This is a genomic window from Marinobacterium sp. xm-d-564, assembly GCF_013283345.1.
Classification (GTDB): Bacteria; Pseudomonadota; Gammaproteobacteria; order Pseudomonadales; family Balneatricaceae; genus Marinobacterium_E.
The window spans coordinates 1-57,495 of the sequence record NZ_WBYO01000003.1 but is presented as its reverse complement, the minus strand read 5'-3'; the positions used below and the strand labels follow the sequence as shown (position 1 = coordinate 57,495).

The following is a 57,495-nucleotide window of genomic DNA, read 5'->3' as shown; positions in this document are numbered from 1 at the left end:
TCACTGATGAAGGTGTCGGCACTCTGATCTCTAACAAATCGTTGAAGGTGGAAGCATGAGCGAGGCCAAAATTTCACGACGCGACCAGATTCTCCAGGCACTCGCCCAGATGCTGGAGGTCAATCCAGGACAACGTATTACAACGGCGGCCCTTGCAAAAGATGTTGGGGTATCAGAAGCGGCTCTCTACCGCCACTTCCCAAGTAAAGCGCGCATGTTTGAAGGGCTAATCGAATTTATCGAACAGACCCTATTCACACGCATTAAGACCATCACACAATCCGATGTCAGCGCCGTTCGTCAAGTTGAGCAGATCATTACCCTGCTACTCGCCTTTTCAGAGCGCAACCCAGGAATGTGCCGACTGCTCGGTGGTGATGCGCTTTCGGGCGAAAATGAGCGTCTGCGCGGTCAAATTAATCAACTGTTCGAGCGTATCGAGACGCAAATTAAACAGACCTTACGCGAAGCCGAGTTGAAAGAGGGTATTCGCACCCAACTTCCAGCCGGCTCTACCGCCAACCTAATTTTGGCAACGGCTGAAGGTCGCATTCGCCAGTACGTTAGAACGGACTTCAAGAAACGCCCCACTGAGTTCTGGCCAGAACAGTGGTCCCGCATGTCGATCGGTCTCTTCAGAAGCCCATCGAACTGATGGGCAACAACTACTTCAAAGATCGCCTCAGCTTTTTTGCGGCGATCTTTGCCTTGATGCTGGCCGCGGCCAACCTTCGCGGCGGCCTAGTCGTTATCGGCCCACTAGTCGAAGATATTCGGACTGACCTTGGGATTTCAGCTGCCGCGTTCGGCTTCTTGATGACACTGCCACTGCTCTGTTTTGCCTCATTCTCTCTGGTCGTGCCCTGGGTTGCTAACCGTTTAGCACCGATGAAAGTGGTGGCTCTGGCGCTGCTGACTCTTGGCATAGGCGCAGCGGCACGCCTCTTTGGCGACTACGGGATGATGGTCTCTGGCACGCTAGCACTGGGGGCCGGCATCGCCATTTTGAATGTACTGATTCCATCATTGGTTAAGGGACTCTTCCCAGAGAACGCGAGCTCACTGACCGGTGTCTATACACTGGTGCTAACCACAGGGGCCGCGTTTAGCTTCTACTCCTCGATCCCGATGCGAGATGCCTTTAATGATTGGCATGTGCCTATGATCGTTTGGGCCATCTTGCCGATCATTGCTCTATTGGTCTGGCTGCCGATGTTGCGGGTTAAGTTTAAACCGGCTGCACCGACCAGTGTCAGCAGCAGCGTTTGGCGTTTACCACGAGCTTGGTCTTTGGCCTCTTTCATGGGACTGCAGTCTATTCAGTTCTATGTATTAGCGACTTGGCTTCCACGCATCTTTATGGATGCAGGGTTAAGTGATGCAGAAGCAGGGCTGATGACCGCCATCTTCACCATGATCGGTATACCGGCGGCACTCCTAACCCCGATGATAGCGGCTAAGTTGCCAACGCAACGCAGCATTGTCGCGATCATCACCTTAATCGGCTTGGTGGGCGTTTTTGGAATATGGCTAGCGCCCATTGAAGGTCGCTACTTGTGGGTCGCTTGTTTAGGTACCTATGGTGGGGCTTCGCTCTCACTTGCGTTGGCTCTGATCGCGATGAAGTCGCATGATATGCGCCAAGCAACCGCTCTGTCAGCCATGGTCCAAGGGGTCGGTTATCTGCTCGCAAGCATCGCACCGAGTCTGATCGGCGCTCTTTACGACTGGCAACAAACTTGGACACTGCCGATGCTCACGCTTGTCTTGCTGCTGATTGCACAAGCGGTGGCCGGTTGGCCAATCAGTGGCACCGGCAAGGTCGATGCAACGCGTTAAATATTGAAGGTTTCGATCTCCTGGCAGAGATCGAAGCTATGAGGCAGTGATTTAGACTGGTCAGAAAACTCTGCAATGATTTGATCTTCAACACCCGGTTTTAGGTGCATGATGTGCACCTTGCTGGGCTCGTCTAACTTGGCCAAATCCTCAGCCAAAGTAACCGATGTATAGTGCTTACTGATTCCAGCCAGTTCGGCAGAGTCATTTCGGTAGGAGAGCTCTATGAAGATATCTGAGACCGGCTGCTGATTCAGGGTTTGCCACACTAACTCGGTCGGTCCGGTATCACCAAAAAAGCAGAAAGCACCCTCTCCTTTGCTGATCCGGTAGGCAAAACTCGGCACTGTATGCGACAGAGGAATCGGCATCACCTGATAGCCGTTTAACTCCAATCTTTGTAAGGGCTCTAGCTCAAGATATTCAAGAACCGGGGTCTGCTCGTTGGGTATTTTTGAAAAGTCTGGCCAGATCACCCAGTTCAATATATGCGCCTTAACCGCCTCTAACACCTCTTTAGGTGCCGCTAAGATAATTGGCTTGTGACGATGCTCAGAAAGAGAAGCGAGCATCATGGCGACGCCCGCTATGTGATCCATGTGGGCATGGGTCAGCAGCACCGTTTCGATTTGGTTCATCTGCGCTAAGCTAAGGAGACCAACCCCAGTGCCCCCATCTAAGAGTGTGCGCTCATCCAATAAAAAGCTGGTGGTGAACAGCCCCTCTGCCAAGCCTCCTGAACAACCTAAATTTCGAACCTTCATCACTGATCAATCATCGATTAAGGATGTTCAACGCTTTGAGCATAGTCAGCGCTTGATAGAGCTGGAAGTCATCACCGGCTAAATCGGACTGCACTGAGGATTGAACTGTCTCTTCTGACTCGTTCTCAAGGTGACCTGCCAAATCCACTTCGCGTACCTGATCTAGATTAGGGGCTTTGCGATCCAGCTGTAGGTCTTCGACCACCACATCAGGACTGATACCCTGCGCCTGAATGGATCGTCCATTGGGTGTAAAGTAGCGTGCCGTCGTAATTTTAACAGCACGATCTTCTGACAGCGGAACAACCGTTTGTACCGAGCCTTTACCAAAACTCTGGGTTCCCATAATTACGGCACGTTTTTGATCCTGCAGAGCCCCTGCGACGATCTCTGATGCTGAAGCGGACCCGCCATTAATCAGCACGATTAACGGCACATTACCGATCGCCACATCATCCGTGGCATTAAACTCCAACTCAGATCGAGCAATACGCCCCTCTGTATAGACAATCAGACCTTCATCCAAAAATGCATCCGACACCGCAACAGCCGCCTGAAGCACGCCACCAGGGTTATTTCGCAGATCCAAGACAAGCCCTTTAAGCGCCTCATCTTTTTGCAGCTTAGCCAGAGCATCTAACAGATCCTGACCTGTATTGGCTTGAAACTCGCTGATACGCACATACCCAAAGCCAGGCTCTAACAGGCGGCTTCTGACGCTTCGAATCTTGATTGCTGCACGAACCAACTCAACTTCAAAAGGAGCATCGACGCCTTCACGCATGATGGTGATGCGAATCGACTCACCAATTTTGCCGCGCATCAATTTCACAGCGTCACTGAGAGACATACCTTGAACCGGCGTATCACCCAATTTAGTAATTAGGTCACCCGCTTTGATACCGGCCTCTTGAGCAGGGGTATCGTCCAGCGGCGTAATGACATGAACAAAGCCATCCTTCATGCCAACTTCGATGCCCAATCCACCGAACTCACCGTTCGTGTGTTCTTGCAGGTTATCGAACGCCTCTTTAATTAAGTAGTCCGAGTGCGGATCTAAGCCACGTACCATGCCAGCAATGGCATCTTCTAATAACTGCTGATCGGTAACAGGCTCGACGTAACTCTTTTTGATACTGCTAAACACCTCCGCAAAACGGCGCAACTCATCAAGAGGCAACTGATTCTCGGAGGACTCTTCACTGGTCTGTTCTGTCGGGTAGGCAAAGACGTTCAATGATAAGAGGCTTGAAAGGAGTAGAAAGCTAACGGAACGGAACAACATAAAACCACCTATCACTGATTCGAATTATCTCTTTTTATTTAGCCAGGGAACCGGGTTAAAACTCTTACCATTATGACGTAATGAGAAGTAGAGACCCGTCTGATCATAGCCACCACTGCTACCGGTGAGTGATATGGTCTCGCCTGCTTGCACCCAATCACCTGTGTTACGCAATAGACTCTGATTGTGACCATAGAGGCTGAGGTAGTCATCCCCATGATCCACAATAATCAACAGCCCATAGCCTCTTAACCATTCAGAAAAGACAACACGACCTGGATGAACCACTCTAACAGCCTTACCTGAATCGGAACTGATGAAGATACCATCGGTCGAGAGCGTGCTCTTTTTACTGCCGTATTTAAGTGCCAACTTACCCGACACCGGCCAATCTAACTTCCCTTTGCGCTTGGAAATTTGCGGCGTGTCGATATCGACGAAGTTATCTTTGAGCGACTGCTCTATCTCAACGAGTAGAGACTCAAGCTGTTTGCGATCTTGCTCGAGTTTGGCCAACTGATTTTTCTCACTACCGATGTCTCGCTTGATCTCATCCAAGGTTTTTAAGCGCTGCTGGTAGGCTTGTTTTAAGCGATTTTCCTGCTGAACCAGAGCCTGCTTTTCAGACACTAGTTGCGACTCTGTCGCACTGAGGTCGGCGCGATTCTGATCAAAGTCACCTAATAGCCTTTGGTAGTTAGTCACTCGCGTTTTTAAAACATCGCTGAGATGATCGTAGTAGCGCAGCATGCGATCAACCGTCTGTGGCTCTGTACCACTCAAAATCATTTTCAGTCTTGGCTGACGACCTTTACGGTACTGCTCTTGTAGCAGTGAGATTAACAATGCGCGCTCTTTTTCGACCGCCTGTTTTAAACGAGTCTGATCACTGGTTAGCGTATTCGCTCGACCGGTTAGTTTATTGATAGATAGCGACACTTCGCGTTTTTTCGAGGATATTTCAGCAATTTTACGCTCATCTTCACGAAGTTTTTTCTGAAGCGCTTGCTGGTCGCACTGTTTTTTAGCGACACTTTTTTGCAGTGACTGCATCTGTGCAGTCAGCTGTTTGATTTTCTTCTCTGTCTCTTCCGCTGTTCCCGCCAATACGGGGGAACTACAGAAGAGGCAAAGTAACAGCCAGTGGCGCAACACGGATTAGAGTGACGCCAAGCTAGAACCGGTCATTTCAGACGGCTTATCAATATCCATTAGATCCAGCAGCGTCGGTGCCAGATCACATAGCGCGCCATCCGCTAGGGTTAGCGACGCTTTACGAGGACCATCGTAGATCAAAGCGACTGGCCAGTTGGTATGAGATGTATGAGGCTGTCCTGAGTTTGGATCGACCATCAACTCAACGTTACCGTGATCGGCTGTGATCAGTGTCTCACCGTCCACTTCTGCCATCGCCGCCAGCACCTTAGCAAGCGCTTCGTCGACCGCTTCACAGGCTTTAACCGCTGCATCAAATTTACCGGTATGACCGACCATATCACCATTGGCGAAGTTGCAGACAATCAGATCGTATTGACGGCTTCGTATAGCCTCACAGAGTTTCTCACTCACCTCTGGTAAGCTCATTTCAGGTTTCAAATCGTAAGTAGCCACATCGGGAGAGGGCACCAAGATGCGCTCTTCACCTGGGTAGACCTCTTCCTGACCACCGTTAAAGAAGAAGGTGACGTGTGCATACTTCTCGGTTTCAGAGATACGCAACTGAGTTTTACCCATACCCGAAAGGTACTCACCCAAATCATTACTGATCTTTTGAGGAGGGTAGGCACAAGAGGCCGGGATATCCGCTGCATATTCGGTCAGCATGACAAAGTCAGCAAGTGCTGGGCGTTTAGCGCGTTCAAAACCATCGAATGAATCATCCAGAACAAAGGCACGCGTAATTTCACGAGCACGGTCCGGGCGGAAATTAGCACAGATTAGAGTATCACCATCATTGATCGTACCCACTGGCGCACCCGATGCGTCAGTAATCACGGTGGCCGCGACAAACTCATCGTTCTCATCACGAGCGTAAGCAGCAGAGAGCGCCTCTTGAGCGGACGCAGCCGTTTGAACACCTTTACCCATTGTCATGGCATCGTATGCCGTCTGCACACGATCCCAACGGTTATCACGATCCATTGCGTAGTAACGACCGACAACGGTAGCGATGGCGCCTACGCCCAGATCTGCAAACGCCTTCTCAGCAGCGGCAATAGACGGCTCTGCAGAGCGAGGCGGCATATCACGACCATCCAAAATAGCGTGTAGGTAAACCTGCTTCGCACCGCGTTGAACGGCCATTTTAGCCAACGCAACAATATGATCTTCGTGGCTGTGAACACCGCCAGGGGATAACAAGCCAGTAATATGCACCGCATTACCCTTTGCAATCGCGGCATCCATCGCGTTAACCAGCGCGCTGTTCTCGAAGAAGTCACCATCGGCAATCGCTTTGGAAATACGTGTCAGGTTTTGGTAAACCGTTCGGCCTGCACCGATATTCATGTGCCCTACTTCGGAGTTGCCCATCTGACCATCTGGAAGGCCCACGGCCATGCCCGATGTTTGAATACGTGAGTTTGGATTATTGGCCAATAGACCATCCCAAACAGGCGTATTAGCAGCGGCTACAGCTGATGATTCAGTGGCTTCGACTCCGTACCCATCTAGGATAAGAAGCGCTCTTGGGGTGCGCATATCACTCATAGTTATGAATATTCCGGTTATAAGACTTTAGATTGATAGAGATTTTAACCGTTGAGGCCCGTTAAAACCATTAAACATTGGTGATTTTTCAGTCAGCCCCCTTATCCCTTGAGGCTCTGCAATGTATACTTTCGCGCATTAATTTTTATTGCATACACAGGTCTGAAATGGAAAACGTAATCGAATTTATCGGCAATCACACCATGATGGTTGTTGCTTGGGCATTTACCCTAGCCATGCTGATCTTTACTGAGCGTATGAAAGGCGGTAAATCAGTGACGGCGGCTGAAGCAACGCGCCTAATCAATAAAGAAGATGCTGTTGTTCTTGATATCCGAGCGCACAAAGATTTCAGCACTGGCCACCTGACTAACTCGATCAACATTCCACTGGCTGATTTCGATCGCCGCATGACTGAGTTGGATCAGTACAAAGAGAAGCCGATCATTGTAGTGTGTAACATGGGTCAGACAGCGGGCACCGCGTGTCGCAAAATGAAATCGGCTGGATTCACACAGGCGATGCGTCTTACCGGAGGCATCTCTGAGTGGCGCCACCAAAGCATGCCAGTGGTAACAAAATGACAGTAGAAATTTACAGCTCAGCTCTATGCGGTTTTTGCACTCGTGCAAAGATGTTACTTGATCACAAAGGTGTTTCATTTAACGAGATCAGCGTAGATCAGGATCCAACAAAACGCGCTGAAATGATGGAACGCAGTGGTCGACGTACCGTTCCTCAAATCTTTATCGGCGAGCACCACGTTGGCGGATGCGACGATCTGTTCGCACTTGAGCGCAATGGTGAACTGGACGGACTGCTGGCAAACAACGCCGGCGAATAATTAGAACGATTAAAAGTAAGGAAGCAACATGTCTGAAGAGAATCAGCAACCAGCACCACAGTTTGGTATGAAACGTGTCTACCTAAAAGACGCATCACTTGAAACACCTGCTGGCCCAGAAATTTTCAACAAAGCTTGGCAGCCACAGGTTGGTCTAGATGTTAATTCGGCTAGCCGTGTACTGGGCGATGATCACTACGAAGTGAACCTAACACTGACTGTGACCGTTAAGACAGAAGATGAAACAGCCTTTCTGATCGAAGTACAGCAAGCAGCTATCTTCCAGATCAGCGGCTTTGAGCCAGCACAGCTGCACCACACTCTAGGTGCATACTGCCCAACGCTTCTATTCCCATACGCACGTGAAGCAGTAGACAACCTAGCGACTAAAGCTAGCTTCCCTGCACTGATGCTTGCACAGGTGAACTTCGATGCTTTGTACGCACAGAAAGTTCAGCAAGTAATGGAACAGCAGAAAGCAGAGCAAGGCGAAGCTGAAGCGGCTGAATAAGCACGCACTGCACACAATATAAAAAGGAGGCGAATGCCTCCTTTTTTGTTGTCTAAAGATCGGTGTTTTACGATCGATGCTCCACCCAATACTCGAACATATCATTCATCGTTTCAGAGAGTGGACGATACTCAATACCTAATACCTCCCGACTCTTACTGTTGTCCGCTCGCCATTCGATGTTGACGTTGTTAGCAATAAACTTTCGATCCAATTTAATGAACGGAGCAAGCAACCAAACCAACCATTTAGGTGCAGCTCTCTTGGGAAGTTTGTAGTCCTTTCCGAATCGCGCTTGCAGTGTCAGTAGTGCGGTTAGTAGGTCGCTACAGTGTCCAGAAAGAATAAAGCGCCCTACTGCCTCAGGGGTGAAGGCTGCACGTAGATGAGCTTCTGCGACCTCTCGAACATCAACAAAACCAATACCTAAACGTGGCGCACCCTGTTTGAACTCACCCGAACCCACACGTTCGATGATCGAGAAACTCTCTGACGTTGGAATGCCACCTATCGCTGGCCCCATCACTAAACAGGGATTGATCGTCACCAAGTCAAACGATGCATCCTCAGCGATGCGCCAGGCTTCACGTTCGGCCAGAGTTTTTGAATACGAATAGGGCTGATAGTCTATGGATGCGGTTTCATTCCAGTTTGCTTCCGTTAGCACGCCGCCCTCGACCGAGTCACACTCTGTCGCATCAGTATAGATTGCAGCACAAGAACTGGTGACCACCACCCGCTTAACGGTTTCGAAGGATTTAGCCGTCTCGAGCACATTGCGGGTACCGATCAACGCAGGATCAATAAGTTCCCGCTGCGGGTCTTTAAAATTTGAGGTAAAAGGCGATGCGGTATGAAATACAACACCACACCCCTCGATCGCATCGGCAAACCCCTCTTTGGAGAGCAGATCGGTTTTGAAGAATTTAAGCGTACCCGGGCTTCCATCAGCTAAGGCGTTCAACGCTTTAAGTTTATCGGTGGCCTCGGGATCACGCACCGTGGCATGTATAGTTAACCCCTCTTCCAATAAGCGCTTAATAATCCAACCAGCAACATAGCCTGTAGCACCCGTCACTGCGACGGAAAGAGAACGATCTATGTTCATATAAAGGACTCTTCTAAATTTTAATTAATGTATCACGTACGCTAGTGTTTTAGACCTAGACCGCTTTAATCCTATTAACTGCCATCAATCATTGATAAGCTGTTTCTAATATAAACTAAACATTAGGAGAGCAACATGGCGGTTATTGAGCTAAACCAAGAGAATTTTGAATCGACCATTACGCAAAACAACTTTGTGATTGTCGATTACTGGGCGCCTTGGTGTGGTCCTTGTAAAGCCTTTGGCCCAACCTTTGATACCGTCTCTGAAGAGTTCCCAGACGTTGTCTTTGGTAAGGTGAATACTGAGGTTGAACAGCAAATTGCAGCAGAGTTCCGCATTCGCTCGATTCCAACACTGATGATCTTCCGCGACAACATTCTGATCTACAACGAAGGCGGTGCACTGCAAGCGGGACAGCTTCGCGAACTGCTGACCAAAGCGGCTGAACTTGATATGGATACCGTTCGTGCAGAGATTGAGCAACAAGCCGCAGCTAAAGCTGAATAGTCTTCAGACTCAACAGGCGTCCAATTTGGGCGCCTGTTCTTTCTAAATTTTCAGCGCCATTAGCAAGCGCCTCTTCCAAGCTACAAACACCTGGAACCACTGAGAAAAGTGCATCTATCCCAACTTCATGCACGCCCTCTGCCCCCTCACCAATTGAGCCACAGAGTGCAATCACAGGCAGGTCGTGCTGTTTAGCCCAACGTGCAACGCCAACCGGGGTTTTACCACTTAGACTTTGACCGTCCATTCGTCCTTCACCGGTAATCACCAGATCGGCACCCTTAAGTGTTTTATGGAAATCGACCGCCTCCAGAACCAGATCGATACCTGGTGCTAAGCGAGCATCTAAGAACTGAACCAGCGCATAGCCAAGACCACCGGCTGCGCCCGCGCCCGCACGATCTCGTAAATCCTTACCCAACAGGTCAGCACTCACGTCGGCCAATCGAGCTAGGGCGTCATCCAACTGTTGAACCTGTTCAGGTGTCGCTCCCTTTTGCGGGCCAAAAATAGCAGAAGCCCCCCGCTCACCTAACAGCGGATTATCAACATCACAGGCGACTAGAAACTCTGTCTCGGCTAGACGTGGATCAAAACCGGTTAGATCTACACAATCCAGATGAGCCAGTGCCGCCCCCCCTTCAGCAAGCTCTTGACCTGCCGCATCAAGAAACTTAGCGCCCAGGGCCCTTAAAAGCCCCGTTCCACCATCATTAGTGGCACTGCCTCCTAAGCCCATAATGATGCGACGCGCCCCTTGATCCAGAGCTTTTAGAATCAGCTCACCCGTACCATAGGTTGAAGCCGTTAGGGCATCTCGCTGTTCAGGCAGTATCTTATCCAACCCCGAGGCAGCAGCTGTTTCGACCACCGCTGTCAGTGGCACACCCTCTTGGTGACCCAGTACGCCCCAGATAGCATTGAGGGGCTGCCCTAATGGACTGGTCACTTCGGCCGTGTGTTGTTGCCCATAGGTTGCTGCAATCAGCGCTTCCGTCGTACCTTCGCCACCGTCAGCTACAGGTACGCAGTGAATATCGACATCCGCTAGCGTTGACTCAATGCCTTTGGCAATCGCATGCGCGACACCCTCTGCATCTAGGCTCTCTTTAAACGAATCGGGGGCAATGACTAGCTTCATCAACAAGGCTCCAGAAGTTGGGACTCACCCAACTATCGCATTGTGCACTGCATCAAGCAATAAAAAACCCAGCACATGGCTGGGTCTTATTACAGAACCGGTCTTAAGAGGGCTGCTTAGTGGTGCGTAGGTAAGGCAGCTTGATGTCTACATCGCCAAAACGCTCTTTAGCCTCTTCATCGTTAAGTGATAGAGCTACGATTACGTCCTCACCAGGCACCCAGTTAGCTGGCATCGCAATTGGCACACCGTAAGAAGCTTGAAGTGCGTCAAGCGCACGCAGTACTTCAGCAAAATTGCGACCAACAGACATCGGATATGTCATCGAAAGCTGAAGCTTTTTATCTGGGCTAAAAATGAATACAACTCGAACACTAGCAGAATCAGCTGCTGTTCTGCCATCAGGAAGGTATGCTTCCGCTGGCAACATATCGAGTGCTTTAGAAACCTCTAGCGACTCATCAGCAATGATTGGGAAATTAGCCTTTGCATTGGCAAAGCTCTCGATATCGCACTTCCACTCTTTGTGCTCATCAACACCGTCAACCGATAGACCGATCACTTTGGTATTGCGCTTCGCCCATTCATCGGCCAGTTGAGCAACTGCGCCAAATTCAGTTGTACATACTGGAGTAAAGTCTTTCGGATGGCTGAAAAGGATTGTCCAGCTATCACCAATGAAATCATGAAGCTTGAATTCACCCTGATCAGTGACAAGATCAAGATTTGGGACAGTATCATTAATACGTAAAGCCATGGTTTATCTCCATTGTTAATTTAATTTCGACTTATCTTCAGTCGATATGGTTATAGTTACATAACAAAAATACATAATAAATTTTATTATGTTTATGGCCTTGATAAATTATATCTATGTTGGTCATCGAAGAGCTTGGCGAAAAAAGAACTTAAACTAGTTCGCCTGTGTCACGATCACGCTTGGCTAATCGACCACGACTAGCGACGTAGTGCTGATTAAAGCGTTTGAAATAGGCATTGAGGTGGTTCGAGGCAGGTTCATCGCCTAACTGTTCAAGCAGTGCGATGGCAACTTCGGCGGTGCAGAGTTGTCCTTCATGAATCGCTTTGCGCAATCCATAACTCGACTCGCGCACTTCATCCAGACTGATCACTGGTAGATGTTGTAGGTAGTCAGAGTGGCGGAAGATCCTGCGCGCTTGTCGCCAGGTACCATCCAGCAGAATTAAAAGTGGCTTACCCGAACGTTGTTGGACCTCAACGGGCGTTGTCATTCGCTCGAGGTAGTCCTCTGCGGGTGGGAAGACAATGATAGGCTGATAAGAGGGATCGTTCAGTAAAGCTGTTAACTCGTCACCTGGCTCTTTGCGACCTTGCCACTCTATGACGCGGGTTTTAGCGATACTGTCGGCGATTAGCCTACCGGTATTGGTGGGTTTATAGGTTTCGTAGCGATGCATCAGCACCACAAACTCAACCTGTGATTCAACCTCAGATCGGTACTCACAGATACAGGCGGTGATTGGCAGACGGCAATGTTCACAGCGCTTTACATTAGCACCACGCGTAACAAAGGGTTTACGAGGGGGGTTGTCGATCTGAGGCATTGAGCAGCGTTAAAACTTAGCTTTTAGCGCTGCTATCAGTCTCTTCTGAGTCTGAACGGTTTGCATCGTCTTCGGCTTCGGCCGCGGCGAACTCATCTTCAAACTCCTCTTCATCCGTGTTGCGAACAAAGATACGGCCCATGATCAGACCTACTTCGAACAGCAGCCACATTGGCAGCGCGAGTAGTGATTGAGAGATGATATCTGGCGGTGTCAGCAGCATGCCGACAACAAAACAGCCAACGATCACATAGGCACGTTTTTCACCCAGTGACTGTGCAGTTGTCGCGCCTGACCAGATCAGTAACAGCGTTGCGATAGGGATCTCGAAGACCACACCGAAAGCGAAGAACAGTTTTAGAACGAAGTTCAAATAGCTGCTGATGTCCGTCATCACCGCAACGTTCTCTGGACCTACGCTGGTAAAGAAGCCAAATACCAGTGGGAAGACCACAAAGTAGGCAAAGGCAATACCGGCGTAGAAGAGGAAGATCGATGAGATCAGAAGAGGCACGGCAAGGTGCTTCTCATTTTCGTATAGACCCGGTGCGATGAAGCTCCAGATCTGATGCAGAATGTAAGGGATACCGATGAATACCGCTAACACCAATGCCAATTTAAAGGGCGCAAAGAACGGCGACGTAACGTCCGTCGCGATCATGCTGGTCCCTTCAGGCAGCAGCGCCGTCAGCGGTGCCGATAGGTAGGCATAAAGATCATTCGCGAAGTAGAAAAGCCCCGCAAAAATCACCAACACGAACAACACGATGCGCATGACGCGCTGGCGTAACTCGATTAGGTGGGCAATTAATGGCTGCTCTTTATCAGCTGTGTTTGTTTGGCTCATTCTGCTCTGTATTGTCCGCTAGCTGCTCAGCTGGTTCAGCAGTTACCGGCTCGGCAACATCTGATTCAGCGACTTGGGCAGCGCTCTCTTCTTGAGCGTTCTCTTCGGCTACGGCGGTTGGCTTGTAAGCTTCGTGAACGGAAGGGTCACTGGTAAATGAAGTTGGGTCAAAGTCGGTTTTGGGGGCGTCAGGTGCTGCTTTTTCTGCAGGCGAATCCTCACCAAAAGGACGCTGGAAAGATTCGGTAACATCACCAAGCTCTTTCTCTAGCTGATCTTTGCTCATCGCCGTGGTGCGTTTTAGCTCGTCAACGCGCAACTCTTCATTGATCTCGCGTTGAATCGAGCCAATAGAGCGGCGAATACGACCTACCCATAGGCCAACCGTGCGAGCTGCTGTCGGCAGTTTCTCTGGACCAAGTACGACCAGACCTACTACACCAACGATGAGCAGCTCGGCAAAACCGATATCAAACATCTTAAATTAAGACTTAGATTCGGTTTTATCTTCAGTTTTTTCAGCGTCTGCAGCTTTGAACTCTGCATCACTCTCTTGAGCGATTGATTTAGGCTCTTCTTTTGCGCCTTCATCAGACATTGCTTTTTTGAAGCCTTTTACAGCTGAACCTACGTCACCACCCAGGTTACGAAGTTTCTTAGTACCGAACAGCAGAATGATAATGCCGAGTACGATAACCAATTGCCAAATGCTGATACCACCAAAACCCATTACAGTTCTCCTAACGCGTTGTTGTTCTGTTTTAGTTTGTTATACACCTATTATTTGGTGCGATTAGCTTTTTCTTCAAGGCCTGACAGACCAAAACGTCGTGCCAGCTCCTCTAAAACCTGTTCCGGTGACACATCTAAGTGCTTTAACGCCACCATGGTATGAAACCAAAGATCAGCAGTTTCGTAGATTAGGTCCGAATTGTCACCACTCTTTTCTGCATCTTTAGCCGCAAGGATGGTTTCAGTCGCCTCTTCACCCACTTTCTCTAAGATTTTATTTAACCCTTTAGAGTAAAGACTGGCTACATAACTCGAGTCAGCTGACGCACCTTTACGTTCTTCAAGAATAGCGGACAGTTCGCCAATAACGTTATTCACCTTTGGTATCCTCTTTCGCATACAGCAGCGCTGGATCCTTCAGCACGTCCGTTTCAACTTGCCATTCGCCGGTCTCACTGTTGAGCTTACGGTAAAAACAGCTGCGGCGACCTGTGTGACAAGCCACTTCGCCAATTTGTTCAACACTCAACTGAATGACATCTGCATCACAATCCAAACGGATCGCGTGCAGCTGCTGAACATTACCCGACTCTTCACCTTTACGCCAAAGCTTTTGACGCGAACGCGACCAATAAATGGCACGCCCTTCGGCCACACTCAACTCTAATGACTCGCGGTTCATCCAAGCAACCATTAGGTTTTCACCGGTTTTGTAATCTTGAGCAATCGCCGGTACTAAGCCGCGATCATCCCACTTAATTTCATCTAACCAAGACATCTCTCTTTCCTATGCCCGCCACACAAGCAGCCAAGCCAAACCGGCTGGCAGCCAAGCATAACCGGGTAGGGATTCTACCCAAGCCAATACGGCCGGTTCTGCCAATGCTGTCGCAGCTGCTAAAGTGGCTGCCAGCAGCAGAGTACGGCGAGTATTGCGTGATCGCTGCTCTTGCGCTTGCTGCAAAGCCAGCATGCGTTGGAACTCTAACTCACCCGCTTGACGGTTTTGTTGCAAGTTATCAAAGACCAGTTGTGGAATTTGCGGTAACTTCTCAATCCAATCCGGTGCCTGCTGCTTGATATTCTTAATCATCGCTTTGACACCCATACGCTCTTTCATCCAGTTTTCTAGATAGGGTTTACCCGTTTTCCAAAGATCCAATTCTGGATAGAGCTGACGACCCAGCCCTTCAATATTGAGCAAGGTTTTTTGCAGAAGAATCAGTTGAGGCTGAACAACCATATTAAAGCGACGCGCCGTCTGGAATAGTCCTAACAGCACCATTCCAAAGGATATGTCCTTCAATGGCTTTTCAAAAATCGGCTCACAAACACTGCGAATCGCGGTTTCAAAAGCGTGAACATTGGTATCAGCAGGCACCCAACCGGAGTCGATGTGTAGCTGTGCCACCAAACGGTAGTCGCGCTGGAAGAAGGCCAAAATATTACGGGCCAGGTAGCTCTGATCTTCAGGTGAAAGCGATCCCACAATACCAAAATCAACGGCAATGTATTGTGGGTCGTCAGGATTTTCACGCGACACAAAGATATTGCCTGGGTGCATATCAGCATGGAAAAAGCTGTCACGGAAGACTTGGGTAAAGAAGATCTCTACGCCACGTTCAGCCAGCTTCTCCATATTGGTACCCTGAGCTTGCAAAGCGTCGACATCCGCTACAGGAATACCGGATATACGCTCCATCACCATGACGCTTTGACGCGTGAAGTCCCAATAAACTTCGGGCACGTAAAGAATATCTGAGTCGGCAAAGTTACGTCTTAGCTGAGTCGCATTGGCCGCCTCTTTACGCAGATCGAGCTCATCAAAGATGGTCTGCTCGTACTCTTCAACCACCTCAACGGGGCGCAGGCGCTTACCCTCGGACCAAAGATTCTGCACCATACGAGCCATGACATAGAGCAGCGCAACATCTTGGCGGATCACACGCTCAATACCAGGGCGAATCACCTTAACAACGACAGCACGGCCATCTTTCAGTCGGGCTGGATGAACTTGGGCAACGGATGCCGAGGCTAGGGGTTCGGCATCGAACTCTGCAAAAAGCTCATCGACACTGGCACCCAGTTGTTTCTCTATCAACTGACGCGCTTGTGCGCCTTCGAACGGAGGCACTCGATCCTGCAGAAGTGCCAACTCATTGGCGAGATCTGGCGGCAGCAAGTCACGTCGGGTTGATAGGGTCTGTCCAAACTTAATAAATACAGGACCTAAAGCGATCAATGCGCCGCGTAAACGCGCCTCAGAGCTGCCGTTGGCACGGAAGAAGAGACGCCAAGGCAAAAGCGTAACCACAAGGCGAAGGTACCAAGGCAAGCGGGTCGTGTTGATGAAGGTATCAAGACGAAAACGGGCGATAACCCAATAAATTTTGATGATTCTAAGAATGCTTTGCACGAAACGGCCGCCAGCACTGATCGATAATGAAGCGGCTATTATGCCACCTTAGAGGAGTATAAAAAAACAACTGCTCCAAAAGGAGCAGTTGTTAGAAGGTTATTGTGCCTTTATTGAGCGTTGCGCTCTTTCTCGATTAGGTGTTCTGCCACTTTCAACATGTTGGCGTGTGAGCCCGTTAGAGTAGAGGTAACTAAGTATTTACCGTTAACGATGATGCTGGGTACACCCTGAATCTGGTATCCACGGACACGCGCATCACTCTGCTTCAACTGCATGCCAACCGCAAAGGAGTTGTAGGTCTTAAGGAAGTCCTGTTTCGACACGCCATGCTCTTCAAATACTTCAGCGATATCTTCTGGGCTGCGGAAACGACGACGTTCAACATGAATCGCATCAAACATCGCTTGGTGAACCTTATCTTTAACGCCCAATAGCTTACCTACGTAATATGCACGAGCGAGCGGCTCCCAACTGCGGCCAAACACAACCGGCATATTTTCAAACGTCACATCGTCTGCAAGCTTCTGGCTCCAAGCGTGAAGCATCGGCTCAAAGGCATTACAGTGCGGACAAGAGTAACCAAAGGCCTCAACCACCTCGATTTTGCTCGCATCCGCTGTCGGTACAGGCTGCTTAAGAACGGTGTAGTGCTCACCCGCTTTCCACTCTGTCGCATGAGCAAGTGTGGCGCCAAGCGACAAAACGGCAACAGCAAACAGATTGAATGAACGTCTTAACATGATTTAGTTCCTTGGAATTTATCTTTAATAACTAAAGTAATGGTCATGGCTGAATTGAAGCTGAAATCAAAAAAGGCAGCCGAAGCTGCCTCTTTATAGAAGTCTACGATTACTCGTATAGACCCTGGATGTAAGCGGCTACCGCTTTCATTTCGTTCTCTTTCATCTTCGCAGCGATCGTACGCATCATCGCGTTTGGATCGTTGTTACGCTCACCTGAGTAGAACTTCTTAAGCGTGCTCTCAGTGTATTGAGCGTGCTGACCCGCTAGAGCTGGGTAGCCTGCAGAGGTAATGCCTTTACCTGCAGGACCGTGACAGGCAGTACACGCTGCAACGCCACTCTCTGGGTTACCTGCGCGGTAGATCTTCTGACCAAGCTCAACCAGTGCTGGATCTGCCTGACCACCAACCATCGTTTTACCCGCGTAGTGAGCGGCAATCGCAGCAAGCTCATCATCGCTCATCGCATCAAGAAGACCGGTCATTTCAGGAATAGCACGTGCACCTGACTTGATCTCTTTAAGCTGCTTTAGCAGGTATGGCTGGCCTTGGCCGGCAATCTTAGGAAAGTTACCCACCATACTGTTACCATCAGCACCGTGACAGCCAGCACATACAGCCGTTAATTGAGCGACATCTGCCGCATTCGATCCGCTAACCAGACCAACGCTGATCAACATTCCGAGTAATACTTTTTTCATGGCTCTCTACCCACATTTCATCTTTGAAAAGTTTGAAACCAGTGGTGCTGGCTTCGTCGAATCCGTTCAACGCGCTCGTTTTTTTCACTTTTGGTGGTTACGAGTTGACGACAGCGCTAAAATTGCGGTGCATTATAAACCTAATCATCTATAACGAAAACCGATAAACCCCGTACTTATATAGTACTAAAGGCCAGATATGACTGAAGAGTTAGAACAAATTCATTACAACACAGCACGTTTTCTTATAAGCGCGGCAAAACTCAGTCAATGTCCAGAAGATGTCGGTGCAGAAGTTGCCTTTGCTGGACGTTCCAATGCGGGCAAGTCGAGTGCCATTAACTCGCTAACCAATCAAAACAGTTTAGCGCGCACTTCTAAAACGCCAGGTCGCACACAGCTGATCAACTTTTTCGATCTGAATGTCGAAGGTGTGCGAATTGTCGACCTTCCAGGGTATGGCTATGCGAAAGTGCCCATCGCGATGAAAGAGCACTGGCAAAAGCATCTCGATGACTACCTACAGCGCCGTCAATGTCTGCGCGGGGTGGTATTGGTGATGGATATCCGCCATCCGATGAAAGAGTTCGATGAGATGATGATCGACTGGTGTGAATCTACGGGCGTGCCACTGCACATCCTTCTCACCAAAGCCGACAAGCTAAAACGCGGCCCAGCTCAGGCAACACTGTTGAAGATTAAGAAAGAGACCAAAGAGCGTCTGGCCGACAAAGTCAGTGTCCAGGTCTTTTCAGCACTAAAGAAAACGGGCGTCGATCAGCTACGTAACCGTCTAGACAGCTGGCTACTGCCTGAGCAGTTCGACGCAGAATAGAGCTATTTGTGTCAACGGGAGCACGCTTAGTGCGCTTGCTCCCAGTTATCACCGACACCCACTTCGACCAACAGCGGCACACTCAATTCAGCGGCCGACTCCATCAGACGTTTAATCTCTGCATTAAATGCATCAACCTGATCTTCAGCCACTTCAAAGACCAATTCATCGTGCACTTGCATGATCATTCTGGCATCAAAGCCGCTTTCTGTTAGCCAAGCATCCACCGCCAACATCGCGCGCTTAATGATATCGGCGGCGGTACCCTGCATCGGAGCATTGATCGCAGTTCGTTCAGCCCCCTGGCGCAACATTGGGTTACGGGCGTTGATCTCTGGCAAGTAGAGACGGCGACCAAAGATGGTCTCAACGTACCCCTGCTCGCGCGCCATGTCGCGGGTGCTCTCCATGTAGTTTTGGACACCTGGGTAGGTTTCGAAATAGTGCTCAATGTAGGTCTGCGCCTCTTTACGCGACGTACCCAACTGCTTGGCCAAACCAAACGCAGACATACCGTAGATCAAGCCGAAGTTGATCGCTTTGGCACTGCGGCGCTGATCGGTGCTGACCTCATCCGGTGAGACCTTAAAGACCTCGGCAGCCGTCGCTTTGTGAATGTCATCGCCATTGGCAAAGGCATTGACCAATCCCGCATCGCCAGAGAGGTGCGCCATAATGCGCAGTTCGATCTGTGAATAGTCGGCCGCCACCATGCGGTAGCCCTCTGGAGCGACAAAGGCGTGTCGGATGCGTCGACCTTCGGCCGTTCTAACCGGAATGTTCTGCAGGTTCGGGTCGGTCGAAGAGAGACGTCCGGTAGCCGTCACCGCTTGATGGTATGAGGTATGCAGACGACCCGTATTGGGATCAACCATCGTCGGCAGCTTGTCCGTGTAGGTCGATTTCAATTTGGTTAGACCGCGGTGCTCAATAATCAGCTTGGGCAGTGGGTACTCCAGCGCCAACTCTTGCAGCACCTCTTCTGCCGTCGACGGGGCGCCTTTCGGAGTCTTCTTAATCACCGGCAGCCCCTGCTTTTCAAACAGAATGGTCTGCAGTTGTTTAGGTGAGGATAGATTGAAGGGCTCGCCCGCCGCTTCAAACGCGTCGTTCTCTAACACCTTAAGGCGCTGCTCGATCTCAGCACTCTGTTGCGCCAGCAGTACCGATTTAATCAGCGCACCGTTGCGTTCAATGCGTGACAGAACCGGAATCAGTGGAATCTCGATCTCGTCTAGAATCGGTTTCACCGAAGGCACATCATTTAGAGCTTGCTGCAAAGTCTCATGCAGACGCCAAGTGATATCGGCATCTTCAGCGGCATAAGGGGCGGCCTGCTCTATCTCGATCTGATTAAAGGTCAGTTGCTTCTTGCCTTTACCGGCCAAGGATTCAAAGCTGATGGTACTCTCATCTAGATAGAACTTAGCCAAACTGTCCATATCATGGCGTGTCGCGGTACTGTTCAGCACATAGGATTCCAGCATGGTATCCGCTGATACGCCCTGAACATTGATGCCATATCGCGCCAGCACATTCATGTCGTACTTAATGTGCTGACCCACTTTCTTAAGGGAGGCATCCTCGAGCAGCGTTTTAAGCTCAGCTAACGCCCAATCAAAATTAACTTGCTCCGGCACGCCGACGTAATCATGGCCCAGTGGCAAGTACGCCGCTTTGCCCGCTTCACAACAGAATGAGACACCGACCAACTGCGCTTGCATGTAGTTTAGGCTGGTCGTCTCGGCATCAAAGGCAAAGGTGCCCGCAGCACGCAGTTTGGCAAACCATGTAGAGGCTGTCGCCTGATCCAAAATGGTTTCGTAGTGGCGTTCAACACTAGGCTTAGGAGCATCGGGCTCGCTTGAAGGCGCAGAGTCTTGCGTCGCTTGCCCATCGGGGCCCTCTAATAGTGCCACCCAAGAGCGGAACTCGTAATCCTTAAACAGCTCAATCAAGGAGGCGTTATCCGGTTGCGGAAGGTGCACATCCGACAGAGAGATCGACAGCTCAACATCGGTTTTAATCGTGGCCAACAGATAGGAGAGCTCAGCCGCTTCGCGATGCTCTTCAAGCTTCTTGGCCATGGTTTTAGAGCCGCGGAAGGTTAGATCGGCAATCTTATCGAGATTTTGGTAGAGGTCACTGATACCGCCAATACCTTGCAGAAGCGCCAGTGCCGTCTTCTCGCCCACACCTGGCACACCTGGAATGTTGTCGACCTTATCACCCATCAACGCCAGATAATCGATGATCAATTCTGGGGGAATACCAAACTTTTCGACCACCCCGTCGCGATCCATCTTAGTGTCCGTCATGGTGTTGATTAGGGTGACCTTATCATCGACCAACTGCGCCATATCTTTATCGCCCGTTGAGATCACAACCTCTAAGTTGTGCGCTTCGGCCTGACGCGCCAGTGTACCGATCACATCATCCGCTTCGACGCCCTCTTCCACCAACAGTGGCAATCCCATTGCCTTAATAATGTTGTGAACCGGCTCAATTTGCTCACGCAGATCATCGGGCATCGGGGGGCGCTGTGCTTTGTATTCAGGATAGATCTCATCACGGAAGGTTTTACCCTTAGCATCGAAGATGACCGCCACAGGAGAGTTTGGATAACTCTTTAGCAGACTGCGCATCATTGAGGTGACCAGTCGCACCGCACCGCTTGGACGTCCGTCGGATGTTCTTAAATCAGCCTGTTGTGACGCAAAGAAGGCGCGGAACAGATAAGAGGAGCCATCAACGAGAACTACGGGGGCTTTTGTGTCGGTCATAATAAGATATCTATTGTATTTTTAAGCAAGGCACACAATCATAGACAAAAGCGCTGCTGCACCCAAGCTTTAGCAGCAGATAGCCCCAGATCATTGAGAACCAACCATGGCTGTATACACTCAGGTGTCTAACACCGACCTCGACAAACTGCTCGCTGATTTTGATATTGGCCAGGCCGTGGCACTTAAAGGCATTGACGGTGGTATTGAAAACACCAACTTTTTCTTAACGACAGAAAAGAGCGGCCAGCAGGCGGAGTATGTACTCACTCTCTTTGAAGAGCTTGACAGAGATGAGGCACCTTTCTTTGTTGAACTGGGCAGTTGGCTAGCGAAACGTAATGTTCCCGTCTCTTATGCCATCGAAGATCGCAACGGCATGGGTCTGAAACAGATATCAAAAAAACCGGCCATTATTCAGCCGCGTTACCCCGGTGCACACCTAAAACGTGAGTTATTGACGGCCAGTCACTGTGCTCAAATCGGCACAGCCCTTGCACACTACCACCAAGCCTCTAAGGATTTTTATCTAAAGCGTCAGGCACACCGTGGGGTATTTTGGTGGCGCAGAGAGAGTGAACGACTCGCGCCTTTTATCGATTCAGAGTCTCGTGATCTGCTATCCGAAGAGGTCGCTCGGTTTGATGAGCTACGCGACACCTACACCAACCTGCCGATGGGCATTACCCATGGGGATCTTTTCCATGACAACGCGCTGTTCCATGAGGATAAGCTGACGGCAATTCTGGATATCTACAATGCGGCAACCGCCTACTGGCTCTATGACCTTGCGATTGTCGCCAATGATTGGTGTCTGGATGAGAATCTGCAGATTGATCCGGTGAGAGAGCAAGCGCTGTTAAAAGCCTATTCAGCGATTCGCCCCTTTAGTGCAGAAGAGCATGAGGTTTGGCCGCAGCTGACTCGTACGGCCGCGATGCGTTTTTGGCTATCACGCCTTGAGCCTTGGGTTGATGCCCAGCAAGGCAAAGGCAGCGATAAGACACTGAAAGACCCTGATGAGTTTAAACAGGTGCTGATGCACCGAATTAAATCGCCGAGTCAGCTGTAGGAACGAATTTCTACATTTAAAAGATAGTGGTGTCAGACCGGAGGTCAGACACCTGTGAGGAACCGGTGGGTCTGACCTCTGGTCTGACCCATCTATCTATGCCAGTGATAATAAAGCTTCCGCCAACTTAATCTCGTCGTAGCGATCTGTGCGTTCAGGATTAGCCAGATCAACATCCAAAAGCTGAATGCCACGCTTATCAAGCCAGTTTAAAAACTCTGCATCAATGCCACTCAACAGTGTGGAATCGGTCAACAGAATATCGATACAGCGCTCCACTCCACTCTGAAAAACACCGCCTGCATCTCGGGCAACAAATCGTTCCAACTGCTCAATCTGCTCCTGCAACGTCATACCAAATTGTTCAGGATCCATACCTAAATTGGGGACATACACTTTGCTGGCAGGGTTATCCATGATCGCTTTACCAACCCCTTTGGGGAGTAGGTTAGCCAAAATACTGCTATAGAAACTGCCAGGTGGGAAGACGACCAAATCTGCTGAATGGATCCAACCTCTCTCTTGATCGGCCAGATGCGATTCAGAGCCCTGCGGCAAATGCAGATCAAGCGAGGCGATACGCTCATTTAATGGCTGGGACTCTTTTCCTGTCATCAAGTGCTGCCCGATGATCTCTCGCCCACTCTCTGTCGTCACTTTCAGTTCACCGCACTCGTCCGTAACAGTGCGTACTTGGCCTCTAACATGAACCAGACGACTGAACAACAGAGCAATAGGATCTAATGATCGATTATGGCTCAGGTAGCCCCCCGCCAATATCAGATTACCAATACTGGCTCGCCTGAAGTCAAAATCATTGGGTGCTGACTCAAGAAAGTAGTTTAAAAAATCACAAATAATGCTCTGCACTGGCTCGGGGATGGACTGGACACGCTTGTCGTTGCCTTGTTGCATCGCCTCTACCCTTGCACGCAGCTCCGACTGCGATTCATTCGTCGGCAGACGATAAGCAAATAACTCTGTCACTTCAGGGTGACCGGCCAGTGAAGCGTCAGCTAACGCCATCATTCGAGAACGCAAATCGCCCACTGCAGGCATATCAAATGCGTTTCGCAACACAGCGGAGCTGCCGCCAGAGTCATAGGGAGTCACTAAATGAATAGAGTTATGGGTATAGCGTTTGAGAATCTGCGAAAAGCCATTCAACGCAGTGCCACCGCTAAAAAAAAGCAACTTAGGCCCGGTATCAGGGTTGGCTTGATACTCAGCCAAACGGGCAGTCGTATGGTCAGCAGATAAGGGCATTCACTACTCAATAAAGGTGGATATGTCATCCCAGTGTAAGTTTGCTGCGTAGGAATGCCAAGACTCCCATAATAATTATGCGTATACTGTACGCCCATTCAGTAATTTCTCTTTTTGAGCAGTGCGGCACTATGGATGTAACTCACATTATCGACTCCCTCAACGATGCGCAGCGTGAAGCGGTTACCGCGGATATCAGCAACCTTCTGGTGCTGGCCGGTGCAGGATCAGGCAAGACGCGTGTCTTGGTTCACCGAATCGCTTGGTTGATAGAAGCCGAGCAGATTTCACCCTATTCGATATTGGCGGTTACCTTTACCAATAAAGCGGCTAAAGAGATGCGTGGGCGTATCGAGAGCCTGCTCAACGTCAATGTGCATGGCATGTGGGTCGGTACTTTCCACGGCTTGGCGCACCGACTGCTTCGCTCGCACTGGCAAGAGGCCGGGCTGCGTGAGAACTTCCAGATCATGGACTCCGATGACCAGTTACGTTTGGTTAAACGCATCTCTAAGGAGATGGGATTAGACGATTCACGCTGGCCGCCGAAACAGATTCAGTGGTACATCAATGCACAGAAAGATGAAGGGCTACGCAGTAAACATCTAGAGCGCACCGGTGACCTGGTACAAGACACCTTAATACGTGTCTATGAGGCGTATGAACAAGCCTGTGATCGCGGCGGCATGATCGATTTTGGTGAACTCCTGCTGCGCTGCCTTGAACTGCTGCGTGATAAGAACCCACAACTGCTGCAGCACTACAAAGAGCGCTTCCGTTACGTCTTAGTAGACGAGTTCCAAGACACCAACGCCATTCAGTACGCTTGGTTGCGCCTGCTCTGTCAGGGTGAACACAAACTGATGGCCGTGGGCGATGACGATCAGTCGATTTACGGCTGGCGTGGCGCACGTATTGAGAACATTCAAAACCTTGAGGCACACTTTGGTGGGCTTAAGACCATCAAGTTAGAGCAGAACTACCGCTCGACAGACAACATTCTGTCTGCGGCCAATGCCGTCATTCGCAACAACTTTGGACGACTGGGTAAGGAGCTGTGGACCGAGGGCAATCAAGGCGATCCTATCAGCCTCTACGCAGCCTTTAATGAACAGGATGAAGCGCGATTCATTGTCGATCGCATCGCACAGTGGGTATCGGATGGTAATCGTCGTGACGAGAGCGCCATTCTCTACCGTTCCAACGCACAATCCCGTGTGCTTGAGGAGATGCTGATCCGTGCCGCAATTCCCTATCGCATCTATGGCGGCCAACGATTCTATGAGCGTTTAGAGATTAAAAATGCCCTCGCCTACCTGCGCCTAATAGCCAACCGCGATGACGATACGGCGATGGAGCGCGTCATTAACGTGCCAACCCGAGGCATCGGCACCCGCACCATTGAAGAGGTACGCGATTACGCGCGAAGCCAAGGCATATCAATGTGGCGAGCCTCGAACGAGATTATCGAGCATAAGAAACTACCTGCACGTGCCGGCAATGCACTGCAGGCCTTCTTAGATCTGGTCAATCAGTTGACGGTTGATACAGAAGAGGCATCCCTGCAGGAGCGGACAGAACATACCATTCGCTTCTCTGGACTGATTGCTCACCATGAAAAAGAGAAAGGTGAAAAAGCTCAATCACGCATCGAAAACTTAGAAGAGCTAGTGACCGCAGCGCGCCAGTTTGAGCAGCAGTGGTCCCAGGAGGAGAACCCTGAGTTCCCTTCCGTGCTGGCAGCCTTTCTTGATCAAGCTGCACTGGATGCCGGTGAATCACAGGCGGATCCCAATACCGACAGCGTTCAACTGATGACACTGCACTCAGCGAAAGGCTTGGAGTTCCCGCTGGTCTTCCTATGCGGTATGGAAGAAGGCTTGTTCCCACACAGCATGTCGGCCGAAGAGCCCGGACGTTTAGAAGAGGAGCGCCGCCTCTGTTATGTAGGCATTACGCGTGCCATGCAGAAACTCTACATGACCTATGCTGAGTCCCGCCGACTTCATGGCCAAGACAACTACAACCGCCCTTCACGCTTCATTCAGGAGATTCCATTGGAGTTGATAGAAGAGGTGCGCCTGAATGCTAGCGTTCGCCGACCGCTTTCGAGTGGCTCGGATATGGAGGTCAGCTTCACACCACAATCCGCTTTTGCCAGCGAAGTACCCGATACTCAGCTCAGTTTAGGCCAGAGAGTCAATCACCCTAAATTTGGTGACGGCATGGTCATAAACTTTGAGGGGTCCGGCCCGAAGGCCCGAGTACAAGTGAACTTCGACTATGAAGGCACCAAATGGCTAGTCGTTGGTTTTGCTAATCTAACAACGCTGTGAATAAAACATTTCAGTTTGTTTAAAGAAAAATTACACCTGTGTAACATTCTTGTAACAAAAGTGTATTTAAATGGCGTCAACTTAAATTAGCGACTACTTTAAGTAGTGGTAAATCAATGAACCAAGCAAGAGGAGCTTCTCTTGGAAATTAAAGACATGAATAAGCTGGATAAAGCGACAGCATCTAACCGTGGCGATGTTATGCGCATCGGTTACGCCCTGCTCTTCCTAGTAGGTATTGTTCTCTTTATCTCAGCACAAGTTGGGGATATCCCAGGAAGTTACATCCTTGTCATTGCCGCAATGATCGGTGGTTACATGGCAATGAACATTGGTGCTAACGACGTAGCCAATAACGTGGGCCCAGCAGTAGGTTCAAAGGCGCTTACCCTAACAGGCGCTATCATTATCGCGGCTATCTTTGAAGCATCGGGTGCTTTAATCGCCGGCGGTGACGTTGTCAGCACAATCAAAAAAGGGATCATCAACCCAGAAGTGATTGGTGATGCTGATACCTTTATTTGGTTGATGTTAGCCGCACTTCTAGCGGGTGCGTTATGGCTTAACCTAGCAACAGCTGTTGGTGCTCCTGTCTCTACTACTCACTCTATTGTTGGTGGTGTATTGGGTGCTGGTATCGCTGCAGGCGGTTTTGGTATTGCTAACTGGGACAAGATGGGCGCGATCGCAGCAAGCTGGGTGATCTCACCTGTACTTGGCGGCCTGATTGCAGCTGGTTTCCTATACCTAATCAAACGCACCATTACTTATAAGTCGGACATGCGTGTTGCAGCTAAGAAGATGGTACCTCTGCTGATCATGTTGATGGCTTGGGCATTCTCGACCTACCTAGCACTTAAAGGCGTTAAGAAGCTGATCAAACTCGATTTTGTGACAGCTCTACTGATCGGTCTAGCCATTGCGGTAGTTATTTACTTCATTGTTAAAGGTCTGGTAGCTAAAGCAGCTGACCGCCTGGATAACGATAAAGCGGGTGTTAACCAACTGTTCACCATTCCTCTAATCTTCGCTGCAGCACTACTAAGTTTCGCACACGGTGCAAACGACGTTGCAAACGCCATTGGTCCACTAGCGGCGATCAACGATGCGATCGTTAACCACGGCATTTCAACGAAAGCAGCGATCCCACTTTGGGTCATGATGATCGGTGCTCTAGGTATCGCGTTGGGTCTAGCACTATTTGGTCCAAAACTGATCAAAACCGTTGGTTCTGAAATTACTGAGTTGGATCAGACACGTGCATTCTCTATCGCTATGGCGGCAGCGATCACGGTTATCATCGCTTCTCAGCTAGGTCTTCCAGTATCTTCAACTCACATTGCTGTGGGCGGTGTATTCGGTGTGGGCTTCCTTCGTGAGTACTTGAAATCAAGCCACGCTCGCATGATCAACGAGATCAAATCGCACCACCAAGGTGCTGATCAAGAGGAAGTGGAAGAGTTTCTTGCTAAGTTTGAAAGTGCATCAATCGATGACAAAGCTAAAATGCTTAAGCAACTTAAGAAGAAAACAGCCTCTGCAGAACTAAGCAAAAAAGAGCGCAAGCAGCTTAAGAAAGCGTACAAACAGGAGCTGGTTAAGCGTTCAGCTGTTTACAAAATTGCCGCTGCATGGGTTATTACAGTTCCAGCATCAGGTACATTGGCGGCGATTCTGTTCTACGTAATCCGTGGAATCATGGTCTAATAAACGCCAAACTATCCATCAAAAAGCCCCTTCGTGGGGCTTTTTTGCGTCTTATATTTATCATTAAATTGTCATAAACGCTTCACAGAGTTGTAACAAAGCAAGCGCCTAATAGTTATCAAAGAGGTAAGCGACAGCCTACCGACTGATTTAGAAACTAAGGAGTTTGAAATGTTCCTACGACTCGCAACAACAGCTGCTACTTTAACCGCTCTAATGAGCACTCCAGCAATGGCCCGAGATAACGTGAGCATCGCTGGTTCATCTACCGTTCTTCCATTCGCAACAATCGTTGCTGAGCGTCTAGGTCGTAACCCAGCGTTCAACACACCTGTTGTTGAATCAGGCGGTTCTTCTGTTGGTAAAAAAGGCGTTTGTGACGGCATCGGTACTGAGTTCATCGATATCGGTAACGCTTCTTCACGCATGAAGAGTGGCGAACTAGAGTACTGTGATGCAAACGGCGTGAAGATCACTGAGATCAAAGTCGGCTACGACGGTATCGTATTTGCTAACTCTAAAGACGCTGCTCAACTAGAGATCTCTCGCTCAGACCTTGGTAAAGCCTTAACAGCTAAAGTGGCCGTTAACGGTGAGCTAGTTGATAACCCATTCAAAACTTGGAAAGACGTTAACCCAGCGCTTCCAAATGTTGCAATCCGTGTCTACGGTCCACCAACGACTTCTGGTACTCGTGCATCATTCGCTGAAATCATCAACGAAAAAGCGTTCTGTAAAAAAGACGACGAGATGAAAGCAGCACTAAAAGCAGCAGGCAAAAAAGCAAAGTCTTGTCGTGCGATGCGTACTGACGGTGCGTACATCGAAGCTGGCGAGCAGGACAACCTGATCGTTCAAAAGCTGCAAGAAGACTCAGAAACTTTCGGTATTTTCGGTTTCTCTTACCTTGATCAGAACTCTGACACTCTACAGGGTGCGAAACTGGATGGCGTAGCACCAACATTCGAAGCGATTGCTGACGGTTCTTACAAAGCATCACGCGCACTGTTCATGTACGTTAAACACCAGCACGTTGGTGTTGTACCAGGCATTGCTGAGTACATGACTGAGTGGACTAAACACTGGGACGAAGATGGCATCCTAGCGGACGCAGGCATGATCCCAATGCCAACTGCAGAACGTGAAGAGATGGCTGCTCGCATGACAGCACTGCCAGTTCTTACTGCTGATGCTCTTAAGTAACCCAATCCTAGATTGAAATTAATCCGGCCTGTATTACAGGCCGGATTTTGCAGCATTTGAGATACTGAAATGACACTGACTTCGTTGCTAATTATTTTAACAGTCATCAGTCTCGCCTTTTACTTCATAGCTAAAAGGACGGTTCTTATCGCTCGATCAAATGGGCAGGTATTCCACTCACTTCCGAACTACTATGGCCTTTGGGCTGGCTCTTTAGCCTTCTTCCCAGCGGTTGTTGTATTGATTCTCTGGTCTATCATCGATATTCAGCTGTTCCAGAGCTGGGTGCGTGATTTCTATCCTCCTGAAATCCTTGCTGCCGGTGGCTCACAAGCCATTGTGGCGCTCGCCAAGGTAGAAAACATAGTCGCAGGCATCCGTTTTGGTGAACCTGAAGCATGGGTTCTGCAAGCAGGAGATGCTTGGATTGGCTGGGCTGCAACCTCTACGATGCTGAAATCAGCCGTGGTATTAGGCCTAGCAACTGTGTGTGGTCTAATCGCTTACCGTCAGATCGATTCCGATTTTCGTGCACGTAACGGTGTAGAAAAGCTGATCTCATACGGTCTGATTGCAGCATCGACTATCGCGATACTAACAACCATTGGTATCGTACTGTCTGTACTGTTTGAAACCATTCGATTCTTCCAACTGGTACCGCCAACTGATTTCATCTTTGGTACCGAGTGGAACCCTCAATTCGAAGGCGCAGAGCGCGCTGGATCGGGTGGAGGTGAAGCTAAATACGGTATGCTTCCGATGTTTGCCGGCACCTTATTAATCTCATCTATCGCGATCATCGTTGCAGTGCCTGTCGGTCTAGCCAGTGCGGTCTATCTAGCAGAGTATGCATCACCCAAAGTACGCTCTACTGTTAAACCGCTTCTTGAGATTCTTGCCGGCGTACCCACTGTGGTTTATGGCTTCTTCGCAGCCTTAACTGTTGCACCTGCTATCAAAGGGTTGGGGGAATCATTAGGTCTTACTGTTGCGTCTGAATCAGCACTCGCGGCAGGTCTCGTCATGGGCGTTATGATCATTCCATTCGTCTCATCACTTTCAGATGACGTGATTAACGCTGTACCTCAATCACTTCGTGATGCAGCTTACGGACTGGGCTCAACAAAAAGCGAGACGACTCGCCAAGTAGTTCTTCCTGCGGCCCTACCGGGTATTGTTGCGGCCGTCATTCTTGCGGTGTCTCGTGCAGTCGGTGAGACCATGATCGTAGTAATGGCTGCGGGCCTAGCGGCTAACCTTTCGTTCAACCCTCTCGATGCTGTCACAACGGTGACATCTCAGATCGTTACAATTCTGGTCGGTGACCAAGAGTTTGAGTCGGCGAAAACACTATCAGCATTTGCGCTATCTACGATGCTGATTATTTTGACCTTGGGTCTAAACTTCTTCGCCCTTCAAATTGTTAAGAAGTACAGGGAACAATATGACTAACAAGGCATTCAAAGGCCTCTCACCTCAAGAGGCGACTGCGCGCGTTGAAGCGTCACTTAAACAACGTCGCAAGAAAGAGAAGCGCTTTCGTCTGATGGGCTTATCGGCTGTTGGCTTAGCGTTAACATTCCTAGTCATTCTGTTCTCGGGCATCTTAACGAAAGGCTTGCCAGGTATGTTCCAGCACTACGTTCAGCTGGATGTGGTATTGGACAAAGCGCGTCTTGACCCACAAGGTGATATGTCAGATGCCTCGCTTTTCTCGGGCGATGCCGACAAAATTATTTTGGAAGCCTCACTGGCCTCTATTGGTGAAGAGGGAGGCCGAAAAACCAAGAAGGCCCTTCGTAAGATGGTCTCTTCGGGTGGCTCACAGCGCCTGATCGATTTCGTAAAGGCGAACCCTGAACTGATGGGGACAACCCAAACGATTAAGTTTGCTGTGGATGATGATATCGACTCGTTCCTGCGTGGATTCATTAAACGTGAGACCCCAGAAAAGGATCGTCGAATCAACGACTTCACCATTGAGATCGTAGATAAGTGGCAAGAAGCCGGTTTAATCAGCTACGAGTTAAGTGACTACCTGTTCTTCGGTTCTGCATCGCGTGATGCAGAGATGGCAGGCATCAAAGGAGCGCTTTTTGGATCGCTCCTGACCCTGGCTATCTGTGTCAGCATCGCCTTCCCTCTTGGGGTTGCAGCAGCCGTCTATCTTGAAGAGATTGCTCCGAAAAACCGCTGGACTGAGATCATTGAGATCAATATCAACAACCTAGCGGCAGTGCCTTCAGTGGTGTTCGGTATCATGGGCTTGGCGATCTTCATCGTCACCTTTGGTATGCCACGATCTATTCCGCTAGTGGGCGGTATCGTACTGGCACTGATGACTCTGCCGACGATTATCATCTCCTCGCGCGCGGCGATTCGTGCAGTACCGCCGAGTATTCGTGATGCCGCACTGGGTATTGGCGCGTCGAAAATGCAGACCATTTTCCACCATGTCATCCCATTGGCGATGCCGGGTATGCTGACGGGTACCATCATTGGTATGGCGCAAGCTCTAGGTGAGACCGCACCACTGTTAATGATTGGTATGGTCGCCTTCATTGTTGATATTCCTGGTGGCTTTACCGACCCTGCGACAGTATTACCGGTTCAAATCTTTATGTGGGCTGACTTTGCAGAGCGAATGTTTATTCAGAAAACCAGTGCTGCAATCATCGTACTACTGGCCTTCCTTATCACGATGAATGCTGCTGCAATCTTGCTTCGTAAGAAGCTAGAGCGTCGTTGGTAAGCGAAAAAATGAACGAATCTAAAGACTTAAACAATTCAACGGACAAGAAGATGGAAAACAGTAATATCAAAACGACGGGTAATGTGTTTGTTGAAAACCCGCGCATGACTGCTCGTAATGTTGACGTTTACTACGGCGACAAACATGCCATCAATGATGTCACCATCGATATTGGTGAGCAGGAAGTCATTGCTTTCATCGGCCCATCCGGCTGTGGTAAATCAACCTTCCTTCGTACCTTGAACCGTATGAACGATACCATAGATATCTGTCGAGTAGAGGGTACTATCGCATTGGATGGCCAGGATATTTACGCGCCATCCGTGGACGTTGTACCACTTCGTGCGCGTGTCGGCATGGTTTTCCAGAAGCCAAACCCATTCCCTAAATCGATCTACGACAACATTGCTTACGGTCCTCGTATTCATGGCTTAACGAAAAGCAAAAGTGAATTGGACGACATCGTAGAGTCAGCACTAGAGAAAGCGGGCCTTTGGAACGAAGTTAAAGATCGTCTAGATCAACCGGGTACAGGCCTATCGGGCGGTCAACAGCAGCGTCTATGCATCGCACGCGCTATTGCGGTAAGCCCAGAGGTTATTCTTATGGATGAGCCTTGTTCAGCACTGGACCCGATTGCGACAGCAAAAGTTGAAGAGTTGATCGAAGAGCTTAAAAGTCAGTACACCATCGTTATCGTCACGCACTCAATGCAACAGGCAGCGCGTGTCTCTGATCGTACAGCCTACTTCCACCTGGGTGATCTGATTGAGGTGGGTAATACTGAACAGATCTTCACCAACCCATCACACCAGCTAACGCAGGATTACATTACAGGCCGTTTTGGTTAGAGCAGAAATTCAATTCGCATATCGATGCCGTACTGTTTACAGAAAGACTCTTCCCGCTCCAGATCCGCAATCAGGAGTGGATATTCATCACTGACCTCTGCATCTAATGAGAGGGTGAGTCGTTCGCCATCGAATTCAATTTTAGGTACTTCAGGGTACTCGCTGCTTCGACTTAGGTGCCAGATAACAGAGATACGTAAAATCAGAATCAACGCGATGGCATGTTTTTTGGATAGCATGCCAAGGTTGGTCACTAGGGACTTTTTAATCTTTTTACGATGCAATCGAACCATTAGCGCGACCAGCTTTTGCTGGTCGAAACTAAAACCGGCTAGGTTTGAATGCTCTAAAATATAGGCTGAATGCTTCTGCAAACCACTTGAATTTAGGTTGAGTCCTACCTCATGTGTCAGTGCCGCATATTGCAGGTAACGACGAGTAAAAACCGGAAGTCGTAACTCGGGCGCTAGCTGTCGCCAAAGTTTTGTTGCTGTATCACTGACACGTTCAGCGTGTTTAACATCAACATGGTAACGCGCCATCAAGGAGCGAATCGCACGCGTTCTAGTATCCTGTTGGTCTCCTGAAGACGCAGTAAATTCACCCAATAAACCTTCTCTTAAAGCACCTGAAGAGAATTTAGCTTGCTCAATTTCGAGACTAGAGAAAACCGCATCTAAAATCGCCAATCCACCGGCAAATATCTGCAACCGCTGCTCACTAATACCCTTTACAACCTTACTAGATAACTCATTTTTGACGACTAATTTACGCAAGGCTTTTATCGATTTGGCCGAGATCTCTTTCGGATCATAGCCCAAGTTTTCACTAGCAGTTGCTATCGCTTGAGCTGAACCTGAAGTACACCGGACTTGATTCCAACCGATGGAGGCAAAGAGGGCTGAAAAGCGTTCCAACTGCTGTTGCGCATAAAGCTTCGCTTTTTTATAAGAGGCCTTATCAACGCCTTTACTGAAGAAGGCCTCAGTAAAACTCACCGAACCCATGGTATGAGAGCGACCTAACTCCAAGCTATTCTCACGACCGAGAGCAACCTCTGTGGACCCGCCTCCAATGTCTATAACCAGGGTATTACCCGCTAGGTGTTCTGAGCTTGAAACACCCAAATGAACCAGACGAGCCTCTTCTTGACCACTGATAATCTCGATGGGGTATGGAAAGACTTGTCTAGCAGAGGCAAGAAATTCACTGCGATTCTTAGCAATTCGCAAGGTGTGTGTACCGACCACGCGCACAGTACAGTTTGGAAAGGGCGTTAGTTGTTCAGCAAATGTCTTGAGTACTGCGACTCCTCGTTCGATAGCCTCTTCAGAGAGGTTATTTTTAGCGTCTAAACCCTCAGCCAAGCGAACACGCTCTTTGTGTTTAAAAAGGGGCTGCACATCATCGTGAAGTTGACGCACGACCAACATGTGAAAACTATTAGAACCTAGATCAATCGCTGCAAAGTGTCGTGATTCAGATTCGGAGTTATGCTTGTCGTTCACGAGAGCGCTCCAGCTGTTTTAAGTAGTCGTAAATCGCCATCTGTGAGCGTATTTTCTTACGATTGCCACGAGTTACATAATGATTGGCCTGCTCCGGGTCTAAGGCTCTAGCCTTAGTGTTATCTCGCCATTGTAGGTCGAGCTGGTCCTTAATGAGCTTACGAACATTTTTATCCAAAATTGGGCAACCGACTTCAATTCGGTGGTCGATGTTGCGAGTCATCCAGTCAGCAGAAGTTAAAAACATCTTTCGTTTACCACCAGCATAAAACAGTGACACACGAGCATGCTCAAGATAGCGATCGACAATACTGATGATTTTGATATTGTCACTCACGCCTGGTATACCGGCTAAAATGTTACACATTCCGCGAACAATTAGACGTATTTTGACTCCCGCCTGGCTCGCTTCATAAAGTTTATTAGAGAGTCCTTCGTCGACTAGATTATTCACTTTCAAAAAGATCTCGGCACGGTTGCCATTGCGTGCCGCTTCAATCTCATCATCAATCAATTGATTGATTGGGTCACGGCTGTAATTTGGACTAACTTGAAGATGTTTGAACTTGAAATTTTTGTAAGGATTGATAATAAAATCAAAGACTTTATCGAGCTCTTCTGTAATCTCAGGTCGTTTAGTAAACAGACCAAAATCAGTGTAAATTCGAGCAGTTTTCTCGTTCAAGTTACCGGTACTGATGTAACCATAAGCAACCTCTTCACCCTCCTCTTCTCGGACGACGTGAATTATTTTTGCATGACACTTAAGTGAGGCAACACCAAACTCAACAACAACCCCTGCCTCAGTAAGTTCACGTGCCCATTCAATATTCGCCTCTTCATCAAATCGTGCACTGAGCTCGACAATGACAATCACTTTTTTACCGTTCTTAACAGCCTCGATCAGTGATTTGAGAATCTGACTATTGTTCGCTACTCGATAAACCGTTACCTGTATCTGCTTAACAGCGGGATCGAACGACGCCGCACGCACAAAATCAGTCAAATAACGAAATTTATAGTAGGGGTAGTGGAGCAGAATGTCCTCTTTAGAGATCGCTTCGAATACATTCGATGCACTATCAAATTGATGACTATTCAGAGCCGAGAGCTTTTCGTTCTCTAGATAGCGAGGACCAACATTTGGAAAATTAATAAAGTCTTTAAAGTTTCGATAACGTCCGCTCGCAGTGGTTTCCGCATCGGGTTGTAGCCCCAAATTCTCACACATGAAGTCAAACATGTAATCAGGCATCATTTCGTCATAGACCAGTCGCACAGGCCTATTCGTATCACGCTGTTTGATGCCTTGAGACATTTTCTCTAGTAGGGATAACTCAACATCACGCTCTAAGTCATAATCCGCATCTCGCGTCACCTTAACGGCAAACATTTCGGTCGAGTCAAAATCGATAAAACCATCAAAGATATCGTCAACGCAATAGCGAATGGCGTTATCGAGCACGATGATTGGCTTTCGCCGCTGACCTTTGATTCGAGGCAGTTGGATAAATCGGTTGGTTTTATCAGAAGGAATTTCAAGAAGTGCATACTGAACTGAAGTCCCTTTTTTTAGGGCACACATCAGGTACGCATCTTCGTCATTCATGACGCTAGCAAGCTTGGTGTTCTCATTCACTAAGATGGGTGTGATGTGGTGCAGGACCTCATCTCGGAAGTATTTCCGTAACCAGCCACCCTCTTTCTCGTTCAACTGATCGTTATTGATCAGAAAGATATTGCGACGGGCGAGTCCCTTGATGACATCAATGTGGATGTCATTAAAACGATCTGCGAGAGTTTGTACCTTCTCATTCACTAGATGTAACAGGTTTTCAGCCGACATCCCTTTGGGTTCGACCTTGCCTAGTTGCTCAAGACGTAGGCGACGGTGCAAGTCTGCAACCCGAACTCTGAAAAACTCATCTAAATTGCTGGAGTAAATACCCAAAAAACGGACACGCTCAATGATGGGTACGTTTACATCCGCAGCTTCCTGCAGTACGCGTTCATTGAACGATAACCAACTTAACTCTTTTTCAATTAACTGCATTGCGTGTCCATTGGGCTTATCTCAACAGCCTAAAAAGCTTATTTCTTTGATAATCATAAGTTTTATCGCAAGGTAAGCCTACCCTTTAGAGATATATTTTCCTTTAACCAAATCGACACGAAACTGTCACAAATCTCTAACATTCTTTTGAAATACTAAAGGTAATTAGACCTAGTTGACCTAAAAAGAGGGTTTGTAATGCGCGACAGTGGCGAGATCTATTCGCAACACACATCAAATAAGTTCAACGAAGAGCTTGAGAGGCTTCGTTCCGAATTTTTAGAGATGGGCAGAACCGTTAAGCAGCAAGTCACTGACTCTTTGCATGCACTGCTCAATCAAGATATCTCACTGGCTGAATCAACTCGTGAGCTGGATCGAGAGACCAATCGCTTCGAAAATCAGATAGATAAAGCGTGTGAACAGATCATTGCGCTTCGCCAGCCAGCAGCCGTTGATTTAAGGCTGGTTCTGTCAATCAACCGTGCCATTGTTGATCTGGAGCGTATCGGAGATGAAGCCTCTCGCGTTGCCAAACAGGCCATCGATCTGTCAAATAATGAATCGAGTAGCAAAAGTCTTCATGAGGTCAGCCACATTGGTGAGATGGTCACAGACATGCTCAACTCAGTATTAATCGCTTTTGAAAATCGTGACATCGAATTAGCGTACAAAGTGGTCAAGAGTGATAAACATGTTGATCGTGAATACCAGTCGACCATGCGAGCTTTAATCACTTTCATGATGGAAGACTCACGCTCTATCAGTGGTGTGCTAAATATAATCTGGATCCTTCGTGCACTAGAACGAATCGGTGACCATGCCTGCAATTTGGCTGAGCAAGTCATCTACCAAGTCAGCGGTACCGATGTTCGTCACATGAAGACTAAAGAGATCAAAAAGATCGTTCGAGAGTAAGCTTGCGACTCTGCTTCTAACAAAGCCACCTTCAGGTGGCTTTGTTGTTTTAAGCACTCCCTCACTTCATACTACCACCTTAATTTAAAGATACTTGAGTCACTTGTGATCACTGCAGATAAACTCCATGCCGCATGGCAATTGATGCGAGCAGACAAACCGATTGGCACCTATCTCTTGTTATGGCCAACTCTCTGGGCTTTATGGATCGCCGCAGGTGGCTTACCCAGTTGGGATCTACTGTTTATCTTTACCTTTGGGGTATGGGTGACTCGTTCAGCCGGCTGCGTCATTAACGACTTTGCAGACCGCAAAGTGGATGGCCATGTAAAACGCACCTCCGAAAGGCCGCTACCAACGGGCCGCATTACTAGCAAAGAAGCCATTGGCTTGTTCGTCGGATTAATGCTGATCGCGTTTATCTTAGTGCTATTCACGAACAAAGCCGCGATCTTGCTATCGCCCATCGCTCTGTTATTAGCCTTCAGCTACCCCTTTATGAAGCGCTACACCCACTTCCCCCAAGTCGTTTTGGGTATGGCGTTTGGTTGGGGAATTCCGATGGCCTTTGCTGCAACCTTAGGCGAAGTGCCATTAGTCGGCTGGTTAGTCTTCCTTGCTAAAATTTTATGGACGGTCGCTTATGACACCATGTACGCCATGGTCGATCGGGATGATGATTTAAAGATAGGCATCAAATCGACAGCTGTATTTTTTGGCCAATACGATCGCATGGCTATAGCCGGCCTACAGATTGCTGCTCTTGCTGTACTGGTTTGGATTGGAATACTGGAATCCCTTGGAATCTATTTCTATCTTGGACTGATAGGTGCTGTAGGGTTCTTTATCTACCAGCACTGGCTGATAAAAGATCGTGAACGCATGCCCTGTTTCAAAGCATTTTTAAATAATCACTATGCTGAACTAGTTGTTTTGGTGGGATTAGCTGCTGATTACGCACTGTAAAACGTCATTGTCATCTTTTTGTAACGAAAGCATCATTTAATGAGGTCAATGAAACAGATGAGAGAGTTACCATGAGTCGTTCCAGACGCATACTGATCGTTGATGATGAATCCGCTATTCGTGAAATGATTGTAATGGCACTAGAGCTCGCCGGCTTTGAGACACTAGAGGCCTGTGATGCAAAAACAGCCCATGCCATGGTCATTGATGAAAAGCCTGACATGATGCTGCTCGATTGGATGATGCCTGGTACCAGCGGAATAGAGCTAGCCAAACGCCTTCGCAGCGACCCTACCACCAAAGACCTACCGATCATCATGCTGACGGCGAAAGCTGATGAAGACAATAAAATTCAGGGCCTTGAAGCGGGTATAGATGATTACATTACTAAGCCTTTTTCACCCAAAGAGCTGATCGCTCGCTTAAAAGCGGTTCTTAGAAGAAGCCTTCCCGAGAGTGATGAGGGCGCCATCTCAATCGGTGGGATTATTTTAGATCCAGTCTCACATCGGGTTTCGGATGCTTCCGGCCAGTCGCTCAATCTAGGTCCAACAGAGTTCAAACTGCTTCATCTGTTTATGACACATCAAGATAGAGCCTATTCCCGGGGCCAATTATTAGATATGGTTTGGGGCGGGAATGTCTATGTGGAGGAGCGAACAGTGGATGTGCACATTCGACGTCTTCGCAAAGCACTAGGGCCAGACCTTGGTAATTTAATCCAAACAGTTCGTGGTACAGGATACCGTTTTTCAACCAAACTCTAGGATAGATTTGTGACCGAATCGATAGCACGCCAACTACTTGGCCTTCTCAGCTTTACTCTTGCTGGTGCAGTTCTCGGTTTTTTTACAAGTCACAACCTAATACTGGGTGCATTATTTGGCTCTTTGCTTTGGTCGATATTGAGTTCGCTGCTGAACGCAAAGTTAGTCACTTGGCTAGACCAAAATCTCAGCTCGCCAGATCCTAAATTACCCTTTGAACAGGGGCGTATTGTTCGCTCGATAGCCAACTATCGGAATAAGACGGAAGCAGAATACGATGAGATCCATGCCGATATGGATCAGTTTCAAGCAGCCACCTCTGCCATGAAAGACGCCATCGTCATCATTGATAATCAAGACAATATTGAGTGGTGGAATAATGCCGCTGAAGAGATATTAGAGATAACCATTGAGCAGAAACATAAAAGGGTACAGGAGGTCTTTTCTGAACCTAATTTCTTAGAATTTTACTCTCAATCGTCTCATATCGCTTCATTCAAAGCAGACTCAGCAGACCAGAAAAGAGTGCTTGAGTACCGTGTAGAATCCTTTGGTGAAGGTGACAAAGTTCTCATTGTTAGGGATATCTCTGAGAGCGAAAAAATTGGCCTTATGCGTCATACCTTCTTAGCCAATGCGTCACACGAACTGAGAACTCCAATCACAGTTATTCATGGGTATCTGGAGACATTACAAGAGCAAGAGCTGCCCAAACCAATACAAAAAGCGATCCACTCTATGCAGTCTCAGAGCAGTCGTATGGCTGCTCTGATTGCTGACCTTCTAACCCTTTCTCGCTTGGAAACCAGCTCAGAAAATAAGAGCCGAAAGCCCATTTTCATTAGAGAAATGCTAGAAAGGATCACAGAAGAAGCAAAAGAGGTGTCAGGGCCAAAACAGCATCAAATCTCACTCGAAATGGACCAAGGCTTTGAGATTCTTGGTAATGAGGGCGAGGTACGCAGCGCTCTATCCAACCTCGTGTTCAATGCGGTCCGATATACTCCGGCTAACGGAGTAATTGATATAAAACTGAAATCCGTCGACACCAGTGTACTGTTTTCGGTGACCGATACCGGTGTCGGTATACCAGCAGAGCACATTCCAAGAATCACTGAACGCTTCTACAGAGTGGATGAAGGGCGATCCCGCGACAGTGGTGGTACAGGACTTGGACTGGCCATAGTGAAACACGTGTTGGTTCGGCACAATGCTAAGTTGGGAGTTACTAGTAAACCGGGTGAAGGCAGCCGATTTAGTGTGACCTTCCCTGAAAGTCGAGTGGTTAAGATTTAGCAGCGCTTACTTTAAACGCCCCTGCTCACCATCAGCTTCATACTCTTCCACCCAAAAGATCGTCGCACCAATCACGGCCGCCGGCATCAAAATCAGATTCAATAGCGGCACCAACATACCAAGCTGAATCACCGAGCCTAGACTTAACGCAGACCAACGGCGCTCTTTCAATAACCCCTTCATTCGCTTGAAAGTCAGACCGTTATTATCCATCGGGTAGTCGATGTACTGAATCGCCATCATCCACGCACTGAAGATGAACCAAAGCACTGGGGTCGCTAGGTTGATGAGCGGTATAAAGCCTAGAATCAACAAGAGCAAAACCCTTGGAATAAAGTACGCCAACTTAGCTAACTCACGCGCGAGGGTGCCGGGAATCATCTGCAATAGGCTGAGTTCATTGCTGATCGCATCGCCTCGCAGACGCTGCTCAACCCGTTCTGAAAGGATACCGTTGAATGGCGCGGCTATAAAGTTCGCAACAACCGAGAAGCCGTAATAGACCATCAGCACCAAGACCAGTGCGAAGATAGGCCATAAGAAGTAGATCAGATAATCCAACCAACCCCAATCAGGTAACCAGAGCGCGATTAGAGCATCAACCCAAGCAGAGAAGTTGGTCACCAGAAGATAGATCGCCCCAACAAAGATGACTGTATTGATCAGCAAAGGTACCAATACAAAGGCGCGAAGACCGGGCTCCGACAGCATTTTGAAACCGCGGCCTAGATAGGCCAACCCTGAGAAAGGCGAGTTCGTGCGCATGGTGAATTACGCTAGGAAGTTTAGGTAGACTCGAATCACAACCGCCAGAATCATGCCGCTCAGACCGATGCGGTTGATACGAAACTCGGTTGGGTTAAGTTTGAGTAGCGGCTCCCAAAAGCGAATGATCGCTTTCCAATCGCCACTGCGAGTTCCATACATGGCCAGAGAGATGATGTAGATGCCCAAGCCACCCCAGAATAGGAAGGGCTCCATCGCTGCTAAATAGTAGTTCATTCAATTGTCCTTATTGTGTTGCGCAGTGCTGCTGCTTTTGACGCATCAGAAGACGGCAGCCATCGCCGCGACTGTTCAGATCGTAGCAGGCAAAACGGGCCCACTCTTTCTCCTCTTCGGTCTTCTCTTCTTGGAACTCTGGCACCCCATCACAGAAGCTCTCTGCACGTTCGGCAACGCCCCAACAACCACGCAGATACTGGCCTGCATCTACGGTACAGGAGATGCTTAAGCACTCAGCAATCTGGCCAATGGCATCATCAAAACAAGCTGCGTCCGTTTTTACCCTACCCTGCTCTTCACCCTTAGCAAAAAACTCGGCAGCCGCCTGTTGTCGCTCTGAATTGAACGCTTCGAGCCAATCATCACCGGCAAACTCTACCCAAAGATAGAAACCAATGCCTGACATTAAAATTAGAGCCCAGATGATCTTTTTAATCACGCAACGTCTCGCTTATTGGGTTTATAGAGGCCAACGATGGTTAACAGCAGACCCAACACACTCAACAGCATGCCGCCGTTCACCAACAGTGGGTAACGCACCATAAAAGGAATAAAAGGTTGTTCTGTCTGTGGATCACACTCTGAGAGAGCATAGTCGAAGAATCCACCGATCGCCGTGCAGCTCTCGATCAAGTGCTGCTCGTACATGTAAGCCCCCATCAGTGCGAGGCTTGGAACAATCAGAAGAATAAGACCCAGTCTAAGCATTACTCTTCGTCGCTGATCCCTATGTTTGAGATGCCTTGGTTTTCACCAAGCTCACGCAGGGCTGTAATGGTTGCAGCATTCTGTTTAGCGCCGTTTAGCTGTTCCAGAACTTCGCTCTGAAACGCATCTTCATCCAGCATCATATCGTGTGAGTTGATCATGCGGATCAGCTCTTCATCAGACATCTGATCGTCCGCTTCTGCAAACTCAATGTAAGCCGATACGGTTTCGTAAGAGAGGTTCGATACCGCAACCGCGTCGCTCGCCTCTTTCTCTAGCTTACACATCAGCGTTGAGTAGAGCGCCAGCATGGCATCTCGGGCAGGAATAGCACCAAAGGTGTCGAACTCATCGAGATCCACCAGGTTATCGTCAACATGGCCAAGCTGAACGTCGTAGTTTAGCTTGCTGCCGTTTTGAGCCAGTTCACCCCATACGCCATCAAGCACTGTGCGCATGCGATCTAAATCGCCAAACTCCATCAACTTGGAGAACAGCGCGAAGTTATTGAACATACGCTCGGTCAGCGCAGCAGAGAAGGCAACCTGCTGCCAGTGCTCAAGGTTACGAATCTCAGTTTCTAGTTCATTGGGATCTAGCATCGATGCCTACCTTTGCCGTTGATTAAAGACGTACTTCAATACCGCGCTCGCGCATATACGCTTTCGCTTCGGGTACTGTGTATTCGTTAAAGTGGAAAATAGAGGCGGCCAGCACTGCGTCGGCTTTGCCCTCAATACAGCCATCAACCAAGTGATCTAGGTTACCGACGCCCCCAGATGCGATGACAGGAATGGTCACCGCTTCAGACACAGCGCGCGTCACGCCTAGATCGTAACCACTTTTCACACCGTCTTGGTCCATGGAGGTCAGTAGAATCTCACCTGCACCAAGCTCTTCCATCTTTTGCGCCCATTCAACAGCGTCTAGGCCGGTAGGCTTACGGCCACCGTGGGTGAAGATCTCCCAGCGGCCCTCTTCATCTGGCGCAGAGACACGTTTTGCATCAATCGCCACGACAATACATTGGCTACCAAAACGATCCGCTGCCTCTTTGACAAACTCGGGATTAAATACGGCCGCCGTATTAATAGAGACCTTATCAGCGCCAGCATTTAACAGCGTACGAATATCATCACAGGTACGAACACCACCGCCAACCGTCAACGGGATAAACACTTGCGACGCCATACGCTCAACCGTATGCACCATCGTGTCGCGACCTTCATGACTGGCTGTGATATCCAAAAAGGTGATCTCATCAGCCCCCTGTTCGTCGTATCGACGGGCGACCTCAACTGGATCACCAGCATCACGAATATCGAGGAACTTAACGCCTTTAACGACGCGTCCGTTCTCGACGTCCAGACAAGGGATAATGCGCTTCGCTAGTGCCATCTATCTATCCTTACTTAGCCGTCAACTGATCGCTAAGAGCCTGTGCTTCAGCCACATCGAGTGTACCTTCGTAAATCGCTCGGCCAGTAATCGCACCCAAAATGCCTTGGTCAGCCACTTCCGCCAATGCACGGATATCGTCGATGTTTGTGACACCACCTGAAGCAACAACAGGAATACCGCCCTGTACCGCTAGATCAACGGTCGCCTCTACGTTAACGCCCTGCATCATGCCGTCACGAGCGATATCGGTGTAAACAATTGAAGAGACGCCGTCATCACGGAAACGCTTAGCCAGATCAACCGCCATGACGTCCGTCACTTCCGCCCAACCATCAATCGCAACGCGTCCATCTTGTGCATCAAGACCCACAATGATGTTGCCTGGGAAGGCTTTACACATCTCGGTAACAAACTCAGGCTCTTTAACTGCTTTCGTACCGATAATTACGTAAGAGACGCCAGCATCTAGGTAGGCTTCAATGGTCTCTGCAGAACGGATACCGCCACCAATCTGAATCGGTAGATCTGGGTAGGCTTTAGCGATCTCACGAACAATACCGCCATTGACTGGCTCGCCTGCGAACGCGCCATTCAAATCGACAAGGTGCAAACGTCGACACCCTGCATCCACCCACTTAGCCGCCATATCAACGGGGTTGTCAGAGAATACGGTTGAGTCATCCATACGGCCCTGACGCAGGCGCACACATTTACCATCTTTAAGATCAATCGCAGGGATAATTAACATTGAAGCTTTTCCTATGGGTGAACGACTTAAACTTGGCCGTTCCAATTTACAAAATTCTTTAGAAGCTGAAGGCCCGCTTTCGAGCTCTTCTCTGGGTGGAACTGCGTAGCAAAGACATTGTCCTTAGCCAAAGCCACATCAAAGTCGACACCGTAATTTGCGGTACCGGCAACCAGTGATTGCTCCGCCAACTTAACGTAGTAGCTGTGCACAAAGTAGAAACGTGTGTCGTCTTCAATGCCCTGCCAAAGTGGGTGATCAATACTCTGCTGAACCTGATTCCAACCCATATGTGGCACTTTGAGCTTTTCGCCGTTGCCGTCTTTCAGATCTTTACCAAAGAAGTTAACACGGCCCTCAAACTCGCCTAAACACTCAACGCCGCCATTCTCTTCAGAGAAGTTAGTCAGTGCTTGGTAACCCACGCAGATACCTAGGAAGGGCTTTCCAGAACTGATCGCTTCACTGACCTCTTGATCCACACCAAGACGGCGCATCTCCGCGACACAATCGCGAATAGCGCCAACACCGGGCAGAAGGACACGATCCGCATCGCGCACCTTCTGTGGGTCAGCCGTCAACACGACCTGAGTGCCGTCGTTGGAAACCAGTTCAAGCGCTTTGGCAACCGAGTGCAGGTTACCCATACCGTAATCAATAACGGCAATCGTGCTCATAACTTATAGACACCCTTTAGTTGAAGGCATCATGCCGGCAGCACGATCGTCAAACTCCAATGCCATACGCAGAGCACGGCCAAAGGCTTTGAAAACAGTCTCCGCTTGGTGGTGAGTATTCTTACCGCGCAGGTTGTCAATGTGCAGCGTGACGCCAGCGTGATTCACAAAACCGTGGAAGAACTCGCCAAACAGATCGACATCAAAACCACCCACAGAACCACGCACGAAATCGACGTGCATCTCTAGACCTGGACGACCCGAAAAGTCGATTACAACACGAGACAAAGCCTCATCAAGTGGCACGTAAGCGTGGCCGTAACGACGAATGCCTTTTTTATCACCAACTGCCTGCTTAAACGCTTGGCCCAGTGTAATGCCGATATCTTCGACTGTGTGGTGATCATCGATGTGTGTATCGCCATTCGCTTTGACGTTGATATCAATCAAGCCGTGACGCGAAATTTGGTCCATCATGTGCTCAAGAAAAGGGACGCCAGTATCGGCTTTAAACTCGCCGGTACCGTCCAAATTGATCTCAACACTGATCTGAGTTTCTAGCGTATCGCGTGATACGTTTGCTGTGCGTGCAGCCATGTTTCTCTCCGCTAGTCATGCGCAAAGCGCAAGTATAGCGAAATCGCGCTGGAAACGGCAGGTTAACTGGCTTTTTTTAATTTTCGACTACACTGAATGTAAATCCCTAATTTGGAAAACACTATGAAAGTCGCTATTCGAATAATCGTCGCTCTACTTTTGCTGGCTGTTTTAATGGTTGGTGCACTGGCAGGCTACATGGCCTACCTGTTTGATCCCAACGAATACAAAGCCGAAATCGAGCAGCAAGCCAAAGAAAAAGCTGGCATTGAACTGGCAATAAATGGCCCGATCGGCTGGTCGCTCTACCCTACGCTTGCGGTGGAGCTGAGCGATATCTCTGCACAAACGAACGACTCTAAACAACAGGCCACCCTCGAAAACGCACGAGCCGTTATTAGTATCTCAGCACTGTTGGGCGGCAAAATTGAAGCGGACAGCATTCAAATCAAAGGGCTGATGCTCTCTATGCCCAATCAAGACCAGGGCAACCTCGATCTAGCCATCGATCTGACAACAGCTCTGCAATTCGATACCGAGAAGCAGATTCTGACTCTCTCCAACATCGATCTACAATTTGATGAAAGCCGCTTTAAAGGGTCAACAACCGTCGATCTGAACAGCCTTGCCATGCAAGTGAATTTAGCAGGGGACCGCATAGATCTGGATCGCTACCTACCCTCAAGCGACACTGAAGCAAATAGTAGTTCTTCCGAAAAAGGCTGGCCAACAGATCCAATCGAGATATCACTACCCATTGCTGATAACTCTACCTACCAGCTATCGCTCGACACCCTTATCCTCAAAAAGCAGACCATTTCTGACATAAAACTCAGCGCCAAAACCAAAGGGGGCGTGCTGACCGTCGATCAGTTAGATGCTAAAGCTTTTGGTGGCTCTTTAAATGCCACTGCCGAAATTCGAGCCAATAACAAAGTGCCAACCTTAACGGTCAATCCGATCTTTAAAGACATTGCCGCTGAACAACTGATGGTACTTGCTATGGAAGATCCCATACTCTCGGCCAAGGTCGACCTAGCAGGAACGCTGAGCACTAAAGGAACATCCGTTAAATCATTCATCGAAAACCTTAATGGCAAAATGACACTGACCGCTGATGAAGGGGTAATCAAAGGGATCGACATGGCACAGGAGCTTTGCCAAAAGGTCGAGAACATCACCTCGCTTGGTTTCAATCCTGATCAGGTCGATAAAACCACCCCGATTGCTAACTTGAGCAGCGATTTCATTATTAAAAATGGCGTTGTAACCAATCCTGAACTGCTAGCTAGTGTCGATGCCGCCAACTTAGATGCCAACGGGACCGTTAACCTGCCCAAACAGTCACTGGATTACACGCTGGGGCTTACCATTAAAGAGGATCTATTCCAGAAGAGCTGTGGCATCAATCCAGCACTGCGTGGCACTCGTATCCCCGTCAATTGCAGAGGCACATTCGATACCGACCCTGTTAAACTCTGCAAACTGGATACCCGTTTTGTTGGTGACATGCTGAAGAAAGTAGCGGGTGAGAAGCTACAAGCAGAGATCGACAAGAAAAAAGAAGCACTCGAACAGCAAGCCAAAGAGAAGCTACAAGACTCTCTTAAAGATAAATTGGGCGAACAGCTGAAAAGCCAAGACGCCGGATCTCTGATTAAGGGGCTGTTCGGTAATTAGTAAAGAGACCGAATGGATAACAGTCACTTCTCTGCGACCCTGTTGAAATGGTTTGATCAACACGGTCGCAAACACCTCCCCTGGCAACAGAATAAAAACGCCTACAACACTTGGATCTCTGAAATTATGTTGCAGCAGACCCAAGTAGCGACTGTGATTCCTTACTACAACGCCTTTATGGAGCGCTTCCCTACAGTCGAAGCCTTAGCCAAAGCACAAATTGATGAAGTTTTGCATCACTGGACCGGTCTGGGTTACTACGCCCGCGCCAGAAACCTGCACAAAGCCGCCAACATGGTTGTTAATGAGTTTAACGGTAACTTCCCGCAAGATCCTCATCTGCTCGAGCAACTTCCCGGCGTTGGACGATCAACCGCCGCCGCAGTGAGTTCCATTGCTTATGGCACCAAAGCAGCCATTCTGGATGGCAATGTAAAACGCGTCTTAGCACGGTACTTTGCTGTCGAAGGTTGGCCCGGCAATACCCAAGTCGCTAAAAGACTTTGGGAGCATGCAGAATCATTGACCCCGAATAGCCGTAATGCAGACTACACCCAAGCGATGATGGATCTTGGAGCGACACTCTGCACTCGCTCCAAACCCCGTTGTGCAGACTGCCCAATCAGCGCCGGCTGTGCAGCTCTAAAAGCAGATCGCGTTACAGATTTTCCTGGATCAAAACCCAAAAAAGATAAGCCCACAAAACAGACCTTTATGTTGTTGATAAAAGAGGGTGAGAAGTTCCTTCTCGAACAACGGCCCGCGGCAGGCATATGGGGTGGACTGTGGAGTTTTCCGGAAGTCACAGACCTACGGGACATAGAGAAAAACTGGGCAGTTGATCAAAACAACCTAGAGATCCTAGAGCCGTTTAGACACACCTTCTCGCACTACCACCTAGAGATCACACCCGTCGTCATCAATGCAGACGACCTACAAGTCGAACACGTCATGGAAGAGCGAACCACACTCTGGTATAACAGCGTACAACCCAGCGAAGTTGGCTTAGCGGCGCCCGTTAAAACACTGATTCAAACACTCAGCGCCGCACACAAGGAGAGTTAAATGTCACGCACCGTATTTTGTCGTAAGTACCAAGAAGAACTAGAAGGCCTAGAGCGCGCACCCTACCCCGGCCCAATCGGCCAAGATGTGTTCGACAACATCTCTAAAAAAGCATGGCAAGAGTGGACCGATCACCAAACCATGTTGATCAATGAAAAGCACCTCAACATGATGGACGCCGAATCACGCAAATTTTTACAAGGCGAGATGCAAAAGTTCTTCGCTGGTGAAGATTTCGAGAAAGCCGAAGGTTACGTTCCCACTAAATAAAGATTTTTTAAATCAGACTGTTGACACCCAAAGCAGATCTCGGTTTAATACGCGCCTCCAATGAGTTGCCTCGATAGCTCAGTTGGTAGAGCAGAGGATTGAAAATCCTCGTGTCGGTGGTTCGATTCCGCCTCGAGGCACCATCTCATTACGAATAAGCCATGTAAATCAAATGATTACATGGCTTTTTTGTTTCTGATACCGTAAATAATACCGTTTTTACGATTAGTTTTTAGAAGGTTTAACTGGACTTCTGAGGACTTTATCCCGCCCTACTCCTCTGCACTCATAGAAAACTAGGTGCGCAAAACATAGACGCCTCTAAAATTTGTTAGATGTGAAGTGCACATTTTGTGCGAGTTTGGTTCAAAACTAGTAATTTTAAGCCTTGGGATTAAAGACCTTTGAATACAAAATACCCGGTATTATTGTCCCAATGTCCAACCTGAGCTGACTAAGCACTGTTCTATTGAGTACTTACTTTTAGCAATGTAGAACAATTTACTCATAGGTTTGACCTAGTGGTCCGGTGTAAAGCTTCTTCACAGCATCAGGATCTTCAGCGTCGGCCTCAGCTATCGCCTCTCGTACACACTGATCTTTCAGGTTAAGAGCCAAGAACCTTCCGTTAATTTTGTCAACGGAGATCACTCTGCGATACTGTTTCTGATGGTCCTCGGCATATTTAGCTAACCCTCTTAGCTTAGCTAGCGCATCACCAAGGTATGCTCCGTGCGGATCAACGATGTCTGTTACCACTTCACCCTCAGCTGATTTACTAAAAAATAAAAAGTCAGGACGCATGATCTTGTACTCGTCACCTGCCTGATACGCTATGCCCAGCGAAGACTGCCCGGGCTGTTGTGGATTACGATACCAGCAAACGAATCCATCGCGTCCACTCTCCGTCGAGACCACGCTTTCTTCTGGACCGTTAAGCTCACTAGGGAAATCGCCATTGTGATCACACAGCATGTGAGACTTGTAGGTAGGGATTGCCATTTCCACATCACCCTGACGCACTTTGGTCGCCTCGTACCGAGCGACTGGGCGCTCCATATCGACATCTTGTGGGTCATTACTTAGTTCCTGAAGTTCGCGGTAAGCATCTCGCCGGTCGTCTGGTAGGGCTTTAATTGCATCGCGAAACTCTGCGAACCATGCTTTGGACAACTTATCAGACTCAGAGTCTACAACGGCTTGAAGCTCACTCAACAACCCCATTGCAGCTATTGCGACTCTGCCGTTCATAAGAGATTCTTCGAACTCGTCAGGATCTTCTGGCGTGGCTTCCTTGTAGGCGAGGTAATCAACATATGTTCGAGCAATATCCGGACTTATGATCCTTGCAGCACGACGGTATGCATTGTCGATCACCGCCATATCTGCGTCTTCCCAGAACTGTTCAAAGGTTTTCGATTGGCCTTTCATATTTGCCACGACTGTTTTGCCATCCACAGTCAAAATTGATCGGCACTTCTCTTCAATCTTTGCGCTATGGTTGGCTTGAAACTGATCTAATACTTCGTGAAGTGAAGCATGAGCGCGTCTACCCGCTCTTTCCAAAATATTATCCGCTGCTAGCTCATGCGCCAAAGCAGTTAATCTCTTGGCTGGTTTCGCCCCTCGCTTCGGACGGCTTTGGGATGGTAGATCCTCAAAGGCTTTCCAGATATCATCTGCAATCTCTGGATTCGGCACCATCTCGACAGGGTTAATTAATACACGGCCTGAAGTCGGTGCTACAGTAGCATCTCCGGTCGTCAATGATTCAACTACCTGATCTACCGTTTTCGTATCGAACTTGGGCAACAAACACTCAACAGAATTTAATCGCTCATCACCAGCTACCCGTCTAGCCAGTGGAGATCTCACCATACGACCTAGCAACTGCGTAATATTAGTTCTGTCCTTTGCCGGGCGAAATGACACCATGACTTCCGCGCGAGGGCTGTCCCAGCCTGTGCTTATTGCATCTTTGGCCAAAAGAATTCTCACCCATGTTGAATCCTGAACTTTCTCAGGCTGAATGTAGGGTACATCTCGATTACCAAACCGCTGCGTTGTATGGTCTCCGAATACATGAGCAACTGAGCCGCTTGGAAGTTCTGGAAATTGTTTATAAATGGTATCTAGTGCACGACCGATTTCATTCGGGTCTGGTTTATTAGGTACTTGCAAAACCATTAGAGGGATTACAGAAATATCACCACCCTGTTGTTTAATATATTCCGACCAGGCATCTGTAATGTTCTTTAATTTTGATGCACCTCTTCGTACCAACACAGTGTCAAAGTCACCAGAACTTTCATCTGGGATGTCGATAAGAATGGTGTCTTTGATCAGACCTGATTCCTGAACTTTCATAGCATCAACTGTCACATCAGGAAGCGTGATTCGCTTTTCTGCACCTTCCATCGCAATCTTGAAGCGCTCTACAGTTGCTGAAATACCCCATACTATAGGAATGCTTGGTATAACCCCGGTACCATTGATTAAACGCTGAACTATTGTAGTGCGAGCGTTTTGGGCTGCGGCATTAGGATTTCCCATTCCTCGATGGGCTTCATCAAGAACAAGATATAGTGTCAGTTCAGGGTCTTCGACCGTATTACGGATCGTATCCCAGATAGTAAAGGCCCGCATATCAGGGCGGGTTTCGGGGAACATCCCAGCCTCGCCTTCTTCTGGTTCATGACCACGAACAAGTAGACTTTTCTTGCCTAACTTCTGAGTGTTTAGGAAATAAATTTTCTTAGCTTCAAACTTGGCACGGTTGAAGCTGTTCTCAACCACCACCATGTCTGTGTGCCGAATACGGTCGCTAGCTTCCATCAGACGGAATCGCGTCTGTTCATTTAGTGACGGGTCGTCACTGAACCAGATTACTACTGCCCCAGGGTCAGCATCAAAATCAAAATTATCGTCACCGTGAAAAAGTGCCTCAAACACTGCAGCAGCCATGACGGTTTTGCCAGCTCCAGTTACAGCAGTGAGAGAGAAAGCATAATGGTCAGCATCTTCATGCCAGCGCTTTTTAGCCTTGCGTAGATTGTCTAGAGAATCGAGAACCGCTTCAGACTGATAGTCCTTGAGTGTAAATTTCATAGCTTAATCCTCGTTAGTAAAGCTAAAATTAGATAAGTACGATTCATATAGACGGACTGGCTCTACTTCAGCAGGTAAACGCTTAGCTATAGACTGAAAACGTCGGTCATCGTCGGTAACGATATATGCTAGCTCAACGCCATCAACTTCATTTAGCGCCTTAACAAAAGGAGTGGCGCTATCTAGCTCTACCAATAAACCATAGGCTTCCACCACTTCCCATCCCTTATCCGGTAGCACATCGATTCGCTTTCCACGGCAACCTGCACGCATCCATAAAATAGGAGCTATGCGAGCAAAGGCAAAGTTGTAGCTAACAGAGATCGAGGACTCATATGTTAAGTTAAAAAACTCAGCATTTTCTTCAAAGCCATCGCATATTGGGAATTCATCTGTAAATTTATAATTACCTTTGACGGGGTTTCCATCTGGAGTTTTGCCTGTAATTGCCGCTTTAACACGAGGCTTGGTAATAAATTCACAAATGCCAATTTTTTCCCATTCCTCATCGCCTTGACGAAAACCTTTTGAGGTTAGTGATTTTTTCTCATCAGCAGCAACTTCGTTATTAGTGATGGAAATACATTGCCTGCGACCATCATCTTGGTGATTCAATCGCATAACTGCGTGTGCCGTCGTACCAGAACCTGAAAAGAAATCTAGAATGACCGCATTTGGTTTGTCGGCAACGAAAAGGCGCAGTGCATCTTCAACTGCGTAAAGGGATTTTGGAAACGGAAAGCGCCTATTTGGGATCAATGCTTTTAAGATTCCAGTGCCACCATGCTCAGCGCTATGAGAAGTAAAATCCCACTGGGTAGTCACAGTTTTTGTACTAGCTTCAGCGTATCGAGCAATTACTGCACCATCATCTCTGCGTGAATCTATTCTCAGCACACCACTCTTTATTTCGTTTCTTGCTTTGTTCGGAAGGTGCTGAATTATGTAGCTCTGCGGTTCTTCTTTTTTCCCGTTTGCCCGAATATAGCCTTGCGGCCACCATTCATCGAAAGCTTGAGCAGTGTATTCCCAGTTCATTTCTGTACCATCTTTTCTTACCGGAAAAACAGCTACGGTACCAATTGGTGAGTCTACACTGTGACGAGAAACACTAGGGGGAATGCATTCTCCACGCCCAGTGATTGCTCCTGTAACTTCATCTACAAATATTGGATAAAACTGGTTTGGTCCACAAGCGCCTTTACCTTTTCTACCCCTTACAGAGGCAAGATTTCGGCGCCTCATTGTCTCCCAAGCGACCTCTTGACCCAAGTTTTCTTCGTTAGGGCGCCCTCCTACCTTTGCAGATCCAAATCTTACAAAAAATAAAAATTCATTTGTTCTTGCAAAGTCTCCTGAGCGACCGGTCCCTTTTGGATTAATCACAGAAGAAACCATTTCGACTCTTCCATTTTCAAATGTCTGCTCAAGAAGTAAACCCAAACGGAGATACTCTTTCTCATCTATTGTCACAATTAAAACTGAGTTATGAGGATTTAAAAGTTCCTTTGCAACTAAAAGTCTTCGCTCCAACATGGCCAGCCATTTGCTGTGTCTATAGTTATCGTCGACTTCAACGTAATCATTATTATATTTCCAATCCCTCGCACCAGAATTGTAGGGGGGATCTATGTAGATGGCGTCAATTTTTCCTCTATGAGTATATGTGAGGGCTTTAAGGGCATGGTAGTTCTCGCCGTTGATGACTGTTTGGTAAGGTTTGTCATTGCAGCGCTTGACCTCACCAGTGCTAATTAAGCCTGGGTAGATCACATCCCTAAATTCTGCAACTACAACTAAGTCATTTAGTCGTACGCTCTTATTTTCTAGTTCTTTGTGGTAAACCAATTCCAGTTCAGCAAACTTATCTGTTCCATTGTCGCTGATTGACTTGACTAGCCAAAGTCGCGGATCCCCAGTTTCGTTTGATCTGCGCTCTGGCAAAACGCGCACCTTATCGCCTTTGCGGATTGGGCGCAGAGGTAAATCTACAATTTCAGGCCTATGACGCTCGAAGTTCAATCCAAATGATAGCCGTGAGGACAATGTCTTGAACTCTCTTTCAAGGTCTTGTCCAAGCTGTGGGTCTTTAGCCTTAGTCTGTGCTATTAAATCAGTAAGTCGAGACATTTATTACCCGTGAAAACATATAGTTGTGTCGATACAAAGATAGGATGATTATCGCTTATATTTCTGTTAGATGGATGTTCATGTAACACCTTATCACATAACAACTCTGCATTATCTTAATACGCACTTGTACATGAAAGCACCGTAAATTCTTGATCAGTTTGCCAGTGTGATAGATGATCGGAGAACACAAATAATTAGCTAAAAAGTTTAATTTGCTCATTTCTTTCTAGATCTTAACTGCAGAATAAATAACGCTATCAATGCTGCAATAACCGTAGAACCCAAGTAATCAATAAACCGCATTAGCTTTCTCCGATCTGCATACTCATCCATTGATCCTGTATCCCACACATCGTAATTAGGTGGGTAGAAATATTCATAAATAGCAGGTATCACAAAGTAAGCCATTAAAGGAATAATCAACGACAACCCAATCTCTAGCCAAATTGGCTTGAACCATACTGAAATGACAGAGAACATCAGCCAGCAAACAGGCACATAGACCACCAGTATAAAAAGTATTACTGAACCAGTGTGGAAGAGTGACATAGCCATTCGAGGAATAACTGCATCAACGCCTGAGATGAAGATAAGTGTGCCGTAAAGTGCGATAGCAATGACCGCGAATAGATAACGCAACAGCAAATCACTTAATAGCCTCACGAGTAATCTCCGATGGATTTAAGCGAAGCCTTCAGTGCAAGATGTCTGATGATTAGCATGACAGAACACATTGTGACGATTAACGACGCAATGAAGACCTCTGTGTCTAAAGAGCCATATCCATACTTCAGCATTTGTAAGTCCCAAAAGAAGATCACACTGAAGCCAATCCACACTGCAAATATCGACCCTAGTAAGTACATCCAGATGAGCATCTTTGATGGGTCTAGCTTCCGGAAGATTAGTCGGTAACTAATAAGCCAGCCTAAAACCAGCGAGCTAACTGCAACAATGGCTCTGACTCCATAGAAAATCCAACCCCGCTCAGTGTCTTCAAGATTTAGCAGGTCAAAGTTACTTGCCATGCTTCTAGCACTCATCATTGTTAACGGATAAAGAGTTAACGTAATCACCGTCCAAACGATCCATGCGAAGAAGTATGTCAGTCTCTGATTATTATGTTGATTCGTCATTACTGCCTCTAATAGTTGTGTTTGACACTTCGCGGTTTAGACAGTTCCCAGTCATCATCTGCCCACATTGACTTGTTAATTCGATTGCGCCAGCTTAAAGCTCTCTGTTCTGCTTCGTAAATAATGTCGGGATGTCTGGCTTCTAAAGTTGCCAGTCGCTGTGGATCAACTGTAATACCACATCTAGGTAGGTCCAGACGATCTGCGTCCCAGCAGGTTGATATTGTGATATCAGGATTGGAATGCTCATGGGTATGTCCTACACAAGCTCTTGAAAGAAGTTCTATCTCGTCTTCGTTGCAATTAAGCATACCTCTGCGGAAATACATAAATGCCAACTCTGCCCCTCTAGGGCCATGCTCAGGGTCGTCATACTCACTTACCCTGCATGAGTCATGGAATATAGAGAACAGCTCCACGACTCTTGTATTGGCTCCTGTAAGCTCAGCAAGCAACAGACCATTTTTACGCACACGCATCCAATGTGCAGGACCATGTTCGCTTTTTGGCCCAAGCCTAAATCCCTCATGCAATGCAGTGATCAGTTCAGGCGTTATTACTTTAATCATCTGCAAAAAGAAGAGGTGCTGGTTAAGTCGTGTGACTCAAGTTGTTCATACATTTCTAAGCGTCCTATTGCACCAGCCACGATGGAGTATTCGAGATCTGAAAAGGTGAACCGATAATGATTTTTATCTCGCGTGTAACCATCAATTACTTTACGTAAAAGTTCATTGGAGGTGATTGGATGTATTGCTTCGGAGCTCATTAGATCGCCAAGGTGACTCAATAGTTTAGAAAGCTGATCTGTGCTGATGACTATAGTGTAGTTGTAGGTCGTCATAAGTAGACACATCTGGATTTGTATGTATTATTTTTAACCTACCACATAACTTCATTCGTTAGCATTTTTTGCTCACAATCAAACCCTTACTAAACAGCAATGCAGATACCAAGAAAAGAATACTGCCAAGTACACTTAGATGAGTGGAAAGAGAAACTAGCCGTAACTGACTGGTTTGAATATTTGGATCAGCCAGATCGCCTGATGCGAGTGTTAGAACGAGGATACCCTTTCTCCATCAGCACCATGGAGCACATAGAAAAAAACCCAGAGTTCGTCTATTGGGAAGAGTTCAGTGCCCTCATAACATCCAATTGGTATGGTATTTGGCCAAATGCAACCACTAAAGAGCTAGAGGTATCTGAGGCAGTAGCTCAGCTACATGAAGACTGGTGGAAGTCTGGAGGGTTTCACGACACTGCCCCCTTTGTTCAGGATGCGCTTAAAGCTAGCTACAACAAGATTGTTAAGGATTATGAGAATCACCTATCCAGTGGAGCCTCCGAGTGACAGATAAAGTGCTATACATTACTGGCAGAGGTGGTGACCATACTAAGGGACTGGGTGGGTATATCAGCACTCTAGTACCAAGTTATTCAGGCGTGTCTGTAAGTGTTCCATTCCTTAGACAAGATGTTGATGAACAGATAGCTGAGATAAGAAGAGCTATAGCCAACCATGGAACCGGCACATTGATAGCTAACTCTTATGGTGCCTACCTTACCCTTCTGTCCCTTATCGACTACGAACACGACTTAGAACAGGTAGTGCTTCTGTCACCTGTACTAGGTAAAGCTATGGCTAAAGACCGTATGTACTACTCACGTCCTCCAGCTACGGTTCGAGTAAGTAATGCAGTCAAAGAGAGACGAATCAACTTGCCCGAGCGCACTGCAATCTTCGTTGGAACGGAAGACGAGCTTTACGATCCTGCATTACTGGCTACATATACTGAGATAATCGGTGATAGTAATTTGTATGTGCTTGAGGGTCAGCGTCACAACCTCGACAAGGACGTGATGCAAGACATACTCAAAGCACGTCTCGGACTTTAACACAGGAAAGGTTATACAAATGGCAATTTCGAAAGACCTCTGGGAGGCTGTTCAGAAGCGAGCAATAGAAGGGATGGAATCTCAAGATGAGATCACAATAGATGAAGCTGATCTGAAACCAGTTAAGGGTAAAAAGGGGCCTACGCTTCATTACAGAGGTCATGGCTTCGGCTCTCAGGGTAAAGAAGAAGAGGATGAAAATTGAAAACGAATTCATGCGTGATTTTTTAAATCGCAGTTTTGCGGATCCAATGAGGTAAGATGCAAGTGAAAATTGAACATAATGATGCCTGGGGCCAAACTCATCACAAGCAATCATCAGGCATATTTAACATGCTAGTGATCAACTCTTTGTTTGCAGTATTCTTTTTTGTAGCTTCTGTAATGCACTCCTTTCTTCAGCTACCTATGTTTGGTGATGAAATGGAATCAAGCCCAAAAGCGATCATTATTTCCACACTAATTTTGACGATTACTTTTGACGCTATAGCGCTTTGGCGAGCTTTTAAGCTATCTAATCTCTGGACTACTAGTGTATGGAATAAATTCTTTCTTTGGGTTTATCAGTCTGTATTTATTACCGTCGTGTTTTATTCGAACTTCTGGATGATGTCTGTGGTTTGGTTTTGGTGGGATAAATACTAATAATCGATCCCAAACCACTCCTCCTGAATTACCTACACGACCATACACCTAGCTCTCACGTATCCATCCAAGAACCTTTACATACAAACCTCTACACAGAACGTGTTTTGACGTACAAGAAAGTACAGATGAGCTCATGTTCGAGAGTTCTTGTAATTAGGTGCCTCGGACAGTGGGCGGATGGATAATCAAATACCTAGCGACACTAAATCCGTCCGCTTTAAGTTTGGGTTGAGTGGCAATTCACGACCCAAAGCTGACATTAACGCCTTGCTAGGTGGCCTGAAAAGTAGCTATAACTGCCCCTCTTAGCCAGGTATAGCAGACGCAGTACACTTGAGTAACTTATTAGATGCACTGGATTAATGTGCG

General features: G+C 48.0%; 60 protein-coding genes and 1 tRNA gene (1 of these 61 only partly in view). 27 read left to right on the top strand and 34 right to left on the bottom strand.

Annotation, left to right across the window (positions count from 1 at the left end; genetic code table 11):
- The 3 genes in view from argB to XMD564_RS04270 are tightly spaced (each overlapping or abutting the next) and all read left to right on the top strand, a layout consistent with a single transcriptional unit that may run on beyond the window.
- Positions 1-59, top strand: the end of a protein-coding gene (gene argB, locus XMD564_RS04280; protein WP_173481871.1) for an acetylglutamate kinase. Its footprint begins 856 nt before the window's first position; 59 of the gene's 915 nt are visible here — the last part of the coding sequence; its start codon lies beyond the left edge, outside the window; the stop codon is at positions 57-59.
- Positions 56-655, top strand: a complete 600-nt coding sequence (slmA, locus tag XMD564_RS04275; protein ID WP_173506169.1) for a nucleoid occlusion factor SlmA — start codon at positions 56-58, stop codon at positions 653-655. Before argB ends, slmA begins: the two co-directional genes overlap by 4 nt.
- On the top strand, positions 655-1,839 hold the full coding sequence (locus XMD564_RS04270; RefSeq protein WP_173507878.1) for an MFS transporter: 1,185 nt from the start codon (positions 655-657) through the stop codon (positions 1,837-1,839). The genes slmA and XMD564_RS04270 overlap by 1 nt, the downstream gene beginning before the upstream one ends.
- Here XMD564_RS04270 and XMD564_RS04265 read toward each other — a convergent pair.
- From XMD564_RS04265 to gpmI, 4 genes are read right to left on the bottom strand one after another with little or no spacing between them, the layout of a single operon-like run.
- The gene (locus tag XMD564_RS04265; RefSeq protein ID WP_254445586.1) at positions 1,836-2,603 is read right to left on the bottom strand and encodes a 3',5'-cyclic-nucleotide phosphodiesterase; all 768 of its coding nucleotides are present in this window, start codon (positions 2,601-2,603) and stop codon (positions 1,836-1,838) included. The two genes, XMD564_RS04270 and XMD564_RS04265, sit on opposite strands and share 4 nt — an antisense overlap.
- A 10-nt stretch (positions 2,604-2,613) precedes the next feature.
- Positions 2,614-3,888, bottom strand: coding sequence for a S41 family peptidase (locus XMD564_RS04260; protein ID WP_173507876.1), 1,275 nt, complete (start codon positions 3,886-3,888; stop codon positions 2,614-2,616).
- A gap of 24 nt (positions 3,889-3,912) precedes the next feature.
- The gene (locus XMD564_RS04255; RefSeq protein ID WP_173507875.1) at positions 3,913-4,995 is read right to left on the bottom strand and encodes a murein hydrolase activator EnvC; all 1,083 of its coding nucleotides are present in this window, start codon (positions 4,993-4,995) and stop codon (positions 3,913-3,915) included.
- A 51-nt stretch (positions 4,996-5,046) separates the two neighbouring features.
- Positions 5,047-6,597 carry a 2,3-bisphosphoglycerate-independent phosphoglycerate mutase gene (gene gpmI, locus XMD564_RS04250; protein ID WP_173507874.1) on the bottom strand — a complete coding sequence of 517 codons (1,551 nt, stop codon included), beginning with the start codon at positions 6,595-6,597 and terminating at the stop codon, positions 5,047-5,049.
- A gap of 167 nt (positions 6,598-6,764) precedes the next feature.
- Between gpmI and XMD564_RS04245 the strand changes: the two genes are divergently transcribed.
- Genes XMD564_RS04245 through secB form a run of 3 tightly spaced genes read left to right on the top strand, consistent with a single transcriptional unit; the run spans position 6,765 to position 7,952 of the window.
- Complete coding sequence (locus XMD564_RS04245) at positions 6,765-7,181, top strand: rhodanese-like domain-containing protein (protein WP_173481864.1); 417 nt, start codon at positions 6,765-6,767, stop codon at positions 7,179-7,181.
- Positions 7,178-7,441 (top strand): glutaredoxin 3, encoded by a 264-nt coding sequence (gene grxC, locus XMD564_RS04240; RefSeq protein WP_173481863.1) that lies wholly within the window; start codon positions 7,178-7,180, stop codon positions 7,439-7,441. The genes XMD564_RS04245 and grxC overlap by 4 nt, the downstream gene beginning before the upstream one ends.
- A 28-nt stretch (positions 7,442-7,469) precedes the next feature.
- Complete coding sequence (gene secB, locus XMD564_RS04235) at positions 7,470-7,952, top strand: protein-export chaperone SecB (protein ID WP_173481862.1); 483 nt, start codon at positions 7,470-7,472, stop codon at positions 7,950-7,952.
- A gap of 67 nt (positions 7,953-8,019) precedes the next feature.
- Here the strand turns inward: secB and XMD564_RS04230 are convergent, their stop codons facing one another.
- The gene (locus XMD564_RS04230) at positions 8,020-9,060 is read right to left on the bottom strand and encodes an NAD-dependent epimerase/dehydratase family protein (RefSeq protein WP_173481861.1); all 1,041 of its coding nucleotides are present in this window, start codon (positions 9,058-9,060) and stop codon (positions 8,020-8,022) included.
- Between the two features lie 135 nt (positions 9,061-9,195).
- Between XMD564_RS04230 and trxA the strand changes: the two genes are divergently transcribed.
- Positions 9,196-9,570: a thioredoxin gene (gene trxA, locus XMD564_RS04225; protein ID WP_173481860.1), complete on the top strand. Its 375-nt coding sequence runs from the start codon at positions 9,196-9,198 to the stop codon at positions 9,568-9,570.
- Here trxA and XMD564_RS04220 read toward each other — a convergent pair.
- The 11 genes from XMD564_RS04220 to XMD564_RS04170 all read right to left on the bottom strand — a co-directional run bounded on the left by XMD564_RS04220 (position 9,557) and on the right by XMD564_RS04170 (position 17,738).
- Positions 9,557-10,711, bottom strand: a complete 1,155-nt coding sequence (locus tag XMD564_RS04220; protein ID WP_173507873.1) for a glycerate kinase — start codon at positions 10,709-10,711, stop codon at positions 9,557-9,559. The two genes, trxA and XMD564_RS04220, sit on opposite strands and share 14 nt — an antisense overlap.
- A gap of 103 nt (positions 10,712-10,814) precedes the next feature.
- On the bottom strand, positions 10,815-11,468 hold the full coding sequence (locus XMD564_RS04215; protein ID WP_173481858.1) for a peroxiredoxin: 654 nt from the start codon (positions 11,466-11,468) through the stop codon (positions 10,815-10,817).
- 151 nt (positions 11,469-11,619) lie between these two features.
- Positions 11,620-12,297, bottom strand: a complete 678-nt coding sequence (locus XMD564_RS04210) for a tRNA-uridine aminocarboxypropyltransferase (protein WP_173481857.1) — start codon at positions 12,295-12,297, stop codon at positions 11,620-11,622.
- A gap of 16 nt (positions 12,298-12,313) precedes the next feature.
- Entirely contained in the window at positions 12,314-13,144 is an 831-nt protein-coding gene (gene tatC, locus XMD564_RS04205; protein ID WP_173481856.1) for a twin-arginine translocase subunit TatC, read from the bottom strand.
- Positions 13,122-13,622, bottom strand: coding sequence for a Sec-independent protein translocase protein TatB (gene tatB, locus XMD564_RS11555; RefSeq protein WP_173481855.1), 501 nt, complete (start codon positions 13,620-13,622; stop codon positions 13,122-13,124). The genes tatC and tatB overlap by 23 nt, the downstream gene beginning before the upstream one ends.
- A 6-nt stretch (positions 13,623-13,628) precedes the next feature.
- Positions 13,629-13,874 carry a twin-arginine translocase TatA/TatE family subunit gene (gene tatA / locus XMD564_RS04195; protein ID WP_173481854.1) on the bottom strand — a complete coding sequence of 82 codons (246 nt, stop codon included), beginning with the start codon at positions 13,872-13,874 and terminating at the stop codon, positions 13,629-13,631.
- A gap of 50 nt (positions 13,875-13,924) precedes the next feature.
- Entirely contained in the window at positions 13,925-14,254 is a 330-nt protein-coding gene (locus XMD564_RS04190; protein WP_173482634.1) for a phosphoribosyl-ATP diphosphatase, read from the bottom strand.
- Positions 14,247-14,654, bottom strand: a complete 408-nt coding sequence (gene hisI / locus XMD564_RS04185; protein WP_173481852.1) for a phosphoribosyl-AMP cyclohydrolase — start codon at positions 14,652-14,654, stop codon at positions 14,247-14,249. The genes XMD564_RS04190 and hisI overlap by 8 nt, the downstream gene beginning before the upstream one ends.
- A 9-nt stretch (positions 14,655-14,663) precedes the next feature.
- Positions 14,664-16,292, bottom strand: coding sequence for a ubiquinone biosynthesis regulatory protein kinase UbiB (ubiB, locus tag XMD564_RS04180; protein ID WP_173507872.1), 1,629 nt, complete (start codon positions 16,290-16,292; stop codon positions 14,664-14,666).
- Positions 16,293-16,402: 110 nt separating this feature from the next.
- Complete coding sequence (locus XMD564_RS04175; RefSeq protein ID WP_173481850.1) at positions 16,403-17,035, bottom strand: thiol:disulfide interchange protein DsbA/DsbL; 633 nt, start codon at positions 17,033-17,035, stop codon at positions 16,403-16,405.
- 109 nt (positions 17,036-17,144) lie between these two features.
- Complete coding sequence (locus tag XMD564_RS04170) at positions 17,145-17,738, bottom strand: cytochrome c (RefSeq protein WP_173484178.1); 594 nt, start codon at positions 17,736-17,738, stop codon at positions 17,145-17,147.
- Positions 17,739-17,937: 199 nt separating this feature from the next.
- On the opposite strand from XMD564_RS04170, the gene yihA reads away from it, so the two are divergent.
- Complete coding sequence (yihA, locus tag XMD564_RS04165; RefSeq protein WP_173506912.1) at positions 17,938-18,573, top strand: ribosome biogenesis GTP-binding protein YihA/YsxC; 636 nt, start codon at positions 17,938-17,940, stop codon at positions 18,571-18,573.
- 26 nt (positions 18,574-18,599) lie between these two features.
- On the opposite strand, the gene polA is transcribed toward yihA, so the two are convergent.
- On the bottom strand, positions 18,600-21,356 hold the full coding sequence (gene polA / locus XMD564_RS04160) for a DNA polymerase I (protein ID WP_173507871.1): 2,757 nt from the start codon (positions 21,354-21,356) through the stop codon (positions 18,600-18,602).
- 106 nt (positions 21,357-21,462) lie between these two features.
- On the opposite strand from polA, the gene XMD564_RS04155 reads away from it, so the two are divergent.
- Positions 21,463-22,428 (top strand): homoserine kinase, encoded by a 966-nt coding sequence (locus XMD564_RS04155; protein WP_173507870.1) that lies wholly within the window; start codon positions 21,463-21,465, stop codon positions 22,426-22,428.
- 96 nt (positions 22,429-22,524) lie between these two features.
- Here XMD564_RS04155 and XMD564_RS04150 read toward each other — a convergent pair whose 3' ends face one another.
- Positions 22,525-23,694 carry a GAK system CofD-like protein gene (locus tag XMD564_RS04150; RefSeq protein ID WP_173507869.1) on the bottom strand — a complete coding sequence of 390 codons (1,170 nt, stop codon included), beginning with the start codon at positions 23,692-23,694 and terminating at the stop codon, positions 22,525-22,527.
- A 131-nt stretch (positions 23,695-23,825) separates the two neighbouring features.
- On the opposite strand from XMD564_RS04150, the gene uvrD reads away from it, so the two are divergent.
- The 6 genes from uvrD to pstB all read left to right on the top strand — a co-directional run bounded on the left by uvrD (position 23,826) and on the right by pstB (position 32,543).
- Positions 23,826-26,030: a DNA helicase II gene (gene uvrD / locus XMD564_RS04145; RefSeq protein ID WP_173481844.1), complete on the top strand. Its 2,205-nt coding sequence runs from the start codon at positions 23,826-23,828 to the stop codon at positions 26,028-26,030.
- A gap of 141 nt (positions 26,031-26,171) precedes the next feature.
- Positions 26,172-27,737, top strand: coding sequence for an inorganic phosphate transporter (locus XMD564_RS04140; RefSeq protein WP_173481843.1), 1,566 nt, complete (start codon positions 26,172-26,174; stop codon positions 27,735-27,737).
- Between the two features lie 171 nt (positions 27,738-27,908).
- A complete protein-coding gene (locus tag XMD564_RS04135; RefSeq protein WP_173481842.1) occupies positions 27,909-28,940 on the top strand; it encodes a substrate-binding domain-containing protein in 1,032 nt (343 codons plus the stop codon).
- Between the two features lie 69 nt (positions 28,941-29,009).
- Complete coding sequence (gene pstC / locus XMD564_RS04130) at positions 29,010-30,392, top strand: phosphate ABC transporter permease subunit PstC (RefSeq protein ID WP_173484184.1); 1,383 nt, start codon at positions 29,010-29,012, stop codon at positions 30,390-30,392.
- On the top strand, positions 30,385-31,692 hold the full coding sequence (pstA, locus tag XMD564_RS04125; RefSeq protein ID WP_173484185.1) for a phosphate ABC transporter permease PstA: 1,308 nt from the start codon (positions 30,385-30,387) through the stop codon (positions 31,690-31,692). The genes pstC and pstA overlap by 8 nt, the downstream gene beginning before the upstream one ends.
- A gap of 8 nt (positions 31,693-31,700) precedes the next feature.
- The gene (gene pstB, locus XMD564_RS04120; protein ID WP_173481839.1) at positions 31,701-32,543 is read left to right on the top strand and encodes a phosphate ABC transporter ATP-binding protein PstB; all 843 of its coding nucleotides are present in this window, start codon (positions 31,701-31,703) and stop codon (positions 32,541-32,543) included.
- Here pstB and XMD564_RS04115 read toward each other — a convergent pair.
- Both XMD564_RS04115 and ppk1 read right to left on the bottom strand, forming a co-directional pair.
- Positions 32,540-34,051: an exopolyphosphatase gene (locus tag XMD564_RS04115; protein ID WP_173507868.1), complete on the bottom strand. Its 1,512-nt coding sequence runs from the start codon at positions 34,049-34,051 to the stop codon at positions 32,540-32,542. The genes pstB and XMD564_RS04115 overlap by 4 nt on opposite strands.
- Positions 34,035-36,104: a polyphosphate kinase 1 gene (ppk1, locus tag XMD564_RS04110; RefSeq protein ID WP_173481837.1), complete on the bottom strand. Its 2,070-nt coding sequence runs from the start codon at positions 36,102-36,104 to the stop codon at positions 34,035-34,037. Before ppk1 ends, XMD564_RS04115 begins: the two co-directional genes overlap by 17 nt.
- A 198-nt stretch (positions 36,105-36,302) precedes the next feature.
- On the opposite strand from ppk1, the gene phoU reads away from it, so the two are divergent.
- The 4 genes from phoU (at position 36,303) to phoR (ending at position 40,051) form a co-directional block, all read left to right on the top strand.
- A complete protein-coding gene (phoU, locus tag XMD564_RS04105; RefSeq protein WP_173481836.1) occupies positions 36,303-37,022 on the top strand; it encodes a phosphate signaling complex protein PhoU in 720 nt (239 codons plus the stop codon).
- 105 nt (positions 37,023-37,127) lie between these two features.
- Entirely contained in the window at positions 37,128-37,988 is an 861-nt protein-coding gene (gene ubiA / locus XMD564_RS04100; RefSeq protein ID WP_371731468.1) for a 4-hydroxybenzoate octaprenyltransferase, read from the top strand.
- A 71-nt stretch (positions 37,989-38,059) separates the two neighbouring features.
- Entirely contained in the window at positions 38,060-38,755 is a 696-nt protein-coding gene (gene phoB, locus XMD564_RS04095) for a phosphate regulon transcriptional regulator PhoB (RefSeq protein ID WP_173481835.1), read from the top strand.
- A gap of 9 nt (positions 38,756-38,764) precedes the next feature.
- Complete coding sequence (gene phoR / locus XMD564_RS04090) at positions 38,765-40,051, top strand: phosphate regulon sensor histidine kinase PhoR (RefSeq protein ID WP_173506159.1); 1,287 nt, start codon at positions 38,765-38,767, stop codon at positions 40,049-40,051.
- 6 nt (positions 40,052-40,057) lie between these two features.
- Here the strand turns inward: phoR and cysZ are convergent, their stop codons facing one another.
- From cysZ to hisB, 9 genes are read right to left on the bottom strand one after another with little or no spacing between them, the layout of a single operon-like run.
- On the bottom strand, positions 40,058-40,816 hold the full coding sequence (gene cysZ, locus XMD564_RS04085; protein ID WP_173481833.1) for a sulfate transporter CysZ: 759 nt from the start codon (positions 40,814-40,816) through the stop codon (positions 40,058-40,060).
- A 6-nt stretch (positions 40,817-40,822) separates the two neighbouring features.
- Positions 40,823-41,053 carry a hypothetical protein gene (locus XMD564_RS04080; protein WP_173481832.1) on the bottom strand — a complete coding sequence of 77 codons (231 nt, stop codon included), beginning with the start codon at positions 41,051-41,053 and terminating at the stop codon, positions 40,823-40,825.
- A gap of 10 nt (positions 41,054-41,063) precedes the next feature.
- Positions 41,064-41,495 carry a hypothetical protein gene (locus XMD564_RS04075; protein WP_173482640.1) on the bottom strand — a complete coding sequence of 144 codons (432 nt, stop codon included), beginning with the start codon at positions 41,493-41,495 and terminating at the stop codon, positions 41,064-41,066.
- The gene (locus XMD564_RS04070) at positions 41,492-41,764 is read right to left on the bottom strand and encodes a hypothetical protein (protein WP_173507867.1); all 273 of its coding nucleotides are present in this window, start codon (positions 41,762-41,764) and stop codon (positions 41,492-41,494) included. Before XMD564_RS04070 ends, XMD564_RS04075 begins: the two co-directional genes overlap by 4 nt.
- Positions 41,764-42,366 carry a DUF416 family protein gene (locus XMD564_RS04065; RefSeq protein ID WP_173494594.1) on the bottom strand — a complete coding sequence of 201 codons (603 nt, stop codon included), beginning with the start codon at positions 42,364-42,366 and terminating at the stop codon, positions 41,764-41,766. Before XMD564_RS04065 ends, XMD564_RS04070 begins: the two co-directional genes overlap by 1 nt.
- Positions 42,367-42,388: 22 nt before the next feature.
- Complete coding sequence (gene hisF / locus XMD564_RS04060) at positions 42,389-43,162, bottom strand: imidazole glycerol phosphate synthase subunit HisF (RefSeq protein ID WP_173481828.1); 774 nt, start codon at positions 43,160-43,162, stop codon at positions 42,389-42,391.
- 10 nt (positions 43,163-43,172) lie between these two features.
- Positions 43,173-43,913 (bottom strand): 1-(5-phosphoribosyl)-5-[(5-phosphoribosylamino)methylideneamino]imidazole-4-carboxamide isomerase, encoded by a 741-nt coding sequence (hisA, locus tag XMD564_RS04055; RefSeq protein ID WP_173481827.1) that lies wholly within the window; start codon positions 43,911-43,913, stop codon positions 43,173-43,175.
- 26 nt (positions 43,914-43,939) lie between these two features.
- Positions 43,940-44,590, bottom strand: a complete 651-nt coding sequence (hisH, locus tag XMD564_RS04050) for an imidazole glycerol phosphate synthase subunit HisH (protein ID WP_173507866.1) — start codon at positions 44,588-44,590, stop codon at positions 43,940-43,942.
- A 3-nt stretch (positions 44,591-44,593) separates the two neighbouring features.
- Positions 44,594-45,187, bottom strand: coding sequence for an imidazoleglycerol-phosphate dehydratase HisB (gene hisB / locus XMD564_RS04045; protein WP_173481825.1), 594 nt, complete (start codon positions 45,185-45,187; stop codon positions 44,594-44,596).
- A 123-nt stretch (positions 45,188-45,310) separates the two neighbouring features.
- Here hisB and XMD564_RS04040 point away from each other — a divergent pair, with 123 nt between their 5' ends.
- The 4 genes from XMD564_RS04040 (at position 45,311) to XMD564_RS04025 (ending at position 48,345) form a co-directional block, all read left to right on the top strand.
- Positions 45,311-46,867: an AsmA family protein gene (locus XMD564_RS04040; RefSeq protein ID WP_173507865.1), complete on the top strand. Its 1,557-nt coding sequence runs from the start codon at positions 45,311-45,313 to the stop codon at positions 46,865-46,867.
- Positions 46,868-46,879: 12 nt separating this feature from the next.
- A complete protein-coding gene (gene mutY, locus XMD564_RS04035; RefSeq protein ID WP_173482646.1) occupies positions 46,880-47,932 on the top strand; it encodes an A/G-specific adenine glycosylase in 1,053 nt (350 codons plus the stop codon).
- Positions 47,933-48,202 carry an oxidative damage protection protein gene (locus tag XMD564_RS04030; protein ID WP_173481822.1) on the top strand — a complete coding sequence of 90 codons (270 nt, stop codon included), beginning with the start codon at positions 47,933-47,935 and terminating at the stop codon, positions 48,200-48,202. It abuts the gene before it with no gap.
- A 67-nt stretch (positions 48,203-48,269) separates the two neighbouring features.
- Positions 48,270-48,345: transfer RNA gene (locus XMD564_RS04025), tRNA-Phe, on the top strand.
- A gap of 358 nt (positions 48,346-48,703) precedes the next feature.
- Here XMD564_RS04025 and XMD564_RS04020 read toward each other — a convergent pair.
- The 5 genes from XMD564_RS04020 to XMD564_RS04000 all read right to left on the bottom strand — a co-directional run bounded on the left by XMD564_RS04020 (position 48,704) and on the right by XMD564_RS04000 (position 55,148).
- A complete protein-coding gene (locus XMD564_RS04020; RefSeq protein ID WP_173507864.1) occupies positions 48,704-51,310 on the bottom strand; it encodes a DEAD/DEAH box helicase in 2,607 nt (868 codons plus the stop codon).
- Positions 51,311-51,313: 3 nt separating this feature from the next.
- On the bottom strand, positions 51,314-53,440 hold the full coding sequence (locus XMD564_RS04015; RefSeq protein WP_173507863.1) for a site-specific DNA-methyltransferase: 2,127 nt from the start codon (positions 53,438-53,440) through the stop codon (positions 51,314-51,316).
- A gap of 219 nt (positions 53,441-53,659) precedes the next feature.
- On the bottom strand, positions 53,660-54,106 hold the full coding sequence (locus XMD564_RS04010) for a hypothetical protein (protein ID WP_173507862.1): 447 nt from the start codon (positions 54,104-54,106) through the stop codon (positions 53,660-53,662).
- Positions 54,103-54,579 (bottom strand): hypothetical protein, encoded by a 477-nt coding sequence (locus tag XMD564_RS04005; protein WP_173507861.1) that lies wholly within the window; start codon positions 54,577-54,579, stop codon positions 54,103-54,105. The genes XMD564_RS04010 and XMD564_RS04005 overlap by 4 nt, the downstream gene beginning before the upstream one ends.
- An 8-nt stretch (positions 54,580-54,587) precedes the next feature.
- A complete protein-coding gene (locus XMD564_RS04000) occupies positions 54,588-55,148 on the bottom strand; it encodes a hypothetical protein (protein WP_173507860.1) in 561 nt (186 codons plus the stop codon).
- A gap of 374 nt (positions 55,149-55,522) precedes the next feature.
- On the opposite strand from XMD564_RS04000, the gene XMD564_RS03995 reads away from it, so the two are divergent.
- From XMD564_RS03995 to XMD564_RS03980, 4 genes are all read left to right on the top strand, one after another.
- Entirely contained in the window at positions 55,523-55,933 is a 411-nt protein-coding gene (locus XMD564_RS03995) for a hypothetical protein (RefSeq protein ID WP_173507859.1), read from the top strand.
- A 182-nt stretch (positions 55,934-56,115) separates the two neighbouring features.
- Positions 56,116-56,478, top strand: a complete 363-nt coding sequence (locus XMD564_RS03990) for a hypothetical protein (RefSeq protein ID WP_217364267.1) — start codon at positions 56,116-56,118, stop codon at positions 56,476-56,478.
- 19 nt (positions 56,479-56,497) lie between these two features.
- The gene (locus XMD564_RS03985; RefSeq protein WP_173507857.1) at positions 56,498-56,683 is read left to right on the top strand and encodes a hypothetical protein; all 186 of its coding nucleotides are present in this window, start codon (positions 56,498-56,500) and stop codon (positions 56,681-56,683) included.
- A gap of 56 nt (positions 56,684-56,739) precedes the next feature.
- On the top strand, positions 56,740-57,123 hold the full coding sequence (locus XMD564_RS03980; RefSeq protein ID WP_173507856.1) for a hypothetical protein: 384 nt from the start codon (positions 56,740-56,742) through the stop codon (positions 57,121-57,123).
- The last annotated feature ends 372 nt before the right edge of the window (positions 57,124-57,495 follow it).

Coding starts and splice junctions, on each gene's coding strand:
- slmA (WP_173506169.1), top strand. CDS start 56: ATGAGCGAGGCCAAAATTTCACGACGCGACCAGATTCTCCAGGCACTC.
- XMD564_RS04270 (WP_173507878.1), top strand. CDS start 655: ATGGGCAACAACTACTTCAAAGATCGCCTCAGCTTTTTTGCGGCGATC.
- XMD564_RS04265 (WP_254445586.1), bottom strand. CDS start 2,603: ATGAAGGTTCGAAATTTAGGTTGTTCAGGAGGCTTGGCAGAGGGGCTG.
- XMD564_RS04260 (WP_173507876.1), bottom strand. CDS start 3,888: ATGTTGTTCCGTTCCGTTAGCTTTCTACTCCTTTCAAGCCTCTTATCA.
- gpmI (WP_173507874.1), bottom strand. CDS start 6,597: ATGAGTGATATGCGCACCCCAAGAGCGCTTCTTATCCTAGATGGGTAC.
- XMD564_RS04245 (WP_173481864.1), top strand. CDS start 6,765: ATGGAAAACGTAATCGAATTTATCGGCAATCACACCATGATGGTTGTT.
- grxC (WP_173481863.1), top strand. CDS start 7,178: ATGACAGTAGAAATTTACAGCTCAGCTCTATGCGGTTTTTGCACTCGT.
- secB (WP_173481862.1), top strand. CDS start 7,470: ATGTCTGAAGAGAATCAGCAACCAGCACCACAGTTTGGTATGAAACGT.
- XMD564_RS04230 (WP_173481861.1), bottom strand. CDS start 9,060: ATGAACATAGATCGTTCTCTTTCCGTCGCAGTGACGGGTGCTACAGGC.
- trxA (WP_173481860.1), top strand. CDS start 9,196: ATGGCGGTTATTGAGCTAAACCAAGAGAATTTTGAATCGACCATTACG.
- XMD564_RS04220 (WP_173507873.1), bottom strand. CDS start 10,711: ATGAAGCTAGTCATTGCCCCCGATTCGTTTAAAGAGAGCCTAGATGCA.
- XMD564_RS04215 (WP_173481858.1), bottom strand. CDS start 11,468: ATGGCTTTACGTATTAATGATACTGTCCCAAATCTTGATCTTGTCACT.
- XMD564_RS04210 (WP_173481857.1), bottom strand. CDS start 12,297: ATGCCTCAGATCGACAACCCCCCTCGTAAACCCTTTGTTACGCGTGGT.
- tatC (WP_173481856.1), bottom strand. CDS start 13,144: ATGAGCCAAACAAACACAGCTGATAAAGAGCAGCCATTAATTGCCCAC.
- tatB (WP_173481855.1), bottom strand. CDS start 13,622: ATGTTTGATATCGGTTTTGCCGAGCTGCTCATCGTTGGTGTAGTAGGT.
- tatA (WP_173481854.1), bottom strand. CDS start 13,874: ATGGGTTTTGGTGGTATCAGCATTTGGCAATTGGTTATCGTACTCGGC.
- hisI (WP_173481852.1), bottom strand. CDS start 14,654: ATGTCTTGGTTAGATGAAATTAAGTGGGATGATCGCGGCTTAGTACCG.
- XMD564_RS04175 (WP_173481850.1), bottom strand. CDS start 17,035: ATGTTAAGACGTTCATTCAATCTGTTTGCTGTTGCCGTTTTGTCGCTT.
- XMD564_RS04170 (WP_173484178.1), bottom strand. CDS start 17,738: ATGAAAAAAGTATTACTCGGAATGTTGATCAGCGTTGGTCTGGTTAGC.
- yihA (WP_173506912.1), top strand. CDS start 17,938: ATGACTGAAGAGTTAGAACAAATTCATTACAACACAGCACGTTTTCTT.
- polA (WP_173507871.1), bottom strand. CDS start 21,356: ATGACCGACACAAAAGCCCCCGTAGTTCTCGTTGATGGCTCCTCTTAT.
- XMD564_RS04155 (WP_173507870.1), top strand. CDS start 21,463: ATGGCTGTATACACTCAGGTGTCTAACACCGACCTCGACAAACTGCTC.
- XMD564_RS04150 (WP_173507869.1), bottom strand. CDS start 23,694: ATGCCCTTATCTGCTGACCATACGACTGCCCGTTTGGCTGAGTATCAA.
- uvrD (WP_173481844.1), top strand. CDS start 23,826: ATGGATGTAACTCACATTATCGACTCCCTCAACGATGCGCAGCGTGAA.
- XMD564_RS04135 (WP_173481842.1), top strand. CDS start 27,909: ATGTTCCTACGACTCGCAACAACAGCTGCTACTTTAACCGCTCTAATG.
- pstC (WP_173484184.1), top strand. CDS start 29,010: ATGACACTGACTTCGTTGCTAATTATTTTAACAGTCATCAGTCTCGCC.
- pstA (WP_173484185.1), top strand. CDS start 30,385: ATGACTAACAAGGCATTCAAAGGCCTCTCACCTCAAGAGGCGACTGCG.
- pstB (WP_173481839.1), top strand. CDS start 31,701: ATGAACGAATCTAAAGACTTAAACAATTCAACGGACAAGAAGATGGAA.
- ppk1 (WP_173481837.1), bottom strand. CDS start 36,104: ATGCAGTTAATTGAAAAAGAGTTAAGTTGGTTATCGTTCAATGAACGC.
- phoU (WP_173481836.1), top strand. CDS start 36,303: ATGCGCGACAGTGGCGAGATCTATTCGCAACACACATCAAATAAGTTC.
- phoB (WP_173481835.1), top strand. CDS start 38,060: ATGAGTCGTTCCAGACGCATACTGATCGTTGATGATGAATCCGCTATT.
- cysZ (WP_173481833.1), bottom strand. CDS start 40,816: ATGCGCACGAACTCGCCTTTCTCAGGGTTGGCCTATCTAGGCCGCGGT.
- XMD564_RS04080 (WP_173481832.1), bottom strand. CDS start 41,053: ATGAACTACTATTTAGCAGCGATGGAGCCCTTCCTATTCTGGGGTGGC.
- XMD564_RS04070 (WP_173507867.1), bottom strand. CDS start 41,764: ATGCTTAGACTGGGTCTTATTCTTCTGATTGTTCCAAGCCTCGCACTG.
- XMD564_RS04065 (WP_173494594.1), bottom strand. CDS start 42,366: ATGCTAGATCCCAATGAACTAGAAACTGAGATTCGTAACCTTGAGCAC.
- hisF (WP_173481828.1), bottom strand. CDS start 43,162: ATGGCACTAGCGAAGCGCATTATCCCTTGTCTGGACGTCGAGAACGGA.
- hisA (WP_173481827.1), bottom strand. CDS start 43,913: ATGTTAATTATCCCTGCGATTGATCTTAAAGATGGTAAATGTGTGCGC.
- hisH (WP_173507866.1), bottom strand. CDS start 44,590: ATGAGCACGATTGCCGTTATTGATTACGGTATGGGTAACCTGCACTCG.
- hisB (WP_173481825.1), bottom strand. CDS start 45,187: ATGGCTGCACGCACAGCAAACGTATCACGCGATACGCTAGAAACTCAG.
- XMD564_RS04040 (WP_173507865.1), top strand. CDS start 45,311: ATGAAAGTCGCTATTCGAATAATCGTCGCTCTACTTTTGCTGGCTGTT.
- mutY (WP_173482646.1), top strand. CDS start 46,880: ATGGATAACAGTCACTTCTCTGCGACCCTGTTGAAATGGTTTGATCAA.
- XMD564_RS04030 (WP_173481822.1), top strand. CDS start 47,933: ATGTCACGCACCGTATTTTGTCGTAAGTACCAAGAAGAACTAGAAGGC.
- XMD564_RS04020 (WP_173507864.1), bottom strand. CDS start 51,310: ATGAAATTTACACTCAAGGACTATCAGTCTGAAGCGGTTCTCGATTCT.
- XMD564_RS04015 (WP_173507863.1), bottom strand. CDS start 53,440: ATGTCTCGACTTACTGATTTAATAGCACAGACTAAGGCTAAAGACCCA.
- XMD564_RS04005 (WP_173507861.1), bottom strand. CDS start 54,579: ATGACGAATCAACATAATAATCAGAGACTGACATACTTCTTCGCATGG.
- XMD564_RS04000 (WP_173507860.1), bottom strand. CDS start 55,148: ATGATTAAAGTAATAACGCCTGAACTGATCACTGCATTGCATGAGGGA.
- XMD564_RS03995 (WP_173507859.1), top strand. CDS start 55,523: ATGCAGATACCAAGAAAAGAATACTGCCAAGTACACTTAGATGAGTGG.
- XMD564_RS03985 (WP_173507857.1), top strand. CDS start 56,498: ATGGCAATTTCGAAAGACCTCTGGGAGGCTGTTCAGAAGCGAGCAATA.
- XMD564_RS03980 (WP_173507856.1), top strand. CDS start 56,740: ATGCAAGTGAAAATTGAACATAATGATGCCTGGGGCCAAACTCATCAC.